We start from the raw sequence: 54,499 nt of genomic DNA, 5'->3' as shown, positions 1-54,499 counted from the left end.
GCGGCGGACAAGGTGGTCGGCCGGGGAGAAGAGGTCGTCCTCGGCTTCGACGGATCACGCCGCAGGAACCGCGGCGTCACGGACGCCACGGCGCTGGTTGGCTGCCGCGTTTCGGACGGACATCTCTTCTTGCTGGGCTGCTGGGAGCAGCCGGACGGGCCGTTCGGACAGGACTGGCAGGTCCCGACCATTGAGGTTCTGGCTGCTGTCGAGGACGCCTTCAGGGAGTACAAGGTCGTCGGCATGTATGCGGACCCTGCCCGGTGGGAGTCGCACGTTGCGAAGTGGGAGGCCGACCACGGGCGCCGCCTGAAGCTCAAGTCGTCGACGCAGCATCCGATCGAGTGGTGGATGACGGGTGGCCGGGCGGTTCAGATCGTGCGTGCGCTGGAGAAGTTCCGCTCAAGCGTGGTCGACGGCGAGCTGTCGCATGACGGCTCGAGCGTGCTGACGCGACACATCCTCAACGCCCGGCGCCGCGAGTCCCGCAGCGGCATCCAGATCATGAAAGAGCACCCGGACTCTCCCCGAAAGATCGACGCGGCCATTGCCGCCGTCCTCGCCTGGCAGTGCCGTGTTGACGCGATGGCCAAGGGGCTCGGCAAGAAGAAGGCCGGCAAGTCGGGACGGGTGGTGGTGCTGCGGTGACCGTCTCGATCCCTGATCTCCCACTGGTGTATCTGTCGGACGACGAGCTCGGACTGATCAACATGCTGCGGGCGGACATGCTGCGTGACCGGTGGGCTCTGCAGCTGCGGGACGCCTATTTCAACGGTGAGCAGCTGGTGCGTGATCTCGGCATCAGTATCCCGCCGCAGCTCAAGGGTCTGCACACGGTGATCGGCTGGCCGCGTGTCGGCGTCGAGTCGCTGGAGGAGCGCCTGGATTTGGAGGCGTTCCGCTGGGCGGACGGTTCGGACTCGTCGGACTTGGCGGAGATCGCCCAGGCCAATGACCTGTTCGACGAGTCGAACCTGGCTCATCTGGATGCGTTGGTGTACGGCCGCGAGTACCTGGCGGTCGGCTCCGGCGACCTCGACGGGGACAGCCCGCCGTTGATCTCGGCGGAGTCGCCGCTGGATATGACGCTGATGTGGGATGCACGCCTGCGGATGGGCACGGCCGCGCTGCGGGAGTGCGCCGCTGACACGTACATCGAGTCGGGTCCTGAGGAGCGGATGCTGGTCCTGTATCTGCCGGATCAGACGGTGATGTGCCTGCCGTCGGAGTCGGGCGGCTGGGAGGTCGTCGACCGCGACATCCACAACCTCGGTGTGGTGCCGGTCGTGAGGATGGCGAACCGCCAGCGCACCGCGGACCGGGTCGGCAAGAGCGAGATCACCCCCGAGGTCATGTCGATCACGGACGCCGCGTGCCGTCGGCTGATGGGCATGGAGGTGGCCGCGGAGTTCTTCGGCGCCCCGCAGCGCTACATCCTCGGCGCGTCCGAGTCTGCGTTCCAGGACGCGGACGGCACCGCCAAGAGCGCGTGGGAGACGTACATCGGCCGGGTGCTCGCCCTGGAGCGGGACGAGAACGACAACGTCCCGGCTGTCGGCCAGTTCGCGGCGCATGACCCGACGGGCATGACGAAAATCATCGACCTGTATGCGCGGATCATGTCCAGCCAGTTCGGGCTGCCGCCGCACATGCTCGGTTACACGACCGACAACCCTGCCTCCGCCGACGCGATCCGCTCGACCGAGGCGAAGCTCGTCAAGCGATCCGAGCGGCGCATCCGCCGGTTCGGGGCTGCCTGGCAGCAGGCCATGCGCCTCGCCCTGTGGGTACGCGACGGCGAGCCGCCGGAGAAGACGCGGCGTATCGAGACGGTGTGGCGCAACCCAGCGACACCCACGGTGGCCGCGCAGGCGGACGCCACGGTCAAGCTCGTCCAGGCAGGGATCCTGCCCGCGGACTCCGATGTGACGCTGGAGATGGCCGGGTTGTCAGAGGGGCAGCGGCAGCGGGTCCGTTCAGACCGGCAGCGGGCCAACGGCCGGGCAGTCCTGGACCGTCTGGCTGCTCTGGGCGCCGTGGACGACGAGGTCCAGTCTCCGGAGGTCGTCGATGGCGACGCTGGTCTCGGATGACGGCGCCGGCGGGCGCAGGCACCGGCAAGTTCAGCGCGGCCTGACACGGTTCCTCGTGCGGGACATGCGGGCGCTGCGGCGTTTGATCCGCCCGCAGGATCTGGAAGGTACGGTGCCGGACTGGATTGAGGCGGTGCGCGCCCTGGTGGCGCAGTACGGCAACGCCTCGGCCGCGGCAGCAGCCGACTTCTACGACGCGGAGCGTGTCGCAGCCAGGGTGACGGGCCGATTCACGGTTCCACTGCTGGATCCGCCACCGGACGACAAGGTCGACAACAGTCTGCGCTGGGCGACGAAAGACCTGTGGCCCCGTGACCCGGACGATCCGTCGACGACCGACGCGCAGTTGCAGCCGCTGGATAAGCGCCTGGACGCCGCCGAGAAGAAGGCTGAGGCGGTCGTCCAAAAACTGGTGACCGACCAGGGCCGGGGCACCGTGCAGGGGGCTGTGCAGCGAGACCGGATGGCGGTCGGGTACGCCCGCGCGGCAGCCCTGGGCGCCTGCGCGTTCTGCCGAATGCTCGCCACCCGCGGGATGACCTATAAGCAGGACACGGCAGGATTCCGGGCTCACGACGGCTGCAACTGCGGCGTCATTCCGGTCTTTGCGGGCCAGCGCTTCGAGCTCTCCGAGCACGCCCAGGAGTGGGACCGCCTGTACCGCGAGTACGCGGCCCCCTATCCGGGCGATCAGCTCCGCCGGTTCCGGCGGGCCATAGCCCAGCACGGCTGATAGCCGCGCTCACCGTTTAACGAGGTCGCCCTGGTGGCGGCCTTCTTCATTTCCACAGCCCCTGGAGGGCCGATTCGTCATGCCCGAAGAGAACGAGTCCGAGCAGCAGACCGACACCGGCATCAAGGAGATCGTCGAGGAGACGGCGCCCGAGGAGAACGGCACCGAGACCACGGACGACGCCCAGGAGGCGGAGTCCGGCGGCGAGGAGAAGCCGTTCGACCGGAAGCAGGCCGAGGCGAAGATCCGCAAGGCGAACCAGGAGGCCAAGAACCTCCGGCAGCGCCTGAAGGAGCTGGAGCCGAAGGCTGAGGAGCTGCAGCGCATCAAGGATGCCGAGAAGTCGGAGTCCGAGCGGCTCAACGACCAGCTGGCCCGCGCGAACGAGCAGATCACCCGAACCCGTCAGCGGTTGGCTCGCACGCAGGTGCAGGCCCTGGCGGTGGCCGGGTTCGCGGACCCGGAGGACGCAGTCGGCGCGCTGGATCTCGACTCGTACATCGACTCTGACGGCGACATCGACGAGGCGGCCATCAAGGCGGACCTCGACGCGCTTTTGGAGCGCAAGCCGCACTGGGCGAAACCCCAGCCCCAGGAGGGCCCGCGGCGACCCGTGCCGGACCGCACTCAGGCGTCCGGCGCCAACCGAACGAAGGCCCCCAGCCCGCTGGACGAGTTCGACGGCTGGCTTAAGACGCGGCTGCCAAGTCGCTGAGAGAAGGAATCATGGTGGCTACGGCCCCTATCACCACGGCAAGCCTGCCGGAGGAACTCCTCCCGCGGACCATCACCGCCCCGATCTTCGAGAAGAGCCAGGAGCAGTCTGCGGTCATGGCGCTCGCCCGGCGGGCACCGCTGGCCCTGGACGCCACCACGTCGGTGCCGATCCCGTTGGATGTGCCGACCGCTGACTGGGTCGGGCAGGGCCAGAAGAAGCCTCTGTCGACCGGCGGCATCGACGTCAAGCACATGACGGCGAAGAAGCTCGCCGTGCTCATCCCGGTCGCTATGGAGGTCGCCCGCACGAACACGGCCGGCCTGTACGCCCAGTTGCAGAACGACCTGCCGACGGCGTTCGCGCGGGCCTTCGACCACGCGGCGATCCACGGCAAGACGATGAAGGGCGCCACCGGACCGTTCACCGAGTACCTGGCGATGACGTCCCAGTCCGTCGCACTGGGCACCTCGTCGCAGGGCACCGGCGGCATCTGGGCGGACCTGGTCAAGGGAATGGACCTGGTCATCGACGAGGACTACGACTACACCGGTACGGTCGCGGACCACCGGCTGAAGCCGAAGCTGCTGCTGGCGACGGACACGACGGGCCGTCCGATCCTGGTCGACACGACCACGCCGGGTACGAACATGGCCAGCGCAGGGACGCTGATCGGTGAGCCGCTGGCGTACTCGCGGTCGGTGTCGGGCAAGCAGCGCCGCCAGTCGGGGTCGGCCGACACGGGCCTGCGGGCACTCGGCGGCGACTGGAGTCAGGCAGCGTATGGCGTGGGCATGGACATCACCGTGAGGATCTCCAACGAGGCGACCTACGTGGACGAGGACGGCGGCGTGCACAGCGCATTCCAGGAGAACCTGGTGCTGATCCTCGCGGAGGCCTACTACGGCTTCGTGATGGGTGACGCCGACGCGTTCGTGAAGTACACCGGCACGCCGAGCGGCTCGTGAGTAGGGCCGTCCCGGCTTCCGCGCCGGGCGGGACGGCCAAGCCGCTGAAGATCGTGGCTCGTGTCCATGCGTTCCCGCCGGAGCACAATGCGGGCGCCGAGCACATGCTCGTGTCGATGCTGCGTCCTCTGGTGGAGCGCGGGCACGATGTGTCGGTGTGGCTGTCCCGCTATGGGCAAGCCCACAAGGAGTACGAGTACCGCGGCATCAAGGTCATTCCTTTGGAGTCGCGGCTCGACTTCTCCTCGGCAGTCCGCAGGGCGGATGTGCTGCTGGCCCATCTGGAGACGGTGCCGTCGACGGCGTCACTGGCCCGCGGGTACGGCAAGCCGCTGGTCGTGGTCTGCCACAACACGCACCGACCGACTTTCCGTGACATGGCCGCGGGCGGGACTGCGCTGGCGGTCTACAACTCGCGATGGATGGAGGCGGAGGCGGAGGTCTTCTTCGCCGAGTACCCGAAGTCCATCCGGCCCGCGTCGAGCCTGATCGTGCGCCCGCCGGTGTTCGCCGGCGAGTACGCGACGAAGCCGGGCAAGGCGGTCACGCTGGTCAACTGCAACCCGGAAAAGGGCGGCAAGGTTCTTCGGGCCCTCGCTGAACGAATGCCGGAGCAGGAGTTCCTTGCCGTGCGTGGCGCCTATGGGGAGCAGATCCTCCCGGACCTGCCGAACGTCGAGATCGTTGAGCACGTCGACGGGCAGGACATGCGGGAGAAGGTCTACGCCCGCACTCGGGTGCTGCTGATGCCGTCCTCCTACGAGTCGTGGGGGAGAGCGGGCGTCGAGGCGCTGGCAAGCGGCATCCCAGTCCTTGCCCACCCGACTCCCGGCCTCTGCGAGTCGCTGGGCGAAGCCGGGATCTTCGTGGACCGGCAGGACATCAACGGTTACGAGGCGGTCCTGCGGAAGCTCGCGACTGCCGCCGAGTACCGGCTCGCGAGCAAGCGCGCCAAGGCCCGCTCTGCGGAACTCGACCCGGCAGAGGATCTGGCGGCCTGGTGCAGCGCCGTGGAGTCCCTGGCCCGATAGGAGGCGACGATGCCGTTCACCGCGCCGACCGTCGAAGACCTGGGCCTCTACCTCGACCTCGCCGAGATCGACGGGAATCGGGCCGACTTGCTGCTCCGAATGGCGACGTCGCTCTGCCAGACCGTCGTCAAGCCGCTCCCCGAGGGCGCGGACGCGGTAGTCCTGTCGGTTGCCGGCCGCGCGTACACGAACCCTCAGCAGGTGTCTTACGAGACGATCGGCCCCATGTCGGTGCAGCGGCCTACGGGTTCGGGCGGCCTGTACCTGACGAAGGCCGACAAGTCTGCGCTCAAATCGCTGGCCGGCCGGGGCGGGGCGTTCACTGTGGATCCGACGCCGGGCACCGCAGATCCGTCCCCGACCTGGCCCGTTGACGATGCCGGGTTCGCCGACGAGTTCGAGCCGGGCTGGGGGTACTCCTGATGCCCGGCCCGTACCCCTACGGGGAGACGGTCGTCCGGCTTCGGCGCGGCCCGTCGCCGGGGCGGGATCCGCGAGGGCAGCCCATTACCGGCCCGCTGCTGGAGCAGCCCGTGACCGGCTGCGTGGTGGCGCCACGCCAGTCCACGCCGCAGGTGGGCGGGGATGAGCAGCAGGCCCGCGACACCGTCATCGTCGGCTTCACCGTGTATGCGCCTGCGGGCAGTGATTGGCGCACGACCGACCAGGTGCGGATCCGCGGCGAGCTGTGCGAGATCACTGGCGAGCCCGGCGACTGGGGCCGCAACCCGTTCACCGGCACCCGCGGCCCCGTGCAGTTCGCGGCGGACCGCGTAACGGGCTGATCACTTCCCTCTTCTCAGGCTGGGGGCGTTGATGCCTGCACGCTTCAGAATGTCCAACAAGGGCGTGGGGCAGCTCCTGCGCTCCGAGATGATCCATGCGGAGATGGTGCGCCGCGCCGAGCTCATCATGTCGGTGGCTGTCTCCATCGCCCCGGTCGGCGGCGCCGGCGACCCGCATCCCGGTCACTACAAGGCCAGTTTCCAGGTGACCAGCACACGACGCGGAGGCCGTCGCCGGGACCGCGCTACCGCCACGGTCAGTAACACCTCCTACTACGCGCGGTTCGTCGAGTACGGCACTGAGCGGGTTCCCGCCCACCACGTGCTGCTGCGTGCCGCCCAGGCAGGTGGACGCTGATGGCCGCCGTCGGCTCAGTTGATGTGGAGCTGCTGGTCATCGGCTGGCTGCAGGCCAAGCTCGGCGACAACGCCACCGTCCGCGACGAGCTCGACAACAACCTCCTCAACGAGCTGCCCACGGTGCAGGTTGAGGGGGTCGGCGGCGGCGATGACGGGTTCCGGCTCGACCGGGCCCTCGTCGACATCAACATCTACGCCGCGACGCGCGCCGAGGCGATCGCTCTCGCCGGCACTGTGCATGGCTTCTTGCTGACCGAACTGCGCGGCTCGGCGACGGACGTCGCGGTGGTCGGCAGCGTTGCGACGATCACCCGTCCCGCTGCCCGGCCGTATGAGAACACCGCTCTCCGCCGCGTCGGCGGCACCTACCAGATCCACAGTCACCCGGTCTCCTGACCGGCCCTCGGGCCCGCGCCAGCCCTCCTCAGATCCCGCCCGTGCGCGGGCTACACGCATGTCTGGAGACAACCGATGGTCAACATCACCCGCGCAGCGGACCTCACCGTCATCGGAGCCAACGGTGGAGGTTGGACGGCGGACACCGGCACGACAGCCCCTGCCTCGCCGCTGGTCCAGCCCGTCTCCCCGTGGGAACCGCTCGGCGCCATCTCGGACGACGGCCTCACCTACGGCTTCGACGAGGACAGCCAGGAGTTCACCCCCTGGGGGCTCACCTCTCCGTTCCGCACGCAGATCACAAAGTCCGTGCGGACCTTCAAGGTCACGCTCTGGGAAACCGCCCGCGTCGCCGTCCAGTCGATCATGTACCGGCTCCCCGCCTCCGAGCTGGAGCCCGTCGGCGGCCTCACAACGTTCGCGGAGACCGCAAGTCCCGTCCCGGACCGCAGGGCCTGGTGGTTCTTGGTCCTGGACGGCGACACCGCCCGCGGCTTCTACGTGCCCCAGGGAGAAGTCTCCGACCGCAGTGACGTCACGTTCAAGCAGGACGAGATGAGCGCCTACGAGATCACCGTCACCGCCTACCCGGACGCCGAAGGCAACACCGTCTATCACAGCGACAAGGTGCCCGCGACGCCCGAATACACGGGCTCCTGAGCCCTCTTGAACGGGTGGACGGGCCGCCGTCTGGGCGCGGACAGCGTCCCGTCCACCTGCACATCCGCGCCCGCGCCACAACCCTCTAGGAGGTCCGCGCCATGAGCACAGAACCCGAAGTCCTGCCCGCCGAAGCCCAGGAGCTCGAAGCCGATCAAGGCCACTACGTGACCGCGTCCCTGTGCGGGAAAGAAGTGCGAGTCATCCCGGCTGGCGCCTGGCGCATGTCCTGGCAGCGCGCCCTCAAGGCGGGCGACTTCGACGTGTTCGCCTCCAAGATCATGCACCCCGACGACTTCCCGCTGTTCGAGGACCTCGACCCGACGAACGACGCCTTCGGAGAGTTCGTCGCCGATGCGGCCAGCAAGACAGGGGAGGCCCTGGGGAAATCCTCTGGACCGTCTCGGTCCTCGAAGACCACGCGGAAGCGGTAGAGGCCGACCTCCTCGAGCGAGGCATCGACATCCTCGACCTGCACCGCGGCCGAATGTCGTGGCGCCGACTGAGGATCCTCATCCAGCATTTGCCGCCCGAGTCCCACACCATGACGGCGCTCCGCAATCAGCTCAGCGATGAGGAGCTTGCGGAGCAGGCGGAGAAGGGCGAGCCAGAGCGGGGTCGCTGGTCGCAGCTGGAGCAGCTGACGGCGTCAGTGCTGGATGCGGTGCGACGTCTGGAGTACGTGACGATCTGCGCCAACACCGAGAAGAAGAGCGACCGCCCAGATCCGCCCGAGCCGACCTCTCGGCCCGGCGCCAAGGCGCCTAAGCCGAAGCCGAAGCTCACGGAATCCAGCGCTGAACGGCTCTTCCAGATCATCAACGGGGGCGCAGCGTAGCGCAGGCGGGAGGCGACTCCCGTGGCGATCCAGGTCGGCAGCGTCGAAGTCGACGTCATCCCAAACACTCAGGGGATCTACTCCCGGCTGCGGTCCGGTCTGGTCCCGGCGGCGACGCGCGCCGGTGAGGACGCGGGTGAGGCCGCTGGCAGGTCGTTCGGTCCGGCGATGCAGGCGCAGGTCGGCAACGTCGGCCTTTCGATTGGCCAGCAGATCGGGCAGCAGATCGCCAACCGCATCACGTCGGCGCTGCGGGATGCGATCCGTGACGGCGTCAACCAGGGTGGCCGCACGGCCCGCCCGGGCGCTGTCCGGCAGGGCGATGAGACCGCGGGGGCTTTCTCCCGTGCGATGAAGGTGCATTTGCAGGCGGCGTTCCGGTCGCTGCCGAAGCTGCAGATCGGCGCCGACACGTCTGAGGCGGACTCGGATCTGCAGGCCTTGCGGTTCCGCATGGAGACGCTGGCGGACAAGCGGATCGGTATCGACATCACCGCTGCCGAGGCGAAGGCGGAGATCCGGGCGATCGAGGCTGAGCTGACCCGTCTCGGTGCGAAGCACCCGAACGTGCAGGTGCGGGCGGACACGGCGACGGCGCTCACACAGCTGGCGGCGGTGCGGGCGGCGATCGCCGCGGTTGACGGCAAGCGCATCAACATCAACACCAACGTCAGTACCGCGCAGGCCACGGCTGCCCTTTTCGGGCTCACGGTCGCGTTGGGCAGTGTCGCCGCGATCCCTGCGATCCCGATTCTCGCCGCGGGGCTTGGCGCGATTGCCTCGGCGGCTGTTGCCGCCGGGGCTGGCGTTGGTGCGCTCGCAGCTGTCGCCATTCCGGCGTTCGTTGGGATGGCGAAGGTGTTGCAGGCGCAGAAGGCCGCGCAGGACGCTGCGACGACCGCGTCCATCAAGGGCGGTCAGGCCAACGGGCAGGGCGCCTCGAAGGCGCTGCAGATGGCTGGAGCCCAGCAGGCGTTGGCGACCGCGCACCGCAATGCCGCACGCCAGGTCTCGCAGGCGGAGCAGGCGGTCGCGGATGCCGTGAGGTCGTCCGCCGAGGCGAACCGGCAGGCATCCCAGCAGGTCAAGGCTGCCCGGCAAGCACTGGCGGATGCGGTGCAGCAGGCCGCGGACCGGCAGCGGGATGCCGCCGAACGCGTCGCGCAGGCCGAGCAGTCCCTCGCGGACGCGCAGCGCACGGCGCGGCAGGCTCAGCAGGATCTCACCCAGGCCCGCAGGGATGCTGTCGCCGAGCTGGCGGAGCTGTCGAACCGGCTGGCGGATGCGCAGCTGTCCGAGAGGGACGCGGTCCTGTCTGTGGAGGAGGCCCGGCTCCGGCTGCGGGCGACGCAGGCTGTCGGCTCGAAGGCCACGTTGCTGGAGCAGCAGCGGGCGCAGCTTGCCTATGACCAGGCGGTGCAGCGCCTCAAGGAGCAGCAGGCCGAGACGAAGCGGCTGGCCGGCGAGAAGAAGGCCGCGGACAGGGCTGGCGTTGAGGGTTCGGAGACGGTCCGGAGCGCTCAGGAGCGGCTGAGGGACGCCGAGCGGGGTGTCGCCGAGCAGCAGAAAGCTCTGAGCAAGTCTCGTACTGAGGCGGCCCGGCAGCAGGTTCAGGGGCAGCGGGACATCGCTGAGGCGCAGGAGAAGGTCGCCGAGTCGCAGCGCAACGTCACCCGGGTTCAGGAGGACGGCGCGCGTTCGGTGGCGCGCGCCCAGGAGTCTCTGGTGGCTGCGCAGCAGTCGGCCGCGGATTCGATCGCTTCGGCTCAGCGTCAGGTTACCTCCGCGTCGCAGTCTGCGGCCGGGGGCGTGGATCAGGCTGCCGTCGCGCAGGCCAAGTATCAGGCCGCGTTGGACAAGTTGACGCCGTCGGCGCGGAAGACGTTCGACGCGTTCGTCGATCTGAAGAGCGCGTTCGGCGACTGGTCGAAGTCGCTGCAGCCGCAGGTCATGCCCATCTTTACCCGCGCGCTTATCGGGCTGAAGAACTCGCTGCCGGGCCTCACCCCGTTCGTGAAGGCCGCCGCGGATGCGATTGGTGAGCTGCAGGACCGGGCGTCGCGCGGGTTCAAGTCGGAAGGCTGGAAGGAGTTCAAGTCCGATCTGGCGGGCGCCACCCGTCCGGCGATCATCGGGCTCGGCGTCGCCTTCGGGAACCTCTTCAAGGGCATGGGTGGCATCATCCAGGCCTTCCTGCCCCACATGGACTCCATCAGTGCGCGGATGCAGGCCATCACTGGCCGCTTCGCCGCATGGGGCACCGGCCTCAAGGGGTCCCCTGCGTTCGAACGGTTCCTCGCGTATGCGGCGGAGAACGGGCCGCTCGTCGCCCGCACGATCGGCGACATTTCTTCGGCGTTCTACCAGGTCGCGAAGGCGCTGGCCCCGCTGTCGGGGCCGGTGCTGGAGGTGCTGGGCGCGCTGGCCCGCGGGCTGGCGTCGATCGCGACGACGCTGCCGTGGCTGATCCAGGGCATGTACCTCGCCTACATCGCGACGAAGCTGTGGACCCTCTCGCTGTTCCTGCTCAACGTCGTGATGAAGGCGAACCCGATCGTGCTGGTCGGTTTGGCGATCGTCGCGCTCGTCGCGGCCGTCATCTACGCGTACAAGCATTTCTCGTGGTTCCGCCAGGGTGTTCAGGCCGCCTGGTCGGGGATCCAGACCGCGGCCTCGGTCGCCTGGAACAGCTTCCTGAAGCCGACGTTCGACGGCATCGTGGCCGGGGCTCAGACGGTGGGCCGCTGGGCGATGTGGCTGTGGCGTACCGGCCTCAAGCCCGCGTTCGACGGGATCTCTCTGGGCGCCCGCATTCTCGCCGCGGTCATCATTACGCTGCTCGTCGCGCCGATCGTGATCGCGTTCCGGCTGGCTGGCGCGGCCGGAGCGTGGCTTTGGCGGGTGGCGCTCGGTCCGGCGTTCCGGAGTATCGGCGGTGCAGCGAGGTCGCTCTACAACGCGGCGATCCGGCCTGCGTTCACGGGCATCGCGACGGTCGCCGGGTGGCTGTACCGGAGCGCGATCCGCCCGATGGGCAACGGCATCGTGGCCTCTTTCCGGTTTGTCGGCCGGATCGGTAAGTGGCTGTACGAGAACGCGATCCGGCCTGCTTTCCGCGGTATCGGCAGCGTGGCGTCGTGGCTGTGGCGGTCCTCTATCAAGCCGACGTTCGGGTGGATAGCCGACAGGGCATCGTGGCTGTACACGAAGGGCCTGAAGCCCGCGTTCGACAAGATCAAGGAGGCAGTGCGTCTCGTCGGGCGCGCCTTCGACTCTGCCCGTAAGGCCATCGGTACGGCCTTCGGCAAGATCAAAGACATCACGAAGGAGCCCGTCAACTTCGTAATCAAGTGGGTATACACAAAAGGGATAAAAGCCGTCTGGGATCGCGTGGCCAAGTTCGTCGGGCTCGGCAAACTCCCCGATGCGCCCAAGCTCCTTGCCGCAGGTGGCAGCGTCGGAAACGGCTTCGGTCCGGCCGCGCCGATGAAAGTGAACCGGCCGACCGCGATCGTCGGCGAGGGCAACCCCCGCTATCCCGAGTTCGTGATCCCCACGGATCCGAAGTACCGCAACCGCGCGCAGGCCCTGCACGCGGCTGCAGGCACGAAGCTGATGGCGGCGGGCGGCTTCCTCGGCCCGATCGGCGACGCCTGGGACTGGACGAAGGACACCGTGTCCGACGTCGTCGGCAAGGGCATCGACTGGGCCAAGACCGGCGCCGATCTGATCGCCAACCCTTCCAAGATCTGGTCGAAGCTCGTCAAGCCGATCCTGTCCAAAGTCACCAAGGGGGTCGGTACGGCGCCGATGGGGAAGGCGATCGCGAAGTTCCCGCTGAAGATGGTGTCCGGGCTCAAGAACAAGATCGTCGACGCCGTGTCCAGCATGTTCGCCGGCGGCGGCGGAGGCGAGTGGCTCAAGCCCGTCAACGCGAAGTACGGAACCCGGTTCGGGGTCCGCGGCAGCATGTGGTCGTCCGGCCGCCACACGGGCCTCGACTTCCCCGCCGCAACCGGCACACCGATCCGGGCCGTCAGCGACGGCACCGTCTCCCAGGTCGCCTCCGGCGGCCCCTACGGCAAGCATGTCGCGATCAACCACGGCGGCGGGCTCTCCTCCTTCTACGCCCACATGTCCGCGATCCTCACCAAGCTCCACAAGCACGTCAACCGGGGCACGACGATCGGCGAGGTCGGCGCGACCGGCAACACCACCGGCCCGCACCTCCACCTCGAGGCCCGCAGGAACGGGCGCCCCGTGGACCCGATGCCGTTCCTCACCGGGGGCGGAGGCAAGGGCTTCCCCAGCGCTGCGGTCGGTGCCGCACAGCAGTACGCCAAGTCGATCCTCCACCGCTACGGCTGGGGGCCCTCGCAGTTCGGGCCGCTGAAGAAGCTGTGGGAGGGAGAGTCCAACTGGCGCTGGGACGCACTAAACCGCTCGTCGGGCGCCTACGGCATCCCGCAGTCCCTGCCCGCCTCCAAGATGCGATCGGCGGGCGCCGACTACCTCACCAACTACAAGACCCAGATCCGCTGGGGTCTCGGCTACATCAAGGGCCGCCCCGACTACGGCAGTCCCGCACGGGCCTACTCGAAGTGGCTGTCCCGCAGCCCGCACTGGTACGACCAGGGCGGATACCTCCAGCCCGGCCTCAACCTCGCCTACAACGGCACCGGCCGGCCCGAGCCGGTTTTCACGCAGGCGCAGGCCAGCGCGCTCACGCGCATCGCAACGTCTGCAAGCGCAGGCAGGGGAGGGGAGTTCACCGGAACCCTCACCCTCGACAGCGGGGAATTCCTCGGCCACGTCCGCGGGGAAGTACAGCAGACCTTCACGGCCCTCACCACCACCGTCCGAGCTGGCAGGAGGTGACCTGTGGCGATCCCCGGGAACCTGCTTTCCGCCACCACCTCGGAGGTTGATCCGAACACCTCCGGCTGGACGAGCAAGCTCAACTGCACGATCAGCAAGGGCACCGGGGGCCGGGTCGGGGACGGCTGCCTAATCGTCAAGAGTGTGGCGGCGGGGGAGGTGCAGGCCCGCACCGTCTCCTCCTACCCGGTCACCGCGGGCACCGTCTATCAGTGCTTTGCCGACGCTGCAGGGACGGTGCCGGAGCGGATCGGGATCCGTTGGCTGAGCGCCACAGGCTCCGAGATCTCAGTGACGTGGTCGCTGGTCACAACGGCCGCGTACAGCGGCTGGCACCGGGTCGGCGTGGCAGGGATGGCGCCGGCCGGGGCGACACAGGCGCAGCTGCTGCTGTCGTCAACTCCGGGCGCGGGCCTGATCAACCACTTCTGGGAGAACCTGTATCTGGGGTTGCCGATCAGGACGACCGGCAATCTATTCGGTTTCGGCACGGAGTCGTCAGAGATCGACGCGTCCGGGTGGACAGCCGAGGTCAACGCGTCTGTGTCCCGGCAGGTGCCGATCGCGCTGTGGGCGGTCGACAACTACCTGGGGGGCGCCCACACCATCGCGGTCACCGCGACCGGCGCGGGCAACGCGTCCGCGGTATCCGTCGACCGGCCGTCCGTCACGCCGGGCACCGACTACCTTGCCTACGCCTACCTCAATCCGCCCACGCTCGCGGCGGACTGCTGGCTTGAGCTGCGCTTCTACGACAGCAACGGCAACCAGATCTCAGCATCCCGCGGCACGCTCGTTTCGCCGCCGCCCGGCTCGGGCTGGTACCGGCAGCGCGCGTCGGGCATCGCCCCGGTGAACGCGGCGACGTGCAGTGTCGCGGCAGGAGTCAACGGAGCTTCGGCCGGGCAGGTGCTGCGGTTGGAGAGCGTCGTCGTCATGGTCGCCCCGTCCGCGCAGGCTGGGACCGTCCTGCCGTATGCGGACACAGCTTTCGAGCAGGGCGTCGCCGGGTGGACGCGGCCCTCAGGAGTCGCGGTCATCGCCCGGTCCACGCCATGGGGGCAGGCCTCTTACGACGGCTCGTACTCGATGTCGGTCACCTCGGCGACAGCCACGGCGAGCGTCGTCCGGTCGGCGCGCTTCGCCACCCCGGGCGGCGTGGGCACCAGCTACCGGGCGCAGATCCTCGCCTCCCTCGGAGCGGGATCGTGGACCGTCAACCTGAAGGTGCGCTGGTACGACGCCTCCAACTTGGATTTGGGGACGACCGGGGGCACCAGCTACAGCTTCCCCGGCGCCGGCTGGTACGCGATGACGACCGATGCGAGCGTCCCCGCCACCGCCACCCAGGGGGCGATCGAACTCACCCTGACGGCAGGCGCCACCAACTCGGCGATGTACGTCGACTGGGTGGCGCTGTGGCAGACCCTGCCGCTCACCGCTGTCGCCGCCGTCGACGAAACCGCCAGCATCACCCTCACCCTGCGGGAGCTGCCGGTCGGGCAGTCCATCAGCGTCTACCGGGTCGGGGTAGACGGTGTCCGCACCCTGGTGCGCGGCCCGAGCGGCCTCCTCGACAAGGAGCCGATCACCTCGGACCTGATGATCGTCGAGGACTATGAGGCGCCCCTCGGCGCCGCCCTGTACTACCGGATTGAGCTGTGGCCGGATGGTGCCACCACCCCGAGCACCCGCACCTCCGACACCGTCACCATCACCGCCGGAGACCCCAACTGGGCGTGGCTGAAAGACCCGGGTGCGCCGCAGCGCAACCGCCGGTTCCTGATCTCGCGACCGCCGGAGTGGCAGCGGCCCATCGAGCAGTCCGTGTACCGGGTCAAAGGGCGCCGCAACGCCGTGGTGCTCTCCGGGGTCCGCGGCGGCCTGGAGGGCGACCTCGCCCTGTGGACGCAGACGGATGAGGAGCGGGCTGGGCTGCACTGGCTCCTCGACTCCGGAAACGTGCTGCTGTGGCAGGCGGCACCAGGCATGGGCGTGGCCGACATGTACGTCACCGTCGCCCAGGCCACGGAGGCACGTGTCGGCGGCACCGCTATGGAGCCGTGGCGGGCCTGGACCCTGCCTCTGACCGAGACGGACATGCCCGTCACGACCGGTCTCGGGGGCAGCGCGGGCCGCACCTGGCAGGACGTTTTGGCGGAGTTCGACACCTGGGCGGGCCTGCTCACCACGTATGCCTCCTGGGAGGGTGTCCTCCTCGACCGCAGGCTGGGGTGACGCCGTGTACCCCGTCTCCGACCGGTTCCTGCCACGCTTGGGGGAGTCCCATGAGCCGCCCACCGAGGTGAAACTTTTCCTCACGGACGGCAGCGTGGTCACCCTGGAGCACACGGGCGGCTCGGTGCCGGTTGACCGCGGGCAGGCCATCCGCCGCACCTGCACCGTCACCTGCGCCGACGTGTCGCTGATCCCGCGCACGCCGACGGATCAGCTGGCCACCTATGGGGCCCGGCTGCGGATCGCCCGCGGCGTCACCTATGCAGACGGCTCCCAAGAGCTCGTCCCCCTCGGGGTCTTCCGTCTCGACAGTGTTGACGGCGACCCAGCCGACGGGCCCGTCACACTCCAGGGCAAGTCACTGGAAGCGTGCGTTGCCGACGACAAGCTCACCGAGCCGTATAAGGCGACCGGCACGGTTGTCGGTGCCGCGACCGCACTGATTCAGCGGTCTCTGCCGGACGCCGACGTCATCAGCACCATCGTCGACGCCCCGATCGGCTCCCGCACATTCGACGTCGAAGCTGACCCGTGGGCGGGCGTGCAGGAGATCGTGGCTGCCGCCGGCGCCGAGTGCTACACCAACGCCGACGGGGTGTTCGTGATCGCGAGCCTGCCTGATCTGCAGACCACGCCCGCAGTATGGGAGGTCGCAGCCGGGGACGGCGGCGTGTACGTGCAGGGCAGCCGCGCCATGACCAGCGACCAGGTACACAACGGGGTCCTCGCACGCGGCGAGAACACCGAGGAGAACGTCGCCCCGGTCAGCTTCCTGGCCACAGACAATGACCCGAACAGCCCCACTTACTGGAGCGGCCCCTATGGCAGGCGGCCAATGTTCTACTCCAGTTCGACGCTGACCACGGTCAACGCGTGCGCGCAGGCAGCGAATCTGAAGCTCGCCGCGGCCAGAGCGCCGAACGCGTCCGGGGACTTCTCGTCGCTGCCGAACCCCGCGCTCGAGCCGGGTGATGTCATCCGCGTCGTCCACCCCGACGGCAGCCGTGAGCTCCACCAGGTGCAGTCGTTCTCCGTGCCACTCGACGTCGGCGGAGACTTCCCCATCGCGACGATCGCGGCGAAGGAGGACGCGTGAAGTCCTCTCATGGCACGGTCCGGCAGCTCGCCGACGCGCTCCAGCGGCAGGCCGTCGACGCCGGAACCAGCACACCGAGCGTGCGCGGCGCCGACTGGCGGCTCGCCACCGTCCAGACCGTCAACGCTGGCGGCACCGTCGTCACCGACGACGGCATTACGGTGCGCCGCTTGGAGACGTACACGCTGCCGCTCGTCGGTGACGTCATCGCGGTCACCCAGTCCAGCAGCGGCAACTGGCTCGCCCTCGGACGCCTCAGCTCCGGCGATCCGGGGTGGACGACACCGACACTGGGCACCGGCTACATCCAGGGCAACACCAGTACCCAGGGCAACAACAACGGCCCCATCCGCTACCGCAAGATCAATTGGCAAGGCGGCTGGTGGATGGAATGGGACGGCGGCGCCACCCGCGCGACCGGTGCCCAGACCTCGAACATCCTCTCCGCCGCGCTGAGCGCCGACCTCCGGCCTGCCGCCCGCGCCTCGTTCGTGATCGCCCGCAACGCAACATCCATCTCAGGGGTGTCACTGAGCACGTCAGTCGTGCACTCGCTGAAAGTCGACTTCGACTCCGACGGCACCGTACAGCTCATCTCCGCCGCGGCCGGCGCCACGGAAACCAACTGGCTGTCCCTCAAGGGCATCCGCTACCCGCTCGACTGAAAGGCCCACCATGGCCGCCCCTGCTACCTACCGCGTCGTCGTGAACGGCGGCGAGTCCTCGATCGACGTCGTGCTGCAGGAGGGCGACTACTCGCCCGTCACCGACGGCGACATGCCCGCCCTCGCCTGGGAACTTGCTCGCGCAGTCTCAGAGCTCGCGGGCGCCAACCTCATCACCGTGAACCGCACCTCCGCGGTCACGACGGAAGTCCCGGAGGTCTGATGCCCACCACTGACGACTACGGGCAGGGCATCGGCATCGCCGCGCTCACCGATCCGCCGGACGCCAGCAAGCTCGCGAAGGACATCGTCAACCCCATCGCGTCCCGCTCCACGATGCGGTTCGCGTCGTCATCCGAGCGCGCCGCAACTCTGGTCGGTGACGCGGCACCGGTCGAGGGCATGGTGACGTGGCTGCGGGACGTCGACCTGCTCACCGTCTACGACGGAAGCTCCTGGTCGGTGATCGGGTCGGGCACCAAGGCCTGGACCACGATCAGCCTCGCGAGCGGGTTCGCCCACAACGGCAACAGCAACGGCACCCTGCAGTACCGGATCGTGAACCTTTTCGGTGAGGACACGCTGATGCTGCGGGGCGGCGTCAACATCACTTATTCCGGCAGCCCCAAGGTCATTCCGAACAGCGGCTTCGTCACCAACACGCCTCTGGTGACCGCTGCACGCCCGTCATCGTTGCGCAGCCTCACCGGCGCCTGCTCGACGACGGACTCCGACGTCCTCTCCGTGAAGATCGACATCGGGACGGACGGGCGCATCCAGATCGTCGGCACCACCTCCGCCACCGCCGACCCGAAGATCCAGCCGCCGTGGGTGTCCTTCAACGGCAAGTTCTGCAGCCTGTGAGGAGGCGCACGTGGCCACCGTCTGCAAGCTCTACCGCGGCGAGAAGCCGCAGCTCATCCCGCCGGAGACGTGGACGCTCGTCACCTACGAGCGGGTCATCATCAACGACCGGAACATGGCCCGCAACAACATGCTGATCATGCCGCCGTTCGACGGGGACTTCCTGTGGGCCCGCAACCTGCGCTGGGCCTCCATCGCCGTTCCCGAGGGCGACACCCGGCCGCGGCAGTTCATGTCCCGCTTCATCCGCGACCCCTACGGCGACCGTGACGACACCGGAGCAGCCGACCACCTTGCCACCCCCGGCCGCAGCTGGGAAACCACCAGCTGGTTCTTCGCCGGACAAGCCGGACAACCCGTCGGCGTCGAAGTGTGGCACGACCACGACCAGCCCTGGCCCCTCGAACACGCACAGCTCGTCGGCACCACCTGGGACTACTAGAAGGGGCCGACCATGGCTCAACCCCTCACCCCGGACGCCCTCCTCGCAGCCCTCCGCAGAGAAGGCGTCCGCGTCGCCGAGAAGGCCGGCTGGCGCACCCACAACCGCAACCACAAGGGCCCATGGGGGCCGGTGAATGGCGTCGTCATCCACCACACGGCTGGTTCCAGCAGCCTCAGCGTGTGCTGGACAGGAACATCCGATCTGCCGGGCCCGCTCTGTCACACCCATCTCGCGAAGAGCGGCACCGCCACCATGCTCAGCGCAGGCCGCGCGAACCACGCCGGAACGTTCGCGGCCAACGCACACCAGGCCGTCGTCAACGAGTCGCCGACGCATCCGCGACCGGATAGCTCGGAACCGGTGGACGGCAACGCCCACTACTACGGCATCGAGATCGAGAACCTCGGGAACGGTCGTGACCCCTACCCCGCCGCGCAGTACGACGCCGCGGTCCGATGGGCGGCGGCGATCTGCCGCGCGCACGGCTGGTCGGCCGACTCGGTGATCGGCCACAAGGAAGGCACCCGCCGAAAGATCGACCCCAGCTTCGACATGGACCAGTTCCGCAAGGACGTCGATGAACGCCTCGACCACCCCGCCGGATGGACTCCAGGGGACGAGCCCGATCAGGAGGAGACCGTGCCGTACACCCTCGGACGGTACGAGACCGCAGACCGGCCGCTGACTCCCGGCAAGTGGACCACCCTCCCGATCGAGGGCGTCGACCTGCTGACCGGGGCGTCCGCCTACCAGGCGATGGCGCAGATCACCGCCGAACTCCCCGACGGGGCAACGCTGCAGGGCCGCTTCTACCACTACCGCACTGACGGCTCCCGATGGACAGCCGGACTCAGCGAACGACAGGGCACGGCGGGCAGCACCTTCGCGGATTTCCACAACTCCGGATCGATCGCAGCGACGGAAAAGCTCCGCTTCGAGGCCTGCTACTGGCCCGTCGAAGCCGACGACCAAAGATCCATCACCATCACCACGTCGCGCCTCCGCGGCCTGTACTGGAAGTAGGACACCATGAAGATCTTCGGCCGTGAGCCTGCTCTCATCGTCGCCAGCATCAGCGCAGGTCTGTCCCTCCTCGTCAGTTTCGGTTTCGACGGACTCTCGGCAGAGCAGGCGGCAGCGATCGTCGCCGTCATCTCAGCTGTCTTCGCCGCGGCGACCGCAGCCGTCACGCGGCCCATCGCACCGTCCGCGTTCACCGGCCTCGCCGCAGTCGGCTTTGCGCTCCTCGCCGCCTATGGCCTCGACGTGTCCCAGGAGACCGTCGGCGCCGTCAACGCTCTGGTCCTTGCCGTCCTCGGTCTGCTCACCCGCGGCCAGGTTTCCCCGGCAACTCCTGCTTCCGTTCGCCCGGTGGCGTAAGTGCCGTGCCGCGTGGCCGCCTGGCTGCGAAGGCGGCTCGGTCGGCGCGGCAGCTTCTTGCTGATCATCGGGGTCGGTAAGACGTGCTGGGGGCTCAGCTTCCTCTTCGACCCGCCCCCCGGCCAGGGACTCGAGCTGCTGACCCGTCTCTGCGACATCCGTCACTGGTCCTGGCTGTGGATCACCTGCGGACTCATCACCGCGGCGTCTGCGTTCCTCCGCATCGGCCGCGACCGCTACGGCTTCGTCGCCGCCCTCATTCCCCCCACCGTGTGGGCCATCGCCTACACAGTCGCCGTCGTATCCGGCGACTACTCCCGCGGCGCCTGGGTCGCCATCTGGTACCTGACGAGTCACGTCGGGGTCATCTTGTGGGCGGCCACGGTGCCCGAGCATTCGGTCCCCCCAGTGCCGAGAGCCGCCAGGAAAGGGCGGAAGCCGTGACGGTGTGGGCGGGAATCGTGGCCGTGATCGGCACGGTCGGCATGGTGGTCGCGGGGCTGTTTGCAGCGCGGGCGACGACACGGGCCGCGGCGGCGACAGCGGAAGCAACTCAGGCGGCAGCCAGGGCGACCGCGGAGCCGAATCAACGGCAGGCCGACTTGGAGTCCTTCCGGGAGATCCGCCAAGGTCTGGAGCGTCGCCTTGAGCGAGTGGAGGAGCGCGAACGCGGCTTGCGGTCGCTCGTGCGCGCCTTCGCCGGATACGTGGCCGAACTGGGTACGCAGATGCGCTCCCACGGCATCGAGCCCCCCGCCCCGCCGGCGCGCGTCGACGAGTACAACCGGACAGGAGTGTGACCATGCCCGAACCGCGTCCCATGGCCCGACGCGTCGACGACTCGGCAGCCGACATCCCCAGCCTCGTCGCTCTCGGCCTCGCCGAACCACCCCCGCAGCCCAGCTACGAGGGGCTGTTCCTGGAACCGGACACGCCGCCGGAAGAGCCGACGGAGTAACTGACGCCCCCGCCCCTGCCTCGCGCAGGCGGCGGGGGCGATTCGCGGTTCTGGGGCGACAGTTGCCGCAATCCGCTAGACATGTAACTGGTATTGGCGGTTACAGTGGGGCTACAACTTCATGCACCTCCCGGTGCGCAGGCATGGCGGTTACTTCTTGGACAAGCACCGCACGCCGACTTTGATCTCGGGAGGCACAGCATCGGGGGTGCCCGGTGCGCAGGCGACGGATACTTCTCCTGCTAAGAGAGAGACGCGGGTTCAAATCCCGTCCACCGACCAACGGTCGGAGGTAGCTCAGCGGCCTAGAGCGCTTTGTCTCCGTCACCGACCTTGATCTCGGGCACCCTCAGCGCTGACCTCCCCTCCACGTGAGGGGCTTCTTTATGTCTCGCTTCAACACGCGCTCGACCCGTCCCGCCGTCCACTCGCCCGTGACCACCACCGGGGAGCAGACCCGCACCCACGAAGGTGCGATCGGATACCTCCGCGACGCGAAGAGTGAACTCTTCCTGCTGTCGGTCTCCAACTTCGTCGGCCAGGACACTTTCTACGAGCAGGGCGGCCAGCGCGACGACCGATACACCCAGCTCATACGGCAGCTCGCCACCGAAGACCCCCAGTGGTGCGTCGACTTCCTCCGCTGGCTCCGCAACGACGCCAACATGCGCACCGCCGCCCTCGTCGGAGCCGCCGAGTTCACCGCAGAACGCATCCTCCAGAACGCCCCCGGCTACAGCCGCCAGGCCATCGACGCCGTCCTCCAGCGCGCCGACGAGCCCGGCGAGATGCTCGGCTACTGGACATCCAAGTACGGCCGCAAGCTGCCCAAGCCCGTCAAGCGCGGCATCGCCGACGCCGTCCAGCGCCTCTACACGGAGCGGGCGCTCCTCAAGTACGACACTGCGACCAAGGGCTACCGCTTCGGCGACGTCCTCAACCTCGTCCACGCCAGCCCCGCCGACGACAAGCCCTGGCAGGGCGACCTGTTCAAGCACGCCCTCGACCGGCGCCACGGCAACGCCGAGGGCACACCGGAGACCCTGCACGTCATCCGACGGAACGAAGCACTGCGCACCCTGGTCCGGACCGGAGTGCTGGATCCGCTCACTGACCCCGAGGCGTTGCGCGATGCAGGGATGACCTGGGAAGACTCACTGTCCCTGGCGGGCAGTAAGGTCGACAAGGCGAAGTTGTGGGAGGCGCTCATCCCCTCCATGGGGTACATGGCGCTGCTGCGGAACTTGCGCAACTTCGACGAGGCCGAAGTGTCTGACGAGGTCGCCGAGCAGGTGGCGAAGCGGCTGGCCGATCCGGAGCAGGTCGCCAAGTCCCGCCAGCTGCCGATGCGGTTCTACTCCGCCTACAACGCGGCCCCGTCGCTACGCTGGGGCCATGCCCTCGAGAAGGCGCTCACCGCGTCCCTCGTCAACATCCCGACGCTGCCCGGCCAGACACTGATCCTCGTCGACACGTCCTCGTCGATGCACGAGGCCTTCTCCCGCGACGGCTCCCTCATGCGCTGGGACGCCGCAGCCCTGTTCGGCATCGCACTCGGGCGCCGCTGCGACAGCGGCGACGTTCTCTCCTTCTCCTCCGCCCGCTACTACATGGGCGATCTGCCCGGCGCGAAAACGAGGGCGTTCCCGCTCACCGCGGGCGGGTCCGTCCTCAGCGACGTCAAGAAGTGGCGAGACGGCGGATGGTTCCTCGGCGGCGGCACCGACACCGCCGCGGCCCTTCGACAGGAGTTCGCAGGCCACGACCGCGTCATCATCGTCACCGACGAGCAGGCGGGGCACGACTACAGCGAAGTCGACCAGTCCATCCCGCAGACGACACAGCTGTACACGTGGAACCTCGCCGGCTACCAGGCCGGGCACGCCCCGTCCGGCCGAGGTCAGCGCCACACCTTCGGCGGTCTCACCGACGCCGCCTTCCGCATGGTGCCGCTCCTCGAAGCCGGGCGCGACGCCGAATGGCCCTGGGCCAGAACTGCCTGAGCGAACAAGAGCGCCCCACTTCCCTCATCCAGGGAAGTGGGGCGCTTCTCTGCGTCAGTCCGCCAGCTGCTTCTTCACCTCGGCGACGTTCGGGCCCGTGTCCGTGACGGGCATCTTCCACCGGTAGGCGGTCCCCTCGCCGTCGGTGTAGAGCAACGTCCCGCCCTTCGCCTGCGCCGCGGTCAGGTCGAAGACTTCCGAGCCCCACTCATAGGTGCCCGGCTGTACTTCTCCGCCGCTGCTGTACTTGTCCAGGGTGACGTTCGTCGAGTTGCCGCTGTCGAAGCCGATGGCCTCCCCGTCGGGGGCGATCCACTTCCACCCGTCCCCGGTGATGGGCGCGGATTGCGCGGCTGGTGCGCCGGTCATCGCCTTGACCTTCATCGTGGCCACGGCGAACACCCCGTTTGCGGACTTCTCGCCGCCGCCCTCCTTCACGTACACGACCGTGTCCGGCGTGATCTGGAGGACGCCGGCCCCTTCGTCGCCGATCGTCTCCGCCGGCTCGCCGAGCTTCAAGGTCTTCGCCAGCCCGGCAGTCCCATCCCCGCCAGTGCCGGAGCTCTCCTCGGCGCAGTGATCCATCCACTCCTTCTGGCTGAGGTACTCGTCCGTACAGTCGACCTGCTTCGTGGACGGCTTCGCTGCGGCCGACTTCTCGTCGGGGTCGCCGTCGTCGCTGCCGCATGCGGTGACCGCGGCGAGAAGCAGGCTGATCGTGACCGCGCTGGTGCGAACGCGCATATGTCCCCCCAGGGTTGAACTGATCGGGACACCGTAGGGGAGAAGCGGAGACCGGGGGGAGAGGGGAAGCCGAAGCGCAACGCGCCCCGCCCTCCTGAGTCGGTAGGGGAACGGGGCCTAGCGGCTCTCGCGGACCGCCTCCACTAGATCCTTGATCGCGGCGCCGACGGCGAGCAGGGCGTGTACCTGAGCCCGAGCGAGGAGCGCCGTTTGATCTGCGGAGCCCGCAGTCTCAGCGTCCGCGTCGTCCAAGTTGCTGATCGCCCGCGCCTGAAGTTGGTCGTACTTTCGTTCCGGCATGTCCATCCCTTCGCCGCTGTCAGCGTTGCGAGTCTTCCGGAGGCCGGACCGGATGTCAGTAGCGCCGCAGGGCTGAACTAGCGCATAACGTTCCCTTGGGCGCTGCGGGTCGACCCGCAGCGCTTCCATCTACGTTGCGGGCGTGGCGAACTCGGCCAGCAGCTCCTGCGTGGTGAGCACCTCGATGTCCCACTCTCGCGATCGGGCGGTCAGCCTGCGTTCATTGGTGACGAGTGCACACTTCTCGTATCGAGCGGTCGAGGCGATCAATGCATCGCGCGTGTGATTGACGTTCCCTGATCGCAGGGCCTCTAGGAGGTCTCCGTCGGTGTCGCTCCCGACCCTGCAGAAGTTGAGGCGGGAGAAGTCGACGGCTGCGGTCCCAGTAGGAACCAGGCGGCCGAGGTCGGCCATGAGTAGCACGAGCAGAGAACGGCGGCCGGGATCAGGGATTGCGGTGAGCTCGTCGATCGTGATGTGCGTGTACAACACTTCGAGCGAGCCTGAGACCGTCGCCTCCTTCAGGGTCTCGAACGCGCCTTCTGTCACGGCGAGTGGATCAATGGCGTTGGAGTCGAAGACGACGCGTCTCATAGCGGCAGGCTAGTGATCGCTATGCCGAGCGCCAAGTATGCCGACAGCTGTGCGTAGTTGATCAGTAGCGACTCTCGATAACATGCCGTATCGCGGCTGATCACTGCGCCAGGGCTGCGGCCTCGTCGTGGTCGCGGAGCATCCGCATCACGGTTGCTGGCGACGGATGCTGCCCTTTCTTCCTGCCGCTTGTGATGACGAGCTTGCCTGCGATCTCGCGCAGGCTGAGGTTCTGGTCGCGCAGGTGGAGTGCCATGCCGAGCATGTCGTCGTCGGTGACGCTGGCGCCGCCGATGGTCTTGCCGTTCTTGCGGGCGGTCTCGTGCCCGTCGAGGGTACGCTCGCGGATGTACTCGCGTTCCATGCCGGACATGGCGGCGCAGAACGCGAACATCGGTCCGGACGGGTCGTGTTCGCCGCGGAGCTCGCCGGTGAGGAACTCCAGGCGGATGCCGTACTCCTTGAGGCTCTCGGCGAGGTTGACGAGGTCGGCGCCGCGGCCGAGACGCTTGTGCTCGTGGACGACGAGCGTCACTTCGAGCCCGGTCGTGCGGAGTTCGCGCGCGAACTCGATGGCCTTGGTCAGTTCGGGCCGGGCTTTGACGCGGGTGCTGACCTTCTCGGAGAAGATCCGGCTGACGTCGGCATCGTTGAGCGCGTCGAGCTGGTAGTCGAGGGACTGGCGGGCGGTGGAGGCTCGCGCGTATCCGATGCGCACGTTGCCGGTGGCGCCGCCAGTCTTCGCCGCCGTGGGGGCGGGTAGAGCTTCCCACCGCTGTCCGGGCTTGCGAGCAGCGGGAGTTGGAACGCTGAGTTCCTTCTTCAGGTGCGGGACGAGCCGGAAACGGGCAGTGTGGTATTGGATCGCGACGCGGCCCTTGGCGGTTCGGCAGGGAGAGCCGGTGGGGGCCTGGCAGGTGGACATCGGGCAGTCGTATTGCTCGACGAGGATGTACGGGTCGGCGGCCATACCCCATCGTTTCATGGGGGTGTTGCAACCCGCAGGTCTTTTGAAACGCTCCATGAAACAAAACGTGCTGCGGCGATCCCGACTCAGTGTTGCAGTTCACGAAGGACCACCTATGAAACATCCGTCTGCTGTGCGGAGTTGGGCTAGGGGAAGGCGTCTGAGACAAAGCCCCTGTCGTGCCCTACGGTGATGTCAGGCGCGGGGCCTATCGCGGTCGGGGTTCGACTGCACGCGAGTCCAGGGGGACTCATGACCATAGGCCGCGTGAACGCCGCCAAGTTCATCTCGCGCCACCTCGGCGAACCACACGACACCGAGCTCGGCGGCGAGGAAGCCCACGAACTGCTCGCCACGGCGCACGCCGACATCTGCTGCCCGCCATCAGGGCACCGCATCAGCTGGACCGACTGCTACGACAGTGCCGACATGCTGCCGCTCACATGGAAGTCCGACCTGTTCGTCGACTTCAGAGGCGAGCCGCACCCCCTGCCTTCTCACCTGACGAAGACACAGCGGGAACGGGCCCTTCAGGCACAGCAGTTGGCCGTCCGGATCCGTCGCGAAGCTCGTCGGCGGAACATCCACTGACTGTCAGCCCCTCGTGCCAGACTGGCCGTGCGGGTAGCTCAGCGGATAGAGCACGGTGTGGGGTAGCGCCGATCGCGACGGCAAGCCCCCTGAGATCCGAGGCCGCCGGTTCGAGTCCGGCCCCGTGACGCGTCTGCCGGGATCAGCCGGGCGCGGGCAACCGCAGTCCCTCCCGCTATCGACGGCCCTAACAGGGGCCTACCAGCGAGGCGGGGTAGAGGCCCCCGGAGACGTCCAGCCTTACGCCCGCCCCCAACTCGGGGGCGGGCGCATGTGCTCTGGGCGTACTCTCGATGGTGGCCGCCCCGTCGGGGGGCAGCTGAACTAGTCCTGTCGGAGGACACCATGGCCTTGACTGCATTGGCGCGCCAATTCGCCGCCGAGATCAACAACCACGACTGGTCGGACGCGCCGTATCGGGCAGACCGCGCCGGACACGACCGCTTCGTGGATAACCGGGGAACCAAGCTGCTCACCCAGCAAGAGGCCGACACCGTCCGTATGAACGTGATGTGGGTGACCGCGCAGGTGCTCGGCTACCAGGACCCCAGCCTCGATCTCTTCGAGTTCGCTGAGGCGTGCGGCGTGAACATCTACACCTCACGCGGCGAGAAGAGCGGCTACATCTCATCCGGTGTACGCCGCAACCAGCACGGCCACTACGCGGTCCCCGGAACTCCGGACCTCTACTAGGGACGCGAGCGCGCCCGCTCCCTTGCTGCGATGAGGGGGCGGGCGTTCGCGGGTCAGGCCTGCGGCTGAAGCAGTTCGCCAGGCTTGGTCTCGCTGATGCGCACGTTCTTGCACTTCGCCGCTTCGAGCTTCTTCTTCCGGTCTTCTGCGCTGCCCTTGTCGTAGCTGCACACGGTCGCGCGCGGTACGCCGTCCGGATCGGTCCAGGTGAGGCCGTAGTTCTTCATCGTGATCGCCATGGACGCATCATCGCTGGTGGCACTGACAATCAGCGGATCCGGGTGATGGTGACCACGGCGTGCCGGGTGGTGCCCGCCGCGGCCTCCACAACGACCGCGGCGTCGGTGGTGGTGTACGGCTCGCCGTCCGTGGTGTGCGCGTGCTCCCCGGGGCTGGCGGCGGTGAGGTAGCGGCCGATGTCAGAGGCTAGGGGCGCGGTCAGCGTCTGCGACCGGACGCGACGCCCGTCCGGGAGCCGCACGACGATGTGCCGCGGCCGGGCCGGGGGTCCGGTGTAGCCGACGATGGCGACGTCCACGGTCTCCGCTGTCCGTACCTTCCGCCATGATCTGTCCGGCCGGTAGACGCCGGTGGCCCGCTTGGCGACGATCCCCTCGATGCCTTGCTCGGGCAGCACCTCGAACCAGACGCGAGCCACCTCGAGGTCGTCGGTGGCGGGCACGGCTTGCAGTGGGGGCCCGAGGGGCTCCAGGACGTCGAGCAGAGCCTGGCGCCGTTCCAGGTAGGGCCGTCCGCGCAGGTCCCGGCCGTCGAGCATGAGGCAGTCGAAGGCGACGTAGGAGGCGGGGTAGCGGTGGATGAGGTCGGCGAGGCGCCGGCCGCGGGCTGAGGTGCGGGAGCGGACGGCCCCGAAATCCGTGCGGCCGTCTCGCCAGATCACTGCTTCGCCGTCGAGGACGGTGTCGGGCGGCAGGTCCATGGCCGCGGTGGCGATGTCGATCCACGCGGGGGTGGCGTCCCGTCCGGAGCGGGTCTGCACTCGCACGGTGTCACGCCGCCACACCACTGCCCGGTCGCCGTCGAGCTTCGGCTCGTACCACCAGCCGGGCCCGGTGGGCAGCGTCGTCACGGCACCAGCGAGCGCGACCTGGACGGGGTATTCCACGGTCAGTGTGCCCACACGTCGGGGCCGCCACCGCGCCACTCGATCAATGCGGATCGGACCACGTCCATCTCGTCGTAGTCCTGCAGCCCGGCTTCCTGCATGAACGCGGCGACATCGCGCACCGAGTAGGCGCGGCCGGAGATTCGGCCGTCGATGCGGACGCGGCGGGCGCCGTCCTCGTCGGGCTCGTACACGACCACGGGATGATCGGAGACCATGCCTTCAGCCTGGGGTGTGCTGGTCATTCGAGCACGCCGAGTGCGGTGTCTGGGCGACAGTGGCTGCAGGCTCCGACGCCTTCGGCGAGGGCTCGGACGGCTTGGTCGCGTGGAATGCCGCGGACGCGTTTGTTCGCCGCGCTTTCGTTCGGCCTGCCGCCGCTGTTCTTCGGCGATCCATTTCTCGACCTGGGCGAGCTGGTGGCGGAGGAAGCCTTCGACGATGCGGAGTTTCTCCAGGCGGGACGGCGCAGGTGGGTCGGACATGTGTTCGAGTCTACGGGTGTCGGGCAGGTCTGCCATCCTGCCCCCATGGCTGAGAGCCGGATTCCGCCCGCCGACCGCCTGATGCTGGGCCTGTCTCTGCTCGCTTCGGCGGTGGGGATCGCGTTCGTGGTCATTGGCGTGACGATGTTCTGGGGTCCGCTGCGTGAAGTGCTCCTGGCGCCGGTCGCGATCTGCGTGGGCGCCGTCGTCTACTTCCTGTCCCGCGCCCTGTGGTGGACGCTGCGAGGATTCCCGCCGCAGGCCGAGAGCTGACCCGGCCGCGTTGTCACGCCTCGCCGCTACGCTGGACGGCATCACATCCGCGCTGTGGCTGCAGCGCTGCCGCCCCACCTCCCGTGATGCAGGAGGTGGGGTGCTCGGATTCTGGAGGGCCCGTGGACGACCTGGTGTTGTGGCTCGGCGAGCAGCTCGACGAGGACGAAGCCGACGCGCGGGCGGCAGCGACGCGGAGCCCTGAGTGGAGGCTTGCGCGCCCGCTCGACGACGAGGAGCTAGGGGATGCGGGCCTGCTGCGCCCCGCCGAGCTGAAGCACGCCGAGCGCCACGATCCGGCGCGGGTGCTGCGCGAGATCGACGCCAAGCGGCGCATCATCGAGCAGTGTGCCTACTGGAATGAGAGGGCGGCGCGGGAGGCGGCCGATCCGCCGAAGTACCCTCAGCCCGGCCTGGATCTCGGCCTGCTCCTGGACGCGATGAACCCAATCCTTCGAGCGCTCGCCCTGCCCTACGCAGACCGGCCCGGATACCGCGAGGATTGGCGGCCGTAGCCGCAGGTCAGGGCATCACTTGATGGGCTCCCATAAAGTGATCAAGCCGCGTCGCCGTCCGGCTCTGGGTGCCGCACGAGCTTCTTCAGCTCGGTCTCGACGGCGAGCCGCGACTCCCCGGACTCGGCGGCGAACGCCGTGATCCGCTCCTGCACTGCCAGCGCGGTGTCCACAGTCAGCGCACCAGCCTGGATCTCCTCCCAGGCGGAACGTTCCAGCGCAATCAGATCATCGGGGAGTTCGATAGCCACGGCGGGATCTTACGCGGCCCCACCTTCTCCATCTGGTAAGGCTTGCTGACCAGGCTTTTTCCTGACAGCAGGAAGAAGCTACGCCGCCTTGACGACCTCGCTCCGTGTCGCCGCCGCCCACTCCACCACCAGTAGCTCATAACGGGCGCGCTGCTCCGACGACAGGCGCACCGCCGGGTGCGGCCACAGCTCACGGATCTCCCGGTTCACGACCTCAGCAGGCCGCACCGGACCAGGGCCAGGGGGAGTGGGGATCATGTCGGTCATCATAGGTGCCGGGTCTGACATCGCCCAGAACCTGGGCGTGACCGGAATATGACGATCACGTGCCGAGGACGTCCATCAGGTGATCGTCGAGGTCGGCGACGAAGTCCTCCCGCCGCCACGGCCGCAACTCCCGGCGGGCCCGCCGCAACCGAATCGCAGGCACCCGCCCGCCCGTCGCAGACGCCGCAGCCACACACTCGTGCAGCAGCTCGGCAGCCTCCCGAGGCTCCCCGAGCCGGATCCGCGCCAGCGCCTGATCCGTCGTGACGATCGCCCGCTGCACCTGCTCCCGCGGCGCCGACAACGCCTCCGCCGACGCCGCGAACCGATCATGCGCCGCCGCGGGATCCCCCACGTACAGCTCGCACACGCCCTCGAAGCCGCGTAGGTGACCGGGCGAGAAGCTGGTCGGAGCCGGATCCCCGTCCTGTGCAGCCTCCAGGTCGTACCAGGCCAGCCCCAAAGCCGCCTGGGCCTGCCGCTGCTGTCCGGCCCGCGCCGCGATCTCCGCCTGCAGTGCGTGGGCGCGCGCCCGCACCAGCGTGCTGGCACCCGAGCGGGCGGCGCGTACCGCCTCGTCCACCAGCAGTCGCGCCGGCTCGATGCCCTGCGTGGAGTACAGGGTGACCAAGGCGTGGCTCATATGGACACCAGCCCGCCGCCACGGCAGCTCCAGTCGACCGGCTTCGCGGCTCGCCTCCGCGTACAGCGCCCGCGAGGCAGCATCGTCGCGCGTCTCAAACGCCAGCCGACCCGCAAGCGCCGACGCTGCGACCGCCGTGTCCCGCAGGCCCGGCAGGAGAGGCTCGGGTACCGGGCCTGCGAGCAGGCGACGGCAGGCCTCCACCGCAGGGGCGAGCATCAGCTGCAGCCGCACGAACGGCAACGTGCCGACCTCGGCATTCACGTCGGATACCACCGATGCCAGCCCGGCCACGATGTCCTCGTCGGCCCGCGTGGGGTCGGCGAGTGCCGCGGTCAGCCCGACCTGTACGCCGGGTGCAAGGAAGGCCAGCATGCCGCCGCCTTGGTCGGTCACCGCACGCACCAGCACCGACCGCAGCTCGACGAGGCGCCGCTCGCTCTCCCCGAGCAGGCGTAGCGCCTCGAGGAGTTCCGCGAAGTCCGAGCCTGCACCCAGGGACAGCTCGCCGGCGGGGGTGCGGGCGTAGAGGTGGGCGAGGAGCAGCTGGTAGCGCTCGTCCGGCATCGTCGGGCGGGCCGCCTCCCAGCGGGCCACGGACCGCTGCACGGATGCGACCGCGGGGAGGTGAGGTTGGTGGAGCTCGGCGGCGTACTCGGCGAGGGCGCGGGCCACGTCGGAGAGGGACAGACCGCGGCGGTTCCGTAGCCGCTTCAGGATCGCAGCTCCTGCCGCTCTGTCGTCCATCCGGCCATGGTGGCGCAGATGTTGTCTACACGGGCACGATCAGGCGCGGTTTACCCAGATCGGAGGCGTAGGTGAGGGTCTGCCACGTCCCCGAGGACGGCTCGCTGCTGTGGGGGAAGCCGATGACCATCCGGCTGCGGTCGACCATCCACCGGTTCCGTGCGTGGTAAGCGGGCGAGCGCAGCTCCGGCGCCTTCAGCTCGACGATCTCCGTGATGCGGTCCCGGGTACGGGCGATGGCCTGTCGCGCTTCGGCGGGCTGCTGGTCGACCGTGCCGGGTACGACGACGGTGATCTGCGCGGGCGTGTTCCCGGCGAGCCAGAGCAGGGACATGCTGTCGATACCCTTCGCCCCGCCGATGTAGAAGTGGCTGTCGGCGAACGGGCCCAGGTAGTCGGCGAACAGGTCCGCGTACTCGTCGAGACTGCGATGCCCGGTGCTGCGCGTGCCCGTGATGGCGACCGTCCGCATGATCCACTCCGTGTCATAGGTTGTCATATCCCGCCCCCACCAGCGGGATTGAGATCGTCAATGCGTGGACACCGACGACCTGCACCGACTAGGCGCCTACCTCGAAGGCCGCGGACTTCGCGTAGCCGCCCGCGACCCCGAGCTGATTCTCGCCGTAGCGAACCCTCTTCACCCCCAGCTCGCTGAAGAGATCCGGCTCACCGACGGCCGGTACATCACCGGATTCGACTACGAGGTCGGCGAGCGCGGAGACGAGCAGGCCTGCGCCGACCGCATCGCCCACATCCTCGCCGCCGGCGACACACCGCGGACGGAGCCCAGCTCGTGAACGCCGCAACATACACCCCCCAGGAACTCATCGAGCTGGCCGCAGGCGCCTGCCGGACCCTGCCGCCGCCCGACCAGCTCAGCACACTCGACACACAGCTGAGGGCGGAACTCAAGCGCCTCTTCCCGATCGTGGAGAAGCAGGCGGAAGAACTGCCGGTCGACAACCCCGGCCGGTACTCCCGTCAGCGTGCACTCGACGCCACCCGCGACGCACTCGACGAGCGTCTGGACCGCGATGCCCCGCTCCCGGCAGCGCTGCTTGTCGCCGAGCTCGGCCGCCAGCTCAGGGATCTGGTCACCTACGCCGAGGAGGGGAATGGCCGTGACTGAGGAGCGCGTCACCATTCCCGGCCTGTGCTGGATCCGCAAGCCCGGCACTGAGACCCGATGCTGCCGCTCGACAGGGCACAGCGGAGATCACCACAACTACTACGGCGGCGGACAGTGGAAGCAGAGGGCGGGCGAGTCGCAAACGTCGTAGCGTGACGGTGATGTTCCGTACACGCACCGTTCGTGGCTCTGGCCAGCGGTTACACGGCGGGTGATCAGATCACACGGGGTGTGAAGCGAACGCTTGCATCAAGCAAACACGGGGTCTTCCGCTCCGCAGATATATGCATTTGAATTGCCAATTACCAGCCCGAGCCCCACCCGTCGCGCCCGGACCCCGCGTGACGAGCGGTCAGCCATGCAGCCGAATCCGCCACCTGTCCATCGGCAGGAGCAGATCGGCCGTCTCTACGGGGGTGCCATGCCAATCGAGCCGAGTCCGCACCACACGAAACGCCAGAGTGTCGACAAGCAGACCCAGAGCGTGAGCCTGGTCAACACCCAGCGGCACCGTGTCGATCTCGGCCGTATAGGACACGTGGGCCTTGCGGCTGCCGCGCCACCAGGCGCTGGCCAGCATCGCCGACCGGCCGCCCGGATCCATGCACTCCACCGTCTCGTGCCGCAGCAGCGACCCCACCGCGACCCCGAGACGTTTGGCCAGCTCTTCGGTCGCGGGAACCGGACGGGCGTCGGTGACCTCGCAGGAGTAGGGCCACGCAGCGTCGGCATCGGTGAGAGTGCGCACAGCAGGAGGATGCGCGACAACGACGCGTTTCCGCTCCTCCCCCTCGAGGATTCCCGTCCTTCGGAGGAGAACGTAGGCCAGGCGCATCGTCTGCTCATGGACGTGATAGGCGGCTGCAAGGTCTGCGCGCGAGGGAAGCGCCTGGCCGGGGCGCCACTCGCCGGCGGTGATGCGGCGGCGGATGTCGTCAGCGATGCGGCGGTGAAGCGCGTCTGGCATCCGGCGGTCCTCTTGCGTCGATCATGGTGATCATGACGTGAGGTCCGAAGTTATGAAGCCGGGCCATGGCTGGATATATCCAAGCCTCTGAGGCGCAGGTGCCGCGCCACCGCGTTGGGTGCACAAAGGTTTCGGTGTAACGGAGTCAGGTCTCCTGTATGCCGATGTGGCCCTCTCGACGCCTGCGCACCCCTATTGCAGGCGTACAGCGGGTCATGCACGACAGGCGAGAGTCAGGCTCGCCGCCGAGTCAAAGGGAAGGGAGCGGGGGTCCGGGAGTAGAACTCTGCAGGCACTGGCCGCGCGCGTCCAAGGCGCCGCGGCTGCACGCCACCCGCCCGCTAGGTCACCACGGGGCGGACGGGTGGGGACGGTCGACGCTTGCTGTCGGCCACAATGCCGCCCTCCGGCTTGCCAGTCCACCTCCCAAGTGGGCGGGCCGGGGGGCGGCGCTGCGCTGTTCGAGAGATCCACTGGGAGAATTCTGGGAGAACTCCCGCGCAGATTGCTGCATCGAACTACGAGAATCTGCAAGTCTCTACGAAGAATTAACAGGAATCGACGTCTCGCCCCCAGCCTCTCGACCTGGGGATATGCACGGCTCAGCCTGCCGATTCGCCCGCGTGGGGACTCAACGCACCCGTGCCGACCAGCACGATCAGCACGATGCCCAGCAGGACGCGGTAGTAGACGAACGGCATGAAGCTCTTCGTGGTGATGAACTTCATGAACCAGGCGATCACCGCGTAGCCCACCACGAACGCGATGATCGTGGCGAAGATCGTCGGGCCCCAGGAGACGTGGCCCTCGCCCGCGTCCTTCAGCTCGAAGACGCCGGAGGCCAGGACCGCGGGGATGGCGAGGAGGAAGGAGTAGCGCGCCGCGGCCTCGCGGGTGTAGCCCATGAGGAGGCCGCCGCTGATCGTCGCGCCCGAGCGTGAGACGCCGGGGATCAGGGCCATCGCCTGGCAGAGGCCGTAGATCAGGCCGTCCCTGACGCCGAGTTCCTTCAGGCCCTTGCGCTCCCGGACCGCCCGGTGTTTGCCGCCCGTCTCGTCGCGGGCCGCCAGGCGGTCGGCGACGCCGAGGACGATGCCCATCACGATCAGCGTCGTGGCGATGAGGCGCAGATCGCGGAACGGGCCCTCGATCTGGTCCTTGAACGTCACGCCGAGGACACCGATCGGGATCGAGCCGACGATGACCAGCCAGCCCATCTTCGCGTCGTGGTCGGAGCGCGGCACCTTCCCGAAGAGTGAGCCGAACCACGCCGACACGATGCGCGCGATGTCCTTGCGGAAGTAGATCAGCACCGCGGCCTCCGTGCCGATCTGGGTGATCGCGGTGAACGCGGCCCCTGGATCGTGCCAGCCCGCGAACGCCGCGGTCAGGCGCAGATGCGCGCTGGAGGAGATCGGGAGGAACTCGGTCAGCCCCTGGACGAGCCCGAGGATGAAGGATTCAAGCCAAGACATGAAAACTGCGCCGTCCAAGTACTGATCATCGGGCCGCGGATGCGGTCGTAGCGGTCGTCGTTCAAGGGCGTGGCCACTGCGGCAATGCGGAGGTGGGTGGGTGGGAGAGGTCGCGGGGCGCCGGAACACCGGAGCGCAGGGCGATCACGCCCCCCGTCGTGGGGGCAGCGTAGCGGGCCAGGGTTACGGGACGGCGGCAGGGCCGACCGGCGGCTGTGGCGCCGGGCCCGACGTCGTCCATCCCGGCGCCTGCGGGTGCGCGGTGAGATCGTCGTGCCGGACCGCGTCGCCGCAGGCCGAACAGGTGACCACCGGGACCAGCTCGTGGCCGCAGACGTGTTCGAGGACCATCGGGCGGTCCGTGTCTCCCCGCAGGTGGCGGTCGCCCCACGCCATCAATGTCATGAGCACGGGCTCCAGTTCGAGACCGGCTCGGGTCGGGCGGTAGCGGAAACGCCGAGGGCGCTCGCTGTACGCCTCCTTCTCCAGGATGCCCGCCTCCACCAGGCGGCGCAGACGTGTCGCGAGGACGTCGCGGGGCGCCCCGATGTTGCGTACCAGCTGGTCGAAGCGTTCATTGCCCAGACACACCTCCCGCAGGACGAGCAGGGAGTACTTCTCGCCGACCAGCGCGAGGGCGTCGGCGATCGAGCAGGGGCGTGGATCCTTCATGCGGGCAGTCTAGGGCGGATCCAGGTGAGGGTTTGAATTTCCAACTCACCTGGCTAGAGTGAGTTGGAAATTCCTACTCGCTGGGCGGCCGTCGACGTTCGTCCCGTCGTCTTCCGGGCGTTCCCCGGTCGTTCCCTGGTGTTCGAAAGAGGCCCGCACCATGCGTGATGCCGTCATCGTCGAAGCCGTACGCACCCCCGTCGGCAAGGGCAAGCCGCAGGGCGCCCTCGCCGACGTTCACCCCGTCGAACTCCTCGCCCACACCCTGCGCACGCTCGTCGAGCGCACCGGGATCGACCCCGCGCTGATCGACGACGTGATCGGCGGCACCGTCGACCAGGTCGCCGAGCAGGCCATGAACACCACCCGCTACGCCGTGCTCTCGGCCGGCCTCCCCGAGTCCGTGCCCGCGACCACCGTCGACCGGCAGTGCGGCTCCTCCCAGCAGGCCGTGCACTTCGCCGCGCAGGGCGTCATATCGGGTGCGTACGACATGGCGGTCGCCTGCGGTGTGGAGTCGATGAGCCGCGTACCGATGTGGTCGAACGTGCCCGAAGGGGCGGATCCGTTCGGACCGGGCGTTGCCGAGCGGTATCCGGAAGGGCTCGTCCCGCAGGGCATCAGCGCCGAACTCATCGCCGCCAAGTGGTCCATCGGACGCGACCGGATGGACGCGTTCGCGACGACCTCGCACCAGCGTGCCGCCCGCGCCTGGGACGCCGGCCTGTTCGACGCCGAGACCGCGCCCATAGCCGGGCTCCGGCGCGACGAGTCCGTACGGCCGACCACCACCCCCGACGTCCTCGCGGGGCTCAAGCCCGCCTACTACGACCCGCACTTCGGCGAGCGCTTCCCGCAGATCGACTGGTCCGTCACGGCCGGCAACGCGAGCCCCGTCAACGACGGAGCGGCCGCCCTCCTCATCACCACCGGCGAGAACGCCGCGCGTCTCGGGCTGCGCCCGCTCGCCAGGCTGCACAGCTTCGCCGTCACCGGATCCGACCCGCTCCTCATGCTCACCGGCATCATGCCAGCGACGGAGAAGGTGCTGCGCAAGGCGTCACTCACCCTCGACGACATCGACCTCTTCGAGGTCAACGAGGCCTTCGCGGCCGTCGTGCTCGCCTGGCTGCAGGAGACCGGCGCCGACCCGGAGAAGGTCAACGTGCACGGCGGCGCCCTCGCCCTCGGACACCCGCTCGGCGCCAGCGGCGCCCGGCTGATGACCACCCTCGTCCACGCGATGCGCGCTCGCGGCGCGCGCTACGCCCTCCAGACGATGTGCGAGGCCGGGGGACTCGCCAACGCGACCGTCCTGGAAGCGCTGTAGCCACGAGCCTGGAAGCGATGCGGCGGCAGTCGGCCGAGGGGGCGGCCGGTCAGCGGTCGCGGAAGTGGTGGCGCTTGAACCAGGCCACTGTCGCCCCGCCCAGACCCGTCACCGCGATGAACCCCATCGCGATCAGGAAGACGGGCGACGTCGGCGTCGACGCGCGGGCCCCCGCGATCACGTACGCCGCCGTGTTCGGGATCGAGCCGAGGCCCGTCGCGAGCAGGAACGGCAGCCAGCCCATGCGCGACACGGCGGCGCAGTAGTTGGCCGCGGCGAACGGCACGCCGGGGAACAGCCGGACCGCCAGCATCGAGCGGAATCCGTGCCGGCTGAGCTGGCCGTCCGCGGCCTTCAGCCAGCGCCCCCGGAGCAACGGCCGCAGCGCGTCCTGGCCCAGCATCCGGCCGAGACCGAAGGCGATCCCGGCACCGAACACCGTGCCGGCGATCGCCGCGGCGAGGCCCGCCTGCGAGCCGAAGAGCGCGCCCGCCGCCAGATTGAGCAGCGGCCGCGGCACGAACGCGGCGGTGCACGCCCCGTACGCCACCGCGAACAGCGCCACCGCCGTGGCGCCGCCCAACTGCGCGGGCCAACCGTCGGAGAGGACGCGTTGCGGCTCGAAGAGCAGGACGCACGTCGCCGCCGCGGCCAGCAGCACGACGAGCAGCGACAGCCGCGACCACGGCGAGAGCAGAGCCCTGGCACAGCGCACGGCGAGGCCCTGCGGGCGGGCGGTTGCGGTCTCGAACATCCGGGAAGAGTAACCGGCTCATGTGACTGATCGCCGTATGGTGCGTCTCATGAGCGTCACAGTCCCGACCGCCGTGCCGAGAAGCGAGCTCGCCGACACGGTGCTCGAACCGCTCGTCGCGACCTATGCGGAGGCGGCGGATCCGGAACGGTCCGCGCAGATGAGGGCGTACATGAAGGACATCGCCCCCTTCCTCGGACTGACCTCGCCGGTGCGCCGCGACCTGTCCCGCGCGGTCCTCGCCGGCACTCCGCGCCCCGACGAAAAAGACTGTGCGGCGATCGCGCTGCGCTGCTGGGAACTGCCCGAACGGGAGTACGCCTACTTCGCCGTCGACTGTCTGCGCCGTCATGTGAAGCGCTGCTCGTCCGGTTTCCTGCCCGTCGTCCGGCATCTCGTGACGACGCGCTCCTGGTGGGGCACGGTCGACGCGCTCGCCGCGCACGTGGTCGGCGGTCTGGTCGCGGCGGACCCGGAGCTGCGGACCGTCATGGACGCCTGGATCGAGGACGACGACCTCTGGGTGGCCCGGACGGCCCTCCTCCATCAGCTCCGTCACAGAGCGGACACCGACACGGAACGGCTCTTCGCGTACTGCGTACGCCAGTCGGGGCATCCCGACTTCTTCATCAGGAAGGCCATCGGCTGGTGTCTGCGGGAGTACGCGAAGACCGACCCGGAGGCCGTACGCGCCTTCGTGGAGCGAGAACGGGACCGGCTGTCGCCGCTCTCGGTGCGGGAAGCGCTGAAGAACCTCTGACGGCCCCTCAGGGCCCCGCCGCCCGGCATCGGTCCAGGAGCGCTTCCACGATGCCCGTCAGACGGTCCCCGGCCCGGTCGATGCTGCCGTTCTGCGTGCTGACCTGCGCACCCTCCAGCAGGAACGTGATCTCGGCCGCGGTCTGCGCGGGGTCGGGCAGAGCGGCTTCCTCGCACATGGCGACCAGCCGCCGGGTCTGGCGGGCCTTGTGCTCCTCGATGACCTGCCGCGCCGGGTGTGATCGGTCGGGGAGTTCGGCGAGGGAGTTGATGAACGGACAGCCCCGGTAGGAGAGCGTGGGCAGCCCCTCGGCGATGAAGCGGGCCAGACCCAGGATCTGCTCCCTGGGGTCGCCGGGGTGCGCGGCCTCGACGCGGTCGAACGCGGCCTGGTAGTCCGCGGCGACGATCCGCAGCCACTCCGCGACCAGTGCGTCCTTCGTCTCGAAGTGCCGGTAGATCGCCGCCTTCGTCGTCTCGGCCCGGTCGGCGATCGCCTGGACGCCCACCCGCCGGATGCCCTCGCTCTGGAAGAGCTCCTCCGCCGCGTCGAGGATGCGCTCGCGGGGCGGGAGTTTGGCCACTCTGCCCGGCCTGCTGGTGGTCGCCGTCATGGCTGTTACGGTACCAGTCCGTCCCACTCGATACCGAACGGTATCGAGTGGTACCCATCGGTATCCCTGGTCGTTCGGTACGCAGGAGGCAGCAGTGAGAGTTTCGGAGTACGTGAACCACGACGCGGTCGGGCTCGCGGAGCTGGTGGCGGCGGGCGAGGTGACGCCCGGCGAACTGATGGCCGCGGCCCGCGAAGCGGTGCGGGCCGTGAACCCGGAGATCAACGCCGTCGTCGAGACATGGGCCACCGACGACGAGCCCGCCCCGGCCCCCGGCGGCGCGCCGCTGGCCGGCGTCCCCTTCCTGATCAAGGACCTCGGGGTCGCCATGGCCGGCCGGCGGACGGAGCTGGGCAGCCGGCTCGCGGCCGGGCACGTCGCGAGCGCCGACTCCTCGCTGATGGTGCGTCTGCGACGAGCCGGACTGGTGACGTTCGGGCGTACCACGACACCGGAGATGGCCTACAGCATCACCACGGAGCCGGCGTTGCACGGTCCGACCCGCAACCCGTGGGACCCGCGGAGGAGTGCGGGTGGCTCCAGTGGCGGCGCCGGTGCGGCCGTCGCCGCCGGGATCGTCCCCGTCGCGCACGCCACGGACGCCGCGGGCTCCCTCCGCATACCCGCCGCCCACAACGGCCTCTTCGGGCTGAAGCCCACCCGCGGCCGCGTCTCCGTGGGTCCCGACTTCGACGAGATCTTCAACGGTCTCGGCGTCCAGGGCACCGTCAGCCGCACCGTGCGCGACAGCGCGGTCCTGCTCGACCGGATGCGCGGGCCGGAACCGGGCGACCCGTACTCCGCACCTGAGCCGCCCAGGCCGTACGCGCAGGAAGTCAGCCGTCCCCCGAGCCGACCGCTGCGCATCGGCGTCCTCGCCCAGGCATGGGGCGGGCGCCGCACCACCGGGCCCGTGGCCGACGCGGTCTCCCGGACCGTGCGGCTCCTCGAATCGCTCGGCCACCGGGTCGCCGAGGTGCGGGTCGACCTCGGCGCCGACTGGGACGAGTTCGTGCTCGCCGACGCCCGCATCATGACGGCGAACCTCGCCGCCTCCCTCGATGCGCTCGCCGCCGCGTCCGGCAGGCCCCTCGACTCCACCACCCTCGAACCGGTGACCCTGGCCGGACACCGGTACGGGCAGCGGGTCACCGGCCCTCAGCTCGTCGCCGCCCTCTCCGTCCGCAACCGCGTCGCCCGCGCTCTGGCACGGTACTTCGGCGTGTACGACCTGCTGCTCACGCCGACCGTGCCGGAGCCGCCCCCGCTCCTCGGCGAGTACGGGCGGGGAGCGGAGACCCTGGACGGGTACGGCTGGATCGAGCGCCTCAACGACCGCTCGCCGTTCACCACCGTGTTCAACGTCGCGGGCACGCCCGCCATGTCCGTGCCGGTGACGTCCGACGCGGAGACCGGGATGCCGATCGGCATGCAGTTCGCCGCGGGGTACGGCGAGGAAGGGCTGCTCTTCCGGCTCGCCGGGCAGCTCGAACAGGCGAGTCCCTGGGCGGGGCGTACGCCTGCGGTGTGGGCGGGCAGCGCGCGGGTGCTCTGACGTCGGGGCGGCGGCAACTCGTCCGTGGGCGCGCGCCGTTCGCGCGAAAATCGTTCGACGTGGGCGTTTTCTTCGGTGAGGATCAGAGCCATGTCCCGGTACGCCTTCCTCGCAGCCACGCCCGCAGTCGCGGGCGCTGCGAAGGCTGCCGTCCCCGCGCAGGTCGTCCCCACACCGGCCGTCCTCGCACCCGACGCCTTCGGCGGCACCCGAAGCTGACCCTCCCCGGACATTCCGGCGGACCCCCGAGGGGGAGGGTCGGTCCGGCCCCCGGGGTCCCCGTCCCGACCGCGCGCATCCGCCGGGCCGGGACAACAGCTTCGAGTTCCGGAGAAGGAACCGCCATGTCCAAGACCGCATACGTCCGTACGAAGCCGCACCTCAACATCGGCACGATGGGCCACGTCGACCACGGCAAGACCACTCTGACCGCCGCCATCACCAAGGTCCTCAGCGAGCGCGGCACCGGAGGCAGCACCCAGTACGTGTCCTTCGACCGCATCGACCGCGCCCCCGAGGAGGCGCAGCGCGGCATCACCATCAACATCGCGCACGTCGAGTACGAGACGGACACCCGCCACTACGCGCACGTGGACATGCCCGGCCACGCGGACTACGTGAAGAACATGGTCACCGGTGCCGCCCAGCTCGACGGGGCGATCCTCGTCGTGTCGGCGCTCGACGGGATCATGCCGCAGACCGCCGAGCACGTGCTGCTCGCCCGGCAGGTCGGCGTCGACCACATCGTCGTCGCGCTGAACAAGGCCGACCTGGGTGACGAGGAGCTCACGGACCTCGTCGAGCTGGAGGTCCGTGACCTGCTCTCCGCGCACGGGTACGGAGGCGACTCCGTCCCCGTCGTACGGGTCTCGGGGCTGAAGGCCCTGGAGGGCGACCCGAGGTGGACGTCCGCGATCGAGGCGCTCCTCGACGCCGTGGACACCTACGTGCCGATGCCCGAGCGGTACCTCGACGCGCCGTTCCTGCTGCCCGTCGAGAACGTGCTCACCATCACCGGACGCGGCACCGTCGTCACCGGCGCCGTGGAGCGCGGCACCGTCCGCCTCGGGGACCGCGTGGAGGTCCTCGGCGCCGACACGGAGACGGTGGTCACCGGCCTGGAGACCTTCGGCAAACCGATGGAGGAGGCGCAGGCCGGCGACAACGTGGCCCTGCTGCTGCGCGGTCTGCCACGCGACGCCGTACGGCGCGGCCATGTCGTCGCGGCGCCCGGCAGCGTCACCCCACGGCGGCGCTTCACCGCGCAGGTGTACGTCCTGTCGGCCCGCGAGGGCGGCCGTACGACACCGATCGCCACCGGGTACCGGCCGCAGTTCTACATCAGGACCGCGGACGTGGTCGGCGACGTCGACCTCGGCGGGACCGCCGTGGCCCGCCCCGGCGACACCGTCACCATGACGGTCGAGCTGGGCCGTGACGTACCGCTGGAGACCGGCCTCGGCTTCGCCGTCCGCGAGGGCGGCCGCACCGTCGGCGCGGGCACCGTGACCGGCGTCGCCTGACGGGCCGCGGCCCGTCACGCCCGCCCCGGGGGGCTCGGCCTCCCGGGGCGGGCGGGCACAATGGACGCGTGGACGAGCACGAGTTCGAGGACGGGGCCGAGGCGGACGCTTCGGGCGGGGGTACGGGCGCCGAGGCGGAAGAAGCGGTCCCGGTGACCCGGCAGGTGGACCACGGCACGGCCAAGCTCATGCCCGACATCGACAGGCCGCACGCCTGGCTGCTCACGGTCGACGGCGCCCCGCAGTCGTACGTCGACCTGGACGACCCCACCCACCTGGAGTTCGAGTACGCGCGCCGCCTCGCCCACGTCCTCGACACCGCGGCCGAGCCCGGCGCCCCCCTCGACGTCACCCACCTCGGCGGCGGCGCCCTCACGCTGCCCCGCTACCTCGCCGCCACCCGCCCCGGCTCCCGGCAGCAGGTGGTCGAGGCCGACCGGGGGCTGCTCCGACTGGTCGCCGAGCGGCTGCCGTTGGACGGGGCGAGCGGGGTGGACGTGCACGGCGCCGACGCCAGGGAGTGGCTCGACGCGGCGCCGGACGACAGCGCCGACATCGTCATAGCCGATGTCTTCGGCGGCTCACGCGTGCCCGCACACCTCACCACGGTGACGTACGCGCGCGCCGCGGACCGGGTGCTGCGGCCGGGCGGGCACTACACCGCGAACCTCGCCGACGGTGCCCCGTTCGCCTTCCTCCGCTCCCAACTCGCCACGTTCGCCGAGGTATTCGAGGAGATCGCGCTGATCGCCGAGCCGTCGGTGCTGCGTGGACGCCGCTTCGGGAACGCCGTGCTGATCGCCGCGCACCACCCCGTCGACGTCGCGACACTGGCCCGCCGCACGGCCGCCGACGTCTTCCCCGCCCGGGTCGAGCACGGCGACGCGCTGCGCCGCTTCATCGGGGACGCGCGGCCGGTGCGGGACGGGGAAGCGGTCCCCTCACCCGAGCCGCCCGACGGCGCCTTCTCCATCGGGTGATGCCTCCGCCGCGGCGGCGAGCGGGTCCGGATTCCGGCCCGGTTCAGGGTCCGCCGGGGTCCCGGCCGACGTCACGTGTGTCGTGCGCCGCGTCAGGTTGCGTACGTCCGGTACGAACAGGACGGCCGCCGTCACCAGGACCACCAGCGCCGCACAGCCCCACAGCGAAGGGGTCCTGCCGAACGCGGACTCCGCGGGACCCGCGAGCGCCGTGGCCAGGGGAACCATCGCGATCGAGCCGAACCAGTCGTAGGCGGCGACGCGCGACAGCTTCTCCTCCGGGATCTCCTGGTGCATCGCGGTCATCCACGAGACGCCGAACACCTCGATGGCGACGCCGCTGACGAACATCACCGTCGCGAGACCGGCGACCGGCAGCGGCACGGCGAGCGCCGCCGAAGGAGCGGCCAGCGGGAAGACGCAGAGGGTGCCCGCGAAGAGCAGACGCCGCGGCTTCCATCGCATCATCAGGAACGCCCCGCACACCGTGCCCGCCCCGAACGCGCCGAGCGCCAGACCCCACGGCCCCGCACCGCCCAGTTCGTCCCGTGCCACCAGCGGCCCGAACACCGACTCGGCGGCGCCGACCACCGCCACCACCACCGAGAACTGCGCCACGATCGACCACAGCCAGGGCCGCCCCGTGAACTCGCGCCAGCCGTCCCGCAGGTCGGCGATGAGGCCCTCGCCCGGCGCGCGCTCCGGGATGTGACTCACGTCGAGGAAGGACCGCAGGGCTCCCGCGACCGCGAACGCCGCCGCGTCCACGGCCAGCACCCAGCCCGGTCCGATCGCGGCGACCATCAGGCCGCCGAGCGCGGCCCCGCCGAGCCCGGCCCCCTGCATCGCCATGCGGTACAGCGCGAACGCGCGGCCCACCTGCTCGCCGCTGACCGATGACATCAGCATGCCCTCGGCGGCGGGACCGAAGAAGGCCTGGCCGACGCCGCCGAGCCCGCCGAGCAGCATCATCTGCCACAGCTGCGGCTCGCCCGCCAGGACGAGCACGGCGAAAGCGGCCTGCGACACGCAGTTGAGGGCGTTGGCGGCGACCATCACATGGTGGCGCGGCAGCCGGTCGGCGATCGCCCCGCCGATGAGCAGGAACAGCACCAGCGGCAGCGTCCGCGCGGCGGCGACGAGACCGACGTCCCCGCCGTCGCCGCCCGCGTCGAGAACCGCGAACGCCGCCGCGATCAACGCCCCGTGGCTTCCGAGGTTCGTCACGATCGCGGCGGCGGTCAGCAGTGTGTAGTTGCGGCCGGCCCAGGAGGGCTTGCGGCGCGGCGCGGGGGCGGGAGTCGTCACCCCGGGACTATCCCCGGCGGACGGCCGACTTGCCAAACCGTTTCTTGCCCGCTCCGGCCGGGGACAGCAGCGTCAGCGGCCGGACTCCTCGGATGTCTCCTTGCTCAGCCGCACCGTGCCGAGGATCTGCTGCACGAGATCGTCGGAGACCTCCTCCTTGACGCCCTTCGCGCCGTAGAGGGTCCAGGCGACGAATTCACCGGCACCGTTCTTGAAGGCGAACGTGGTCGCCTTGCCCTCGGAGTCGCACTTGGCCGACGTGGCGGCGCCGGACGTCGTCGACGTGGCGACGCTGCCCTTGATGCCGGCCTTGGTGGTGAAGTCCTTGATCTCGCCGATCTTGATCTTCTTCTTGTCGGCCTTGGTCTGCTCGGTGTAGCCGCCGAAGACCCACCACGCCGAGTCGTTGCGCGCGATGTCCTTGGTGTTCTTGGCGCCGTCCTGGCCCTTGGTGCCGACGGCGGCGAGCGAGGTGTCGTCGGGCCTGCCGTCCTTGTCGTCGTCGGACGTGCACCACTTGTCCTTGAGGATCGCCGGGGCGGACATGCCGATGATGGTCTTCGCGCCCTCCTCCTTGCGGTCGTCGAAGGCGATGAAGGTGTCCGGCGTCTGGACCTTCCAGTCCGGCGGGACGTCGAAAGCGGTGCCCCACTTGGGGTTCACGACGACCTGCCAGCCGTCGATCATGGGCTTCTCGTCGTCGGCGTCACGCACGTTCCCGTCGTCGCTCGGCGACGGGCTCGGGTCCTTCTTCGCGGACTTCGAGGGCTCCGCCGGGCCCGCCTCGTCGCTCTTGTCGTCATCGCCGCCGAAGACCAGGAAACCGGTGACACCCGCGGCCACCACGACGGCAAGCGCCGCCACGATGGCGGTGACCTTCGTCTTGTTCCCGCCGCCACCGCCCGGTCCGCCGCCGGTCTGCTGCGGCGGCACGGGCGGCGGCGTCGGGGCCGCCCAGTGCGACTGCTCGGGCTGCGAGTACGCGCCCGGGTGCGGCGGCTGACCGCCCGCAGGCTGCTGGTAGCCCCCCGCCGGCTGCTGGTAGCCACCCGCGGACTGCTGGTATCCCGGCTGCTGATACGGGTTCGGCTGCTGGTACCCCGGCTGCTGGTACGGATTCGGACTCTGGTCCTGCGGGTTCTGCTCGCCCCCGGGCGGCTGATTTTCTGGCCACATGGCCAGTAACCATAGAGGTGCGGGGGACCGGGTGCCATGCGCGGCCCCGGCGGGACGGGCGCCCGCCGGGCCCACACGGGGAGAAGCCGTGGAGAACGGGGAGGAAGCGGAGCGCAAGGGGAGAATGCGTCAGGATTCCGTCGGGTCCCCGTGGGTGCGCACCGTGCTGAGGATCTTCATCACCGTCTCCTCGGGGATCTCGTCCTTCACACCCTTGGCCCCGTAGAGGCTCCAGGCGACGTACTCACCCGCCGAGTTCTTGAAGCCGAAGGTGATCGCCTTGCCGTCCGTCGCGCACTTGCCCTTCATCGGGGTGTCCGTCGACCGGGCGCGGGCGATGCTGCCCTTGATGCCGGACTTCGTGGTGTACGGCTGCGCCTTCTCGTCGGACGTGAAGCTCTTCTTGTCCGGCTGGGTGTAACCGGCGTAGACCCACCAGCCGACCTGGTTGACCGCGACCTCGTCGGTGTTCTTCGCGCCGTTGGCGCCCTTCGTGCCCACGGCGGCGAGCTCGTGGTCCTCGGTCCTGCCGTCCTTGTCGTCGTCGGTGACGCACCACTTGGACTTGAGGTAGGCGGGCGCCGACATGGTCATCAGCGGCTTGCCGGTCTCGTTGTCCTCGAAGGCGATCGCCGAGCCCGGGTTCTGCACCTCCCACTCCGGCGGCACGTCGAAGGCGGTGCCCCACTTCGGGTTCACCACGACGCGCCAGCCCTTGATGGTCGGCTTCGGTCCGTCGTCCTTGCCGCGCCCGCTGTCGGAGCCGTCGCCCGTCGAAGGGCTCGGCTGCCGGGAGGCGGGCGCGGGGGAGTCGGCCTTGGTGTCCTTGTCGTCCCCGCCGCCGAGCACCAGGTATCCGGTGACGCCCGCGGCCACGACGACAGCGGCAGCCGTCACGATCGAGATGACCTTGACCTTGTCGCGTTGGCCGCGGTCGCCACCGCCGCCATCGCCGCTGCCGGTCACCTGCGGCACCCCGGTGGGCGCGGTCGGAGCGCCCCACTGCCCCGGCTGCCCGGCGGCGGGCTGCTGGTACGGGTTCGGCGCCTGATATCCCGGCTGCTGATAGGGATTCGGCTGCTGGTACCCCGGCTGCTGGTACGGGTTCCGGCTCTGGTCCTGCGGGTTCTGCTCGCCCCCGGGCGGCTGCTGTCCTGGCCACATGGCCGGACACGATACGGGCCCCCGTCATCCAAGATCACAACGGCCCCGGGCGTGCGGCGGTGCCCGCCCGGCGTCAGTCCTGGACGGGCTCGTACAGACGCACCGTCGCGACGATCTCCCGGACCGTCTCGTCCGGCAGCTCGTCCTTGACGCCCTTCGCGCCGTGGAAGGACCAGGAGGCGAACCTGCCGTCGGGTTTCTTGAAGGAGAACACCGCGGCCTTGCCGTCCGAGCCGCACGTGCCGCGCTTCTCGGCGCCGGACGAACTCGCGGTCACCAGCGTGCCCTTGAGGCCGGACTCGGTGGTGTACGCCTCAGTCGGCCCCGTCGTGACCTTCTTCCTGTCCGGCTGCGTGTAGAGGCCGTAGACCCAGCCGACCGCGTCGTGCCGCGCGGCCTCCTCGGTGCTCTTCACGCCGCGCCCGCCGCGCGTGCCCGCGGACGCCAGCGCCGTGTCGTCCTTGATGCCGTCCTTGTCGTCGTCGCTCACGCACCACTTCTCCTTGAAGTGGGCGGGGGCGGCGTAGGCGGCGAGGAACGGCGCCGAGTCGTCGTCGGCGTCCTTGTCCTCCACGACTCCGCCGGCCCAGTCCCGCGATTCCAGGGACCAGTCGGCGGGCACGTCGAACGCGATGCCGAGCTTGGGGTTGACGACGACCTTCCAGCCGGGAACGGTCGGCTCGGGCATGCCGTCCCCGGTGCGCGGGTTGGCGGTGCCGGACGCGGATGCGGACGCCTTGTCGTCCGGCGAGGCGCTGGACCTCGCCGGACCCGGCTTCGCGGAGTCGTCCTTGTCGCCGCCGAGGAGCAGGGCGCCGGTGATGCCCGCGCCGACGACGACGGCCCCGGCCGCGACCAGGGCGATCAGCTTCGTACGGCCACCGCCGCCCTTGCCGCCTCCCGGAGGTTCGGGCGCCGGCCCCTGCGGGCCGGCGGGCATCGTCGGGGCGTTCCAGGTGGCTTGCTGCCCGTAGGGGTTGGGCTGCTGATACCCCGGCTGCCGGTACGGGTTCCGACTCTGCTGGTTCTGCTCGCCCCCGGGCGGCTGCTCTCCGTGCCACATGGGCGTCAACCATAGGTGACGGTGATCCACGTGCGGGCAGGACCTGGTCAAGGATCGCTACTCGTGGGTAACATCGCGGCCATGAGCGCAGACCAGATGTCGATCGGCGAGATGCTCGCCGCCACGGTTCCGATGGCCAGGACCCTGAACCTCGAGTTCCGGGAGACCACACCGGACAGGGCCGTGGTGGCCCTGCCCGACCAGAGCGACTACCACAACCACGTCGGCGGACCCCACGCCGGCGCCATGTTCACGCTGGGCGAGTCCGCGAGCGGCGCGATCGTCCTCGCCGCGTTCGGCGCGGAGCTCTCGCGGGCGGTCCCGCTCGCCGTCAGCGCCGAGATCGCGTACAAGAAGCTGGCCATGGGTCCCGTGACGGCCACGGCCACCCTCGGCCGCCCGGCCGCCGACGTGATCGCCGAACTCGACGCGGGCGAGCGCCCCGAGTTCCCGGTCGCGATCGAGATCCGCCGCGAGGACGGCGCGGTCACCGGCGAGATGACGGTGGTGTGGACGCTGCGCCCCAACAACCCCAGCTGAACCACCCGGTCCGCACGGGCCGGTCCCGACGGGGCGCCCCCCCACTCGAACAGGTGCGCACAGGCCCGTGGTTGTGTCCCCGGACGCGACCACGGGCCTTGTTCATCTCATTGACACGAGTCATCCCCGGTCATAGTTTTCCCGCCGTCCCTCGTGGTGCCTAACGGCGCGTCAAGTCCGTCTGTCGCATAGTGCGTTCAAAGGGCGAACGACGACTCGCCATTGGCACGTGTACACGCTTCGTTTCGAACAGTCGTGTCCGCGCACCAGGCACAGAAGGAAGTGACGGCTCATGTCCCGTTCCGTGTCCCGGCGGTCGGCCCTCGGGCTGGCCGGCGGTGCGATCGCCGTGGCCGCCGCGGCCACCGCCGGAGTGGCGGTGCCCTCGCACGCGGCCGCCCGGGAGAGACAGGGCCCGGGTGCGGGCCCCCGCGTCGAGTCCCTCGTCGGCAGGCTCACCCTCGGCGAGAAGATCTCCCTGCTGCACGGCGCCACCGACCCCGAGGCCCTCGGCCAGGCGGGTTACGTTCCCGGGGTGCCGAGGCTCGGCATCCCGGCACTGCGGCTCGCCGACGGGCCCGCGGGCGTCCGCGTCGCGGCCCGCGCCACCGCCCTGCCCGCCCCCGTCATGCTCGCCGCCGCCTTCGACCCCGCGCTCGCCCGGCGTTACGGGCAGGTCATCGGCCGCGAGGGACGCGCCCTCGGCCAGGACGTACTGCTGTCCCCGATGGTCAACCTCATCCGCACCCCGTACGCCGGACGCAACTTCGAGACCTTCGGCGAGGACCCGCTGCTCGCCGCCGACATGGTGTCCGCGGAGATCAGGGGCATCCAGGGCGAGGGGCTCATCGCCACCGTCAAGCACTTCGCCCTGAACAACCAGGAGAAGGACCGCATGTCCATCGACGTGCGGGCCGACGAGCGGACCATGCACGAGACGGAACTGCGCGGGTTCGAGGCGGCCGTCGCCGCACGCACCGGTGCCGTCATGGGTGCGTACAACAAGGTCAACGGCACCTTCGCCTGCGAGAACAGAACGCTGCTCAGCGACATCCTGCGCGAGCGCTGGGGCTTCGAGGGGTGGGTGATGACCGACTGGTCCGCCCAGCACAGCACCGCCGCGGCCCTCGCCGCCGGGCTCGACATGGAGATGCCCGACGGCACCCACTTCGGCGCCGCCCTGAAGAGGGCCGTCAGGAACGGCACCGTTCCCGAGCCGCACGTCGACCGCTCCGTCCGCCGCATCCTGGCGGTCATGGAACGGTTCGGGCTGCTCGACGGGGGTGCGCCGCGCCGCCCTGGCCGTGATCCGAGGGCGGGGGCACGGGTGGCCCTCGACGTCGCCAAGGCGGGCGCCACGCTGCTGCGCAACGCCCACGGAGCTCTGCCGCTGAGAGGGCGGGCCGCCCGCGACATCGCCGTCATCGGGCCCACCGGCCGCCACCCGTTCGTCAGCGGCGGCGGCAGCGCCCACGTGATCCCCGACCGGGCGGACAGCCCCCTGCGCGCCATCAGGGCACGGGCCGGACGCGGCGCCGACGTCACGTACGCGCTGGGCGAGGACCTCTACGGCAAGGAGATCCCGCGGCACGCACTCGGCCCCGGTCTCGACACCGAGGGGCAGCGGGTCCCCGCGGGCAAGGAGTGGACGTACGACGGGACACTGACCCCGGACGAGCCGGACGAGTGGACGCTCGTCATCCACTACTCGGGCGAGCGTCCCGCGGTGGAGCTCGACGGCGTCGAGCTGTATCCGAAGCAGCCGGGCGTCGGCGAGTTCTTCTCCGGCGGGCTTGTCTCCTCCGCGCCGGACGGGCTGAACGTCCGGCGCGCGACGCTGCCCCTCGACCCCGCCGGGCACCGGCTGCGGATCAGGGCCAAGGGCGGCGACGGCGGGCAGACGTTCCGGCTGCGCCGGGTCACCGGCGCCACGCGCGCGGCGGACGTCGCCGCGGCGGTCCGTGCGGCGCGCGGCGCGCACAGCGTCGTCCTCTTCGCGTACGAGGACGCGACCGAGGGCCAGGACCGCACGACCGTCGCCCTCCCCGGCCACCAGGAGGACCTGATCCGGGCGGTGACCGCGGCCAACCCCCGTACCACCGTGGTCCTCAACACGTCGTCGGCCACCTCGATGCCGTGGCTGGAGCGGACCGCCGCCGTGCTGCAGATGTACTACCCGGGGCAGGAGGGCGCGGCCGCCACCGCCGCCGTCCTGTTCGGCGACTGCGACCCCGGCGGCCGGCTCACCCAGACCTTCCCGGTGGACGACGACCACCACCCGATGGCGGGGAACCCGCCGCGCTACCCGGGAGTGGACGGCGTCGAGGAGTACTCGGAGGGCATCCTCGTCGGCCACCGCTGGTACGACGCCGAAGGGGTGCGGCCGCTCTTCCCCTTCGGCCACGGACTCTCGTACACCACCTTCGACTACCGGGACCTCGCGGTCCGCACGGTGGGCCGCGGCCTGGACGTGACCTTCACCGTGCGCAACACCGGGAAGCGGGACGGCATCACCGTCCCCCAGGTGTACGTCGGTCCTTCGCCCGACCTGGCCATGAAGCAGGCACGGCGGGTGCTCGGCGGCTACGAGCGGATCGCGCTGCGTGCCGGACAGCGGCGGCGCGTCACCGTGCACGTCGACCGCAGGACGCTGTCGGCCTGGGACGCCGAACGCCACGGCTGGGTGCTCGGGACCGGCCGGCGCGCCGTTCACGTGGGCACGTCGGCAGGCGAGCTGATTCTCTCCGCGCACACCGTCATCAAGGGAGCCGGTTCATGAAAATCCGGATATGCCGCGCCGCCTCGGCCGTCGCCGTCCTGGCGGCCGCCGCGGCGGCCTCACTCGTCCCGCTTCCCGCGCGGGCCGCGGACGACACGCTGGTGCGCACCGACGCCGGCTGGGTGCGGGGCGAGACCACCGACGAGGGACGGCAGTTCCTCGGCATCCCCTATGCGCGGCAGCCCGTCGGCAGTCTGCGCTGGGCGGAGCCCCGCCCCGCGAAGCCCTGGGACGGGGTGCGCCGGGCGACCTCCTTCGGCAACCGGTGCGTGCAGAGCGCCAGTTGGGATCCGGGGTACGAGAACCCCAGCCACACGGAGGACTGCCTCGACCTGAACGTGTACGCGCCGCGCGGCCACAAGGGGGGACCGCGGCCCGTGATGGTGTGGCTGCACGGCGGCGGGCTCACCGCGGGAGCGGGCGAGGACATCGTGCCCGACACCTTCGCCCGCAGCACCGGCACCGTCGTCGTGACCGTCAACTACCGCCTCGGCGCCATGGGGTTCCTCGCCGCCGCGGGACTCGACGACGAGGCGTCCGACGGCGTCTCCGGCAACTACGGACTGCTCGACCAGCAGGCCGCCCTGCGCTGGGTCCGCGCCAACATCGGCCGGTTCGGCGGCGACGCGGACCGCGTCACCATCGCGGGCGAGTCCGCGGGCGGCCGCTCCGTCTGCACGCTGCTCGCCTCGCCCACCGCCCGCGGCCTGTACCGCGCGGGCATCGTGGAGAGCGGGGCGTACGGCGACTGCGCGGCCCGCGAGCGTGAGCGAGCGGTCCGCGACGGCGCGGCCTTCGCGAAGAAGGCGGGCTGCCCCGACCCGGCCACCGCCCTCGCCTGCCTGCGCGAAAAGCCCGCGAAGGACATTCTCGCCGCGCAGGCCGGCTACGACTGGGGCCCGGTCGTCGGCGGCGCCTTCCTGCCCGCGCAGCCGAAGGATGCGTACGAGAACGGCGGCGCGGCCCGCGTGCCCGTGCTCAACGGCGCCAACAGCGACGAAGGCACCCTCTTCGCCTTCGCCCGGTTCGACGGCGCGGGCGCCCCGCTCACCGCTGAGCAGTACCCCGGCGCGGTCATCGACGCGTACGGTCCCGACCTGGGCGGCCGCGTCCTGACGGCGTATCCGCTCACGGACCACGCCTCGCCCACGCACGCGTTCGGCGCGGCCACCGGGGACCGGATGTTCGCCTGCACGGCCCTGCGCCTGAACGCCGCCCTCGCGCACCGCGGTCCGGTCTATGCCTACGAGTTCGCCGACCGCACCTCGCCGCCCTTCGCGTCGCTGCGCGAGCTGGACACCGACTTCGACTTCGGCGCGACCCACGTCAACGAAGTGCAGTACCTCTTCAAGCACTTCGGGCTCGACTCGCCGCTCGACAGGGAACAGCGGGCGCTCGCCCGGCAGATGGTGCAGTACTGGGGATCGTTCATCCGCACCGGCGTGCCGCGTGCCGACGGCGGGCCCGCCGCCCCCGACCAGCGCACCCGCCCGGGGCAGCTGCTCTCCCTGCGCACCGCATCCGAGGGCGGCACCGGAATCAGCGACACGGTGCACGACGCACACCGGTGCGGCCTCTGGGACGCCGTTCCTGCCGGGTGATCCCGTCCGGGTAGGCTGCCCGGCGTGCGTGCGCGGCCGAGCAGGCGCGCACGCCGGGCACACACACCGACACGGGAGGAACCGGCGTTGCACGTCCAGGAGTGGCTGGAGCAGGTACCGGCCGTCAGCATCTACGCGCTGGTGGGGCTCGTCATCGGCCTCGAAAGTCTGGGCATCCCGCTGCCCGGCGAGATCGTCCTCGTCTCGGCGGCGCTCCTCTCCTCCCAGTACGGTGACATCAACCCGGTGATCCTCGGGGCGTGCGCCACCGCGGGCGCCATCATCGGCGACTCCATCGGGTACGCCATCGGGCGCAAGGGCGGACGGCCGCTCCTCGCCTGGCTGGAACGCAAGTTCCCCAAGCACTTCGGCGCCGCGAACGTGGCGACCGCCGAGCGGTCGTTCCAGAAGTGGGGCATGTGGGCGGTCTTCTTCGGTCGCTTCATCGCACTCCTGCGCATCTTCGCGGGCCCGCTCGCGGGTGTCCTGCGCATGCCGTACTGGAAGTTCCTGATCGCCAACGTCCTCGGCGGCATCGTCTGGGCGGGCGGCACCACCGCCGTCATCTACTACATCGGCGTGGTCGCCGAGGACTGGCTGAAGCGGTTCTCGTACGTGGGACTCGGCATCGCCGTGCTCATCGGCGTCGGCTCGATGCTGTTCGTCAAGCGCCGCGCGAAGAAGGTGGCGGCGGAGGCCGAGGCGGAAGCGGCGGCCGCGGAACCGGCCGCGTCCGCGACGGCCGCCGAGCGACAGCCGGTCCCGGTCGCGGACTGACTCACTCCGCGGCGTGCGCGTCCCGGTGCGCCCTGGCCAGCTCGACGTACATCGTGCCGTTGAGCGAGATGCCCTCGCGCTCCTCGTCGGTGAGCGGCCTGCGCACCTTGGCGGGCACGCCCGCGACGAGTGAGCCCGGGGGCACCCGCATGCCCTGCGGCACCAGCGCCTGGGCGGCCACCAGCGAACCCGTGCCGATCACCGCGCCGTTCAATACGGTGGCGCCCATGCCGATCAGCGCGTCGTCCTCGACGGTGCAGCCGTGCAGGACGGCGTTGTGGCCGACCGAGACGCGCTCGCCGATCGTGAGGGGGAAGCCCGGGTCGACGTGGAGGCTGCAGTTGTCCTGGATGTTGCTGTCGGCGCCCACGACGATGGGCCCGCAGTCGGCGCGGAGCACCGCGCCGTACCAGGTGCTGGCCCCGGACCGGAGGGTCACCTCACCGATCACGACGGACGTCGGCGCGGTGAACGCGTCCTGATCGATTTTCGGGTCCTTGCCGCCGATGCCGGTGATGAGTGCCTCGTGGCCCATCGGATGTCTCCCTCTTCGGTACGTCGTCACGCCTGACGGCACCGTACGGGACCGGGCGGCCCGTGCCGCCGCGTGGGGTGAAGATCACAGGCCGCGGGCCTGCGGGGGGTGGAGGCACTGAGTAACGTGAGCCCGTGCCGAAGAACAGGAACACGTTCTCATCCCTTGCCGCCGCGCCCCGCAGGCTCGCGCAGCGCGCCGTCCACGCGGGCTGGGACTGGGTGCAGCGCACGGGCGCGGTGACCGCCGCGCGCCCGGGGCGGCTGCGGTTCGGCGCGCTCGGGCAGGGCACGAAGCTCGCGTTCCCGCAGGGCACGGTCTTCGGCGAGCCGTGGATCAGGATCGGCGACCACTGCATCGTGGGCCAGCACGTCACCCTCACCGCGGGCATGATGCCCGACCTCGACCTCGGCCCCGACCCGATCCTGCGCATCGGCAACGGCGTCGTGCTCGGCAGGGGCAGCCACGTCATCGCGGACACGACGGTCTCCAT

At 69.8% G+C, this 54,499-nt stretch carries 64 protein-coding genes and 2 tRNA genes (2 of these 66 only partly in view); 45 read left to right on the top strand and 21 right to left on the bottom strand.

All coding sequences use genetic code 11. The annotated features are described in order from the left end of the window. From DEJ47_RS04530 to DEJ47_RS04405, 27 genes are all read left to right on the top strand, one after another. Positions 1-648, top strand: partial view of a terminase gene (locus DEJ47_RS04530; RefSeq protein WP_223828234.1) — the 3' portion only. Its footprint begins 711 nt before the window's first position; only the last 648 of its 1,359 coding nucleotides appear in the window; the start codon falls outside the window, past its left edge; its stop codon occupies positions 646-648. Next, entirely contained in the window at positions 645-2,093 is a 1,449-nt protein-coding gene (locus DEJ47_RS04525) for a phage portal protein (protein WP_150165157.1), read from the top strand. Before DEJ47_RS04530 ends, DEJ47_RS04525 begins: the two co-directional genes overlap by 4 nt. After that, the gene (locus tag DEJ47_RS04520; protein WP_150165155.1) at positions 2,071-2,826 is read left to right on the top strand and encodes a hypothetical protein; all 756 of its coding nucleotides are present in this window, start codon (positions 2,071-2,073) and stop codon (positions 2,824-2,826) included. Before DEJ47_RS04525 ends, DEJ47_RS04520 begins: the two co-directional genes overlap by 23 nt. A gap of 79 nt (positions 2,827-2,905) precedes the next feature. Continuing rightward, positions 2,906-3,541, top strand: a complete 636-nt coding sequence (locus tag DEJ47_RS04515) for a hypothetical protein (protein ID WP_150165154.1) — start codon at positions 2,906-2,908, stop codon at positions 3,539-3,541. Positions 3,542-3,552: 11 nt separating this feature from the next. Then, positions 3,553-4,509 (top strand): phage major capsid protein, encoded by a 957-nt coding sequence (locus DEJ47_RS04510; protein WP_150165152.1) that lies wholly within the window; start codon positions 3,553-3,555, stop codon positions 4,507-4,509. Next, the gene (locus DEJ47_RS04505; RefSeq protein ID WP_223828233.1) at positions 4,506-5,540 is read left to right on the top strand and encodes a glycosyltransferase family 4 protein; all 1,035 of its coding nucleotides are present in this window, start codon (positions 4,506-4,508) and stop codon (positions 5,538-5,540) included. Before DEJ47_RS04510 ends, DEJ47_RS04505 begins: the two co-directional genes overlap by 4 nt. A 9-nt stretch (positions 5,541-5,549) precedes the next feature. Continuing rightward, positions 5,550-5,963, top strand: coding sequence for a hypothetical protein (locus tag DEJ47_RS04500; RefSeq protein ID WP_150165150.1), 414 nt, complete (start codon positions 5,550-5,552; stop codon positions 5,961-5,963). Continuing rightward, positions 5,963-6,325: a hypothetical protein gene (locus DEJ47_RS04495; protein WP_150165148.1), complete on the top strand. Its 363-nt coding sequence runs from the start codon at positions 5,963-5,965 to the stop codon at positions 6,323-6,325. Before DEJ47_RS04500 ends, DEJ47_RS04495 begins: the two co-directional genes overlap by 1 nt. Positions 6,326-6,374: 49 nt before the next feature. Beyond that, the gene (locus DEJ47_RS04490) at positions 6,375-6,683 is read left to right on the top strand and encodes an HK97 gp10 family phage protein (RefSeq protein WP_223828232.1); all 309 of its coding nucleotides are present in this window, start codon (positions 6,375-6,377) and stop codon (positions 6,681-6,683) included. Then, on the top strand, positions 6,683-7,081 hold the full coding sequence (locus DEJ47_RS04485) for a hypothetical protein (protein ID WP_150165144.1): 399 nt from the start codon (positions 6,683-6,685) through the stop codon (positions 7,079-7,081). Before DEJ47_RS04490 ends, DEJ47_RS04485 begins: the two co-directional genes overlap by 1 nt. A 75-nt stretch (positions 7,082-7,156) precedes the next feature. After that, positions 7,157-7,741, top strand: coding sequence for a phage tail protein (locus DEJ47_RS04480; protein WP_150165142.1), 585 nt, complete (start codon positions 7,157-7,159; stop codon positions 7,739-7,741). A gap of 101 nt (positions 7,742-7,842) precedes the next feature. Then, positions 7,843-8,175, top strand: coding sequence for a hypothetical protein (locus tag DEJ47_RS04475; RefSeq protein WP_150165140.1), 333 nt, complete (start codon positions 7,843-7,845; stop codon positions 8,173-8,175). Between the two features lie 110 nt (positions 8,176-8,285). Further along, positions 8,286-8,579 carry a hypothetical protein gene (locus DEJ47_RS04470; RefSeq protein ID WP_223828231.1) on the top strand — a complete coding sequence of 98 codons (294 nt, stop codon included), beginning with the start codon at positions 8,286-8,288 and terminating at the stop codon, positions 8,577-8,579. Positions 8,580-8,600: 21 nt separating this feature from the next. Next, positions 8,601-13,457 carry a peptidoglycan DD-metalloendopeptidase family protein gene (locus tag DEJ47_RS04465; protein ID WP_150165136.1) on the top strand — a complete coding sequence of 1,619 codons (4,857 nt, stop codon included), beginning with the start codon at positions 8,601-8,603 and terminating at the stop codon, positions 13,455-13,457. Between the two features lie 3 nt (positions 13,458-13,460). Continuing rightward, positions 13,461-15,695: a hypothetical protein gene (locus DEJ47_RS04460; protein WP_150165134.1), complete on the top strand. Its 2,235-nt coding sequence runs from the start codon at positions 13,461-13,463 to the stop codon at positions 15,693-15,695. Between the two features lie 94 nt (positions 15,696-15,789). Beyond that, entirely contained in the window at positions 15,790-16,791 is a 1,002-nt protein-coding gene (locus DEJ47_RS04455; RefSeq protein WP_223828230.1) for a DUF5047 domain-containing protein, read from the top strand. Next, a complete protein-coding gene (locus DEJ47_RS36270) occupies positions 16,788-17,456 on the top strand; it encodes a hypothetical protein (RefSeq protein ID WP_190415266.1) in 669 nt (222 codons plus the stop codon). Before DEJ47_RS04455 ends, DEJ47_RS36270 begins: the two co-directional genes overlap by 4 nt. 10 nt (positions 17,457-17,466) lie before the next feature. Continuing rightward, a complete protein-coding gene (locus DEJ47_RS04445; protein WP_150165130.1) occupies positions 17,467-17,679 on the top strand; it encodes a hypothetical protein in 213 nt (70 codons plus the stop codon). After that, positions 17,679-18,320 carry a hypothetical protein gene (locus DEJ47_RS04440; protein ID WP_150165128.1) on the top strand — a complete coding sequence of 214 codons (642 nt, stop codon included), beginning with the start codon at positions 17,679-17,681 and terminating at the stop codon, positions 18,318-18,320. The genes DEJ47_RS04445 and DEJ47_RS04440 overlap by 1 nt, the downstream gene beginning before the upstream one ends. Before the next feature lie 10 nt (positions 18,321-18,330). After that, on the top strand, positions 18,331-18,762 hold the full coding sequence (locus tag DEJ47_RS04435; RefSeq protein WP_150165126.1) for a hypothetical protein: 432 nt from the start codon (positions 18,331-18,333) through the stop codon (positions 18,760-18,762). Positions 18,763-18,774: 12 nt separating this feature from the next. Beyond that, on the top strand, positions 18,775-19,788 hold the full coding sequence (locus DEJ47_RS04430; RefSeq protein WP_150165124.1) for an N-acetylmuramoyl-L-alanine amidase: 1,014 nt from the start codon (positions 18,775-18,777) through the stop codon (positions 19,786-19,788). A gap of 6 nt (positions 19,789-19,794) precedes the next feature. Next, a complete protein-coding gene (locus tag DEJ47_RS04425) occupies positions 19,795-20,145 on the top strand; it encodes a hypothetical protein (RefSeq protein ID WP_150165122.1) in 351 nt (116 codons plus the stop codon). 12 nt (positions 20,146-20,157) lie between these two features. Next, entirely contained in the window at positions 20,158-20,589 is a 432-nt protein-coding gene (locus DEJ47_RS04420) for a hypothetical protein (RefSeq protein ID WP_223828229.1), read from the top strand. Beyond that, a complete protein-coding gene (locus DEJ47_RS04415; RefSeq protein ID WP_150165118.1) occupies positions 20,586-20,945 on the top strand; it encodes a hypothetical protein in 360 nt (119 codons plus the stop codon). Before DEJ47_RS04420 ends, DEJ47_RS04415 begins: the two co-directional genes overlap by 4 nt. 2 nt (positions 20,946-20,947) lie before the next feature. Then, complete coding sequence (locus tag DEJ47_RS36265) at positions 20,948-21,103, top strand: hypothetical protein (protein ID WP_190415264.1); 156 nt, start codon at positions 20,948-20,950, stop codon at positions 21,101-21,103. Between the two features lie 213 nt (positions 21,104-21,316). Then, a tRNA-Leu gene (locus tag DEJ47_RS04410) sits at positions 21,317-21,385 on the top strand. Between the two features lie 104 nt (positions 21,386-21,489). Beyond that, positions 21,490-23,106 (top strand): TROVE domain-containing protein, encoded by a 1,617-nt coding sequence (locus DEJ47_RS04405; RefSeq protein ID WP_150165116.1) that lies wholly within the window; start codon positions 21,490-21,492, stop codon positions 23,104-23,106. Between the two features lie 54 nt (positions 23,107-23,160). Here the strand turns inward: DEJ47_RS04405 and DEJ47_RS04400 are convergent, their stop codons facing one another. The 3 genes from DEJ47_RS04400 to DEJ47_RS04390 all read right to left on the bottom strand — a co-directional run bounded on the left by DEJ47_RS04400 (position 23,161) and on the right by DEJ47_RS04390 (position 25,729). Further along, positions 23,161-23,850, bottom strand: a complete 690-nt coding sequence (locus DEJ47_RS04400) for a hypothetical protein (protein ID WP_150165114.1) — start codon at positions 23,848-23,850, stop codon at positions 23,161-23,163. A 429-nt stretch (positions 23,851-24,279) separates the two neighbouring features. Then, positions 24,280-24,744, bottom strand: coding sequence for a hypothetical protein (locus DEJ47_RS36260; RefSeq protein ID WP_190415262.1), 465 nt, complete (start codon positions 24,742-24,744; stop codon positions 24,280-24,282). A 100-nt stretch (positions 24,745-24,844) separates the two neighbouring features. Continuing rightward, positions 24,845-25,729: a recombinase family protein gene (locus DEJ47_RS04390; protein WP_223828228.1), complete on the bottom strand. Its 885-nt coding sequence runs from the start codon at positions 25,727-25,729 to the stop codon at positions 24,845-24,847. A 234-nt stretch (positions 25,730-25,963) separates the two neighbouring features. Here DEJ47_RS04390 and DEJ47_RS04385 point away from each other — a divergent pair, with 234 nt between their 5' ends. The 3 genes from DEJ47_RS04385 (at position 25,964) to DEJ47_RS04375 (ending at position 26,995) form a co-directional block, all read left to right on the top strand. Beyond that, the gene (locus DEJ47_RS04385; RefSeq protein WP_150165112.1) at positions 25,964-26,302 is read left to right on the top strand and encodes a hypothetical protein; all 339 of its coding nucleotides are present in this window, start codon (positions 25,964-25,966) and stop codon (positions 26,300-26,302) included. A 27-nt stretch (positions 26,303-26,329) separates the two neighbouring features. Continuing rightward, positions 26,330-26,432 (top strand) — tRNA-OTHER (locus tag DEJ47_RS04380). A 215-nt stretch (positions 26,433-26,647) separates the two neighbouring features. Next, positions 26,648-26,995, top strand: a complete 348-nt coding sequence (locus DEJ47_RS04375) for a hypothetical protein (RefSeq protein WP_150165110.1) — start codon at positions 26,648-26,650, stop codon at positions 26,993-26,995. 53 nt (positions 26,996-27,048) lie between these two features. On the opposite strand, the gene DEJ47_RS04370 is transcribed toward DEJ47_RS04375, so the two are convergent. The 4 genes from DEJ47_RS04370 to DEJ47_RS36765 are packed head-to-tail and all read right to left on the bottom strand — an operon-like array spanning position 27,049 to position 28,455. Then, a complete protein-coding gene (locus tag DEJ47_RS04370; protein ID WP_150165108.1) occupies positions 27,049-27,234 on the bottom strand; it encodes a hypothetical protein in 186 nt (61 codons plus the stop codon). Between the two features lie 29 nt (positions 27,235-27,263). Then, positions 27,264-28,121, bottom strand: a complete 858-nt coding sequence (locus DEJ47_RS04365) for an ATP-dependent DNA ligase (protein WP_150165106.1) — start codon at positions 28,119-28,121, stop codon at positions 27,264-27,266. Positions 28,122-28,123: 2 nt separating this feature from the next. Further along, on the bottom strand, positions 28,124-28,366 hold the full coding sequence (locus tag DEJ47_RS04360) for a hypothetical protein (protein ID WP_411757262.1): 243 nt from the start codon (positions 28,364-28,366) through the stop codon (positions 28,124-28,126). Further along, a complete protein-coding gene (locus DEJ47_RS36765) occupies positions 28,363-28,455 on the bottom strand; it encodes a DUF6233 domain-containing protein (protein WP_223828671.1) in 93 nt (30 codons plus the stop codon). Before DEJ47_RS36765 ends, DEJ47_RS04360 begins: the two co-directional genes overlap by 4 nt. Before the next feature lie 13 nt (positions 28,456-28,468). Between DEJ47_RS36765 and DEJ47_RS36255 the strand changes: the two genes are divergently transcribed. Beyond that, positions 28,469-28,879: a hypothetical protein gene (locus tag DEJ47_RS36255; RefSeq protein WP_190415260.1), complete on the top strand. Its 411-nt coding sequence runs from the start codon at positions 28,469-28,471 to the stop codon at positions 28,877-28,879. A gap of 122 nt (positions 28,880-29,001) precedes the next feature. Continuing rightward, positions 29,002-29,394, top strand: coding sequence for a DUF6221 family protein (locus DEJ47_RS04345; RefSeq protein ID WP_150165101.1), 393 nt, complete (start codon positions 29,002-29,004; stop codon positions 29,392-29,394). Positions 29,395-29,435: 41 nt separating this feature from the next. On the opposite strand, the gene DEJ47_RS04340 is transcribed toward DEJ47_RS04345, so the two are convergent. The 4 genes from DEJ47_RS04340 to DEJ47_RS04325 all read right to left on the bottom strand — a co-directional run bounded on the left by DEJ47_RS04340 (position 29,436) and on the right by DEJ47_RS04325 (position 31,801). Next, positions 29,436-29,645 carry a hypothetical protein gene (locus tag DEJ47_RS04340; protein WP_223828227.1) on the bottom strand — a complete coding sequence of 70 codons (210 nt, stop codon included), beginning with the start codon at positions 29,643-29,645 and terminating at the stop codon, positions 29,436-29,438. A gap of 78 nt (positions 29,646-29,723) precedes the next feature. Next, a complete protein-coding gene (locus DEJ47_RS04335) occupies positions 29,724-29,903 on the bottom strand; it encodes a hypothetical protein (protein ID WP_150165099.1) in 180 nt (59 codons plus the stop codon). A 64-nt stretch (positions 29,904-29,967) separates the two neighbouring features. Next, positions 29,968-31,302, bottom strand: a complete 1,335-nt coding sequence (locus DEJ47_RS04330; protein WP_190415258.1) for a hypothetical protein — start codon at positions 31,300-31,302, stop codon at positions 29,968-29,970. A gap of 25 nt (positions 31,303-31,327) precedes the next feature. Continuing rightward, positions 31,328-31,801 (bottom strand): DNA-processing protein DprA, encoded by a 474-nt coding sequence (locus DEJ47_RS04325; protein WP_223828226.1) that lies wholly within the window; start codon positions 31,799-31,801, stop codon positions 31,328-31,330. A 37-nt stretch (positions 31,802-31,838) separates the two neighbouring features. Between DEJ47_RS04325 and DEJ47_RS04320 the strand changes: the two genes are divergently transcribed. Together DEJ47_RS04320 and DEJ47_RS04315 are read left to right on the top strand one after the other, a co-directional pair. Continuing rightward, a complete protein-coding gene (locus DEJ47_RS04320) occupies positions 31,839-32,102 on the top strand; it encodes a hypothetical protein (RefSeq protein ID WP_150165096.1) in 264 nt (87 codons plus the stop codon). Further along, complete coding sequence (locus DEJ47_RS04315) at positions 32,099-32,434, top strand: DUF6415 family natural product biosynthesis protein (RefSeq protein WP_150165094.1); 336 nt, start codon at positions 32,099-32,101, stop codon at positions 32,432-32,434. Before DEJ47_RS04320 ends, DEJ47_RS04315 begins: the two co-directional genes overlap by 4 nt. Before the next feature lie 352 nt (positions 32,435-32,786). Here the strand turns inward: DEJ47_RS04315 and DEJ47_RS04310 are convergent, their stop codons facing one another. The 3 genes from DEJ47_RS04310 to DEJ47_RS04300 all read right to left on the bottom strand — a co-directional run bounded on the left by DEJ47_RS04310 (position 32,787) and on the right by DEJ47_RS04300 (position 35,548). Next, positions 32,787-33,401: a GntR family transcriptional regulator gene (locus tag DEJ47_RS04310; RefSeq protein WP_150165092.1), complete on the bottom strand. Its 615-nt coding sequence runs from the start codon at positions 33,399-33,401 to the stop codon at positions 32,787-32,789. Positions 33,402-34,003: 602 nt separating this feature from the next. Next, positions 34,004-34,876, bottom strand: a complete 873-nt coding sequence (locus tag DEJ47_RS04305; RefSeq protein WP_150165090.1) for an undecaprenyl-diphosphate phosphatase — start codon at positions 34,874-34,876, stop codon at positions 34,004-34,006. A 183-nt stretch (positions 34,877-35,059) separates the two neighbouring features. Next, positions 35,060-35,548, bottom strand: a complete 489-nt coding sequence (locus DEJ47_RS04300; protein WP_150165088.1) for a winged helix-turn-helix transcriptional regulator — start codon at positions 35,546-35,548, stop codon at positions 35,060-35,062. Between the two features lie 160 nt (positions 35,549-35,708). On the opposite strand from DEJ47_RS04300, the gene DEJ47_RS04295 reads away from it, so the two are divergent. Then, complete coding sequence (locus DEJ47_RS04295; protein ID WP_150165086.1) at positions 35,709-36,878, top strand: thiolase family protein; 1,170 nt, start codon at positions 35,709-35,711, stop codon at positions 36,876-36,878. Between the two features lie 49 nt (positions 36,879-36,927). Here the strand turns inward: DEJ47_RS04295 and DEJ47_RS04290 are convergent, their stop codons facing one another. Continuing rightward, positions 36,928-37,632: a TVP38/TMEM64 family protein gene (locus DEJ47_RS04290; protein ID WP_150165084.1), complete on the bottom strand. Its 705-nt coding sequence runs from the start codon at positions 37,630-37,632 to the stop codon at positions 36,928-36,930. Between the two features lie 49 nt (positions 37,633-37,681). On the opposite strand from DEJ47_RS04290, the gene DEJ47_RS04285 reads away from it, so the two are divergent. Beyond that, a complete protein-coding gene (locus DEJ47_RS04285; protein ID WP_150165082.1) occupies positions 37,682-38,392 on the top strand; it encodes a DNA alkylation repair protein in 711 nt (236 codons plus the stop codon). 7 nt (positions 38,393-38,399) lie between these two features. Here DEJ47_RS04285 and DEJ47_RS04280 read toward each other — a convergent pair whose 3' ends face one another. Next, positions 38,400-39,005, bottom strand: a complete 606-nt coding sequence (locus DEJ47_RS04280) for a TetR/AcrR family transcriptional regulator (RefSeq protein WP_150165080.1) — start codon at positions 39,003-39,005, stop codon at positions 38,400-38,402. A 94-nt stretch (positions 39,006-39,099) separates the two neighbouring features. Between DEJ47_RS04280 and DEJ47_RS04275 the strand changes: the two genes are divergently transcribed. The 4 genes from DEJ47_RS04275 (at position 39,100) to DEJ47_RS04260 (ending at position 43,063) form a co-directional block, all read left to right on the top strand. Further along, entirely contained in the window at positions 39,100-40,560 is a 1,461-nt protein-coding gene (locus tag DEJ47_RS04275) for an amidase (protein ID WP_150165078.1), read from the top strand. A 90-nt stretch (positions 40,561-40,650) separates the two neighbouring features. Further along, complete coding sequence (locus DEJ47_RS37310) at positions 40,651-40,779, top strand: hypothetical protein (RefSeq protein WP_263398882.1); 129 nt, start codon at positions 40,651-40,653, stop codon at positions 40,777-40,779. A 125-nt stretch (positions 40,780-40,904) separates the two neighbouring features. Continuing rightward, a complete protein-coding gene (tuf, locus tag DEJ47_RS04265; RefSeq protein ID WP_150165073.1) occupies positions 40,905-42,083 on the top strand; it encodes an elongation factor Tu in 1,179 nt (392 codons plus the stop codon). Between the two features lie 188 nt (positions 42,084-42,271). Further along, positions 42,272-43,063 (top strand): spermidine synthase, encoded by a 792-nt coding sequence (locus DEJ47_RS04260; protein WP_150175430.1) that lies wholly within the window; start codon positions 42,272-42,274, stop codon positions 43,061-43,063. Here DEJ47_RS04260 and DEJ47_RS04255 read toward each other — a convergent pair. The 4 genes from DEJ47_RS04255 to DEJ47_RS04240 all read right to left on the bottom strand — a co-directional run bounded on the left by DEJ47_RS04255 (position 43,025) and on the right by DEJ47_RS04240 (position 47,774). After that, positions 43,025-44,371: an MFS transporter gene (locus tag DEJ47_RS04255; RefSeq protein ID WP_150165071.1), complete on the bottom strand. Its 1,347-nt coding sequence runs from the start codon at positions 44,369-44,371 to the stop codon at positions 43,025-43,027. The two genes, DEJ47_RS04260 and DEJ47_RS04255, sit on opposite strands and share 39 nt — an antisense overlap. A 72-nt stretch (positions 44,372-44,443) precedes the next feature. Continuing rightward, on the bottom strand, positions 44,444-45,547 hold the full coding sequence (locus tag DEJ47_RS04250; RefSeq protein ID WP_150165069.1) for a hypothetical protein: 1,104 nt from the start codon (positions 45,545-45,547) through the stop codon (positions 44,444-44,446). Between the two features lie 129 nt (positions 45,548-45,676). Beyond that, entirely contained in the window at positions 45,677-46,711 is a 1,035-nt protein-coding gene (locus DEJ47_RS04245) for a hypothetical protein (protein ID WP_150165067.1), read from the bottom strand. A 73-nt stretch (positions 46,712-46,784) separates the two neighbouring features. Beyond that, positions 46,785-47,774 (bottom strand): hypothetical protein, encoded by a 990-nt coding sequence (locus DEJ47_RS04240; RefSeq protein ID WP_150165065.1) that lies wholly within the window; start codon positions 47,772-47,774, stop codon positions 46,785-46,787. Between the two features lie 81 nt (positions 47,775-47,855). Between DEJ47_RS04240 and DEJ47_RS04235 the strand changes: the two genes are divergently transcribed. The 4 genes from DEJ47_RS04235 (at position 47,856) to DEJ47_RS04220 (ending at position 53,471) form a co-directional block, all read left to right on the top strand. Beyond that, a complete protein-coding gene (locus DEJ47_RS04235) occupies positions 47,856-48,314 on the top strand; it encodes a DUF4442 domain-containing protein (RefSeq protein ID WP_190415254.1) in 459 nt (152 codons plus the stop codon). Between the two features lie 292 nt (positions 48,315-48,606). Next, positions 48,607-51,093: a beta-glucosidase family protein gene (locus DEJ47_RS04230; protein WP_150165063.1), complete on the top strand. Its 2,487-nt coding sequence runs from the start codon at positions 48,607-48,609 to the stop codon at positions 51,091-51,093. After that, positions 51,090-52,694 carry a carboxylesterase/lipase family protein gene (locus tag DEJ47_RS04225; protein WP_150165061.1) on the top strand — a complete coding sequence of 535 codons (1,605 nt, stop codon included), beginning with the start codon at positions 51,090-51,092 and terminating at the stop codon, positions 52,692-52,694. The genes DEJ47_RS04230 and DEJ47_RS04225 overlap by 4 nt, the downstream gene beginning before the upstream one ends. 87 nt (positions 52,695-52,781) lie before the next feature. Then, positions 52,782-53,471 carry a DedA family protein gene (locus DEJ47_RS04220; protein ID WP_150165059.1) on the top strand — a complete coding sequence of 230 codons (690 nt, stop codon included), beginning with the start codon at positions 52,782-52,784 and terminating at the stop codon, positions 53,469-53,471. Between the two features lies 1 nt (position 53,472). Here the strand turns inward: DEJ47_RS04220 and DEJ47_RS04215 are convergent, their stop codons facing one another. After that, the gene (locus DEJ47_RS04215; protein ID WP_150165057.1) at positions 53,473-54,006 is read right to left on the bottom strand and encodes a gamma carbonic anhydrase family protein; all 534 of its coding nucleotides are present in this window, start codon (positions 54,004-54,006) and stop codon (positions 53,473-53,475) included. A gap of 134 nt (positions 54,007-54,140) precedes the next feature. Between DEJ47_RS04215 and DEJ47_RS04210 the strand changes: the two genes are divergently transcribed. After that, positions 54,141-54,499: the start of an acyltransferase gene (locus DEJ47_RS04210; RefSeq protein WP_150165055.1), read on the top strand. The gene runs 406 nt beyond the window's last position; the window shows 359 of its 765 coding nt (coding positions 1-359); it begins with the start codon at positions 54,141-54,143; its stop codon lies off the right edge, out of view.

It is taken from the genome of Streptomyces venezuelae (genome assembly GCF_008642355.1).
GTDB lineage: Bacteria > Actinomycetota > Actinomycetes > Streptomycetales > Streptomycetaceae > Streptomyces > Streptomyces venezuelae_B.
The sequence above is the reverse complement of the archived record's forward strand: the minus strand, read 5'-3'. Positions and strand labels throughout refer to the sequence as shown.

Coding starts and splice junctions, on each gene's coding strand:
- DEJ47_RS36260 (WP_190415262.1), bottom strand. CDS start 24,744: ATGAGACGCGTCGTCTTCGACTCCAACGCCATTGATCCACTCGCCGTG.
- DEJ47_RS04240 (WP_150165065.1), bottom strand. CDS start 47,774: ATGTGGCACGGAGAGCAGCCGCCCGGGGGCGAGCAGAACCAGCAGAGT.
- DEJ47_RS04520 (WP_150165155.1), top strand. CDS start 2,071: ATGGCGACGCTGGTCTCGGATGACGGCGCCGGCGGGCGCAGGCACCGG.
- DEJ47_RS04280 (WP_150165080.1), bottom strand. CDS start 39,005: ATGACGGCGACCACCAGCAGGCCGGGCAGAGTGGCCAAACTCCCGCCC.
- DEJ47_RS04500 (WP_150165150.1), top strand. CDS start 5,550: ATGCCGTTCACCGCGCCGACCGTCGAAGACCTGGGCCTCTACCTCGAC.
- DEJ47_RS04405 (WP_150165116.1), top strand. CDS start 21,490: ATGTCTCGCTTCAACACGCGCTCGACCCGTCCCGCCGTCCACTCGCCC.
- DEJ47_RS04515 (WP_150165154.1), top strand. CDS start 2,906: ATGCCCGAAGAGAACGAGTCCGAGCAGCAGACCGACACCGGCATCAAG.
- tuf (WP_150165073.1), top strand. CDS start 40,905: ATGTCCAAGACCGCATACGTCCGTACGAAGCCGCACCTCAACATCGGC.
- DEJ47_RS04475 (WP_150165140.1), top strand. CDS start 7,843: ATGAGCACAGAACCCGAAGTCCTGCCCGCCGAAGCCCAGGAGCTCGAA.
- DEJ47_RS04260 (WP_150175430.1), top strand. CDS start 42,272: ATGCCCGACATCGACAGGCCGCACGCCTGGCTGCTCACGGTCGACGGC.
- DEJ47_RS04330 (WP_190415258.1), bottom strand. CDS start 31,302: ATGGACGACAGAGCGGCAGGAGCTGCGATCCTGAAGCGGCTACGGAAC.
- DEJ47_RS04510 (WP_150165152.1), top strand. CDS start 3,553: ATGGTGGCTACGGCCCCTATCACCACGGCAAGCCTGCCGGAGGAACTC.
- DEJ47_RS04310 (WP_150165092.1), bottom strand. CDS start 33,401: ATGCCAGACGCGCTTCACCGCCGCATCGCTGACGACATCCGCCGCCGC.
- DEJ47_RS04480 (WP_150165142.1), top strand. CDS start 7,157: ATGGTCAACATCACCCGCGCAGCGGACCTCACCGTCATCGGAGCCAAC.
- DEJ47_RS04430 (WP_150165124.1), top strand. CDS start 18,775: ATGGCTCAACCCCTCACCCCGGACGCCCTCCTCGCAGCCCTCCGCAGA.
- DEJ47_RS36265 (WP_190415264.1), top strand. CDS start 20,948: ATGCCCGAACCGCGTCCCATGGCCCGACGCGTCGACGACTCGGCAGCC.
- DEJ47_RS04225 (WP_150165061.1), top strand. CDS start 51,090: ATGAAAATCCGGATATGCCGCGCCGCCTCGGCCGTCGCCGTCCTGGCG.
- DEJ47_RS04300 (WP_150165088.1), bottom strand. CDS start 35,548: ATGAAGGATCCACGCCCCTGCTCGATCGCCGACGCCCTCGCGCTGGTC.
- DEJ47_RS04425 (WP_150165122.1), top strand. CDS start 19,795: ATGAAGATCTTCGGCCGTGAGCCTGCTCTCATCGTCGCCAGCATCAGC.
- DEJ47_RS04495 (WP_150165148.1), top strand. CDS start 5,963: ATGCCCGGCCCGTACCCCTACGGGGAGACGGTCGTCCGGCTTCGGCGC.
- DEJ47_RS04285 (WP_150165082.1), top strand. CDS start 37,682: ATGAGCGTCACAGTCCCGACCGCCGTGCCGAGAAGCGAGCTCGCCGAC.
- DEJ47_RS04305 (WP_150165090.1), bottom strand. CDS start 34,876: ATGTCTTGGCTTGAATCCTTCATCCTCGGGCTCGTCCAGGGGCTGACC.
- DEJ47_RS04245 (WP_150165067.1), bottom strand. CDS start 46,711: ATGTGGCCAGGACAGCAGCCGCCCGGGGGCGAGCAGAACCCGCAGGAC.
- DEJ47_RS37310 (WP_263398882.1), top strand. CDS start 40,651: ATGTCCCGGTACGCCTTCCTCGCAGCCACGCCCGCAGTCGCGGGCGCT.
- DEJ47_RS04490 (WP_223828232.1), top strand. CDS start 6,375: ATGTCCAACAAGGGCGTGGGGCAGCTCCTGCGCTCCGAGATGATCCAT.
- DEJ47_RS04370 (WP_150165108.1), bottom strand. CDS start 27,234: ATGGCGATCACGATGAAGAACTACGGCCTCACCTGGACCGATCCGGAC.
- DEJ47_RS04470 (WP_223828231.1), top strand. CDS start 8,286: ATGACGGCGCTCCGCAATCAGCTCAGCGATGAGGAGCTTGCGGAGCAG.
- DEJ47_RS04325 (WP_223828226.1), bottom strand. CDS start 31,801: ATGACAACCTATGACACGGAGTGGATCATGCGGACGGTCGCCATCACG.
- DEJ47_RS04445 (WP_150165130.1), top strand. CDS start 17,467: ATGGCCGCCCCTGCTACCTACCGCGTCGTCGTGAACGGCGGCGAGTCC.
- DEJ47_RS04485 (WP_150165144.1), top strand. CDS start 6,683: ATGGCCGCCGTCGGCTCAGTTGATGTGGAGCTGCTGGTCATCGGCTGG.
- DEJ47_RS04360 (WP_411757262.1), bottom strand. CDS start 28,366: ATGACCAGCACACCCCAGGCTGAAGGCATGGTCTCCGATCATCCCGTG.
- DEJ47_RS04385 (WP_150165112.1), top strand. CDS start 25,964: ATGACCATAGGCCGCGTGAACGCCGCCAAGTTCATCTCGCGCCACCTC.
- DEJ47_RS04440 (WP_150165128.1), top strand. CDS start 17,679: ATGCCCACCACTGACGACTACGGGCAGGGCATCGGCATCGCCGCGCTC.
- DEJ47_RS04400 (WP_150165114.1), bottom strand. CDS start 23,850: ATGCGCGTTCGCACCAGCGCGGTCACGATCAGCCTGCTTCTCGCCGCG.
- DEJ47_RS04215 (WP_150165057.1), bottom strand. CDS start 54,006: ATGGGCCACGAGGCACTCATCACCGGCATCGGCGGCAAGGACCCGAAA.
- DEJ47_RS04295 (WP_150165086.1), top strand. CDS start 35,709: ATGCGTGATGCCGTCATCGTCGAAGCCGTACGCACCCCCGTCGGCAAG.
- DEJ47_RS04250 (WP_150165069.1), bottom strand. CDS start 45,547: ATGTGGCCAGAAAATCAGCCGCCCGGGGGCGAGCAGAACCCGCAGGAC.
- DEJ47_RS04335 (WP_150165099.1), bottom strand. CDS start 29,903: ATGATCCCCACTCCCCCTGGCCCTGGTCCGGTGCGGCCTGCTGAGGTC.
- DEJ47_RS04290 (WP_150165084.1), bottom strand. CDS start 37,632: ATGTTCGAGACCGCAACCGCCCGCCCGCAGGGCCTCGCCGTGCGCTGT.
- DEJ47_RS04230 (WP_150165063.1), top strand. CDS start 48,607: ATGTCCCGTTCCGTGTCCCGGCGGTCGGCCCTCGGGCTGGCCGGCGGT.
- DEJ47_RS04375 (WP_150165110.1), top strand. CDS start 26,648: ATGGCCTTGACTGCATTGGCGCGCCAATTCGCCGCCGAGATCAACAAC.
- DEJ47_RS04235 (WP_190415254.1), top strand. CDS start 47,856: ATGAGCGCAGACCAGATGTCGATCGGCGAGATGCTCGCCGCCACGGTT.
- DEJ47_RS04390 (WP_223828228.1), bottom strand. CDS start 25,729: ATGAAACGATGGGGTATGGCCGCCGACCCGTACATCCTCGTCGAGCAA.